Source organism: Pseudomonas gozinkensis, assembly GCF_014863585.1.
GTDB classification, from domain to species: domain Bacteria; phylum Pseudomonadota; class Gammaproteobacteria; order Pseudomonadales; family Pseudomonadaceae; genus Aquipseudomonas; species Aquipseudomonas gozinkensis.
Map to the genome: position 1 here is coordinate 742444 of NZ_CP062253.1, position 56559 is coordinate 799002.

Annotated in this window: 52 protein-coding genes and 1 pseudogene (2 of these 53 cut by a window edge); 28 read left to right on the forward strand and 25 right to left on the reverse strand. The window is 62.1% G+C overall.

Features of this window, described 5'->3' with window-relative positions:
- From IHQ43_RS03210 to gcbA, 13 genes are all read right to left on the reverse strand, one after another.
- Positions 1-525: the 5' end (the start) of a hybrid sensor histidine kinase/response regulator gene (locus IHQ43_RS03210; RefSeq protein WP_192563345.1), read on the reverse strand. The gene continues 2253 nt to the left of window position 1, outside the view; only the first 525 of its 2778 coding nucleotides appear in the window; its start codon is at positions 523-525; the stop codon falls past the left edge of the window.
- Between the two features lie 102 nt (positions 526-627).
- Positions 628-1920 (reverse strand): phosphoribosylamine--glycine ligase, encoded by a 1293-nt coding sequence (purD, locus tag IHQ43_RS03215; RefSeq protein ID WP_064379203.1) that lies wholly within the window; start codon positions 1918-1920, stop codon positions 628-630.
- Between the two features lie 152 nt (positions 1921-2072).
- On the reverse strand, positions 2073-3680 hold the full coding sequence (purH, locus tag IHQ43_RS03220) for a bifunctional phosphoribosylaminoimidazolecarboxamide formyltransferase/IMP cyclohydrolase (protein WP_102688348.1): 1608 nt from the start codon (positions 3678-3680) through the stop codon (positions 2073-2075).
- Between the two features lie 82 nt (positions 3681-3762).
- A complete protein-coding gene (gene fis, locus IHQ43_RS03225) occupies positions 3763-4083 on the reverse strand; it encodes a DNA-binding transcriptional regulator Fis (protein WP_002555375.1) in 321 nt (106 codons plus the stop codon).
- Positions 4080-5090: a tRNA dihydrouridine synthase DusB gene (gene dusB, locus IHQ43_RS03230; protein WP_192563346.1), complete on the reverse strand. Its 1011-nt coding sequence runs from the start codon at positions 5088-5090 to the stop codon at positions 4080-4082. The genes fis and dusB overlap by 4 nt, the downstream gene beginning before the upstream one ends.
- A gap of 185 nt (positions 5091-5275) precedes the next feature.
- A complete protein-coding gene (locus tag IHQ43_RS03235; RefSeq protein ID WP_192563347.1) occupies positions 5276-6526 on the reverse strand; it encodes a DUF3426 domain-containing protein in 1251 nt (416 codons plus the stop codon).
- 30 nt (positions 6527-6556) lie between these two features.
- Positions 6557-7435 (reverse strand): 50S ribosomal protein L11 methyltransferase, encoded by an 879-nt coding sequence (gene prmA / locus IHQ43_RS03240; protein ID WP_115076401.1) that lies wholly within the window; start codon positions 7433-7435, stop codon positions 6557-6559.
- A gap of 235 nt (positions 7436-7670) precedes the next feature.
- Complete coding sequence (gene accC, locus IHQ43_RS03245) at positions 7671-9029, reverse strand: acetyl-CoA carboxylase biotin carboxylase subunit (protein WP_007951024.1); 1359 nt, start codon at positions 9027-9029, stop codon at positions 7671-7673.
- A 17-nt stretch (positions 9030-9046) separates the two neighbouring features.
- Positions 9047-9514, reverse strand: coding sequence for an acetyl-CoA carboxylase biotin carboxyl carrier protein (accB, locus tag IHQ43_RS03250; RefSeq protein ID WP_007951023.1), 468 nt, complete (start codon positions 9512-9514; stop codon positions 9047-9049).
- Positions 9515-9538: 24 nt separating this feature from the next.
- Entirely contained in the window at positions 9539-9994 is a 456-nt protein-coding gene (aroQ, locus tag IHQ43_RS03255; RefSeq protein WP_064593231.1) for a type II 3-dehydroquinate dehydratase, read from the reverse strand.
- Positions 9995-10126: 132 nt separating this feature from the next.
- On the reverse strand, positions 10127-11884 hold the full coding sequence (locus IHQ43_RS03260) for a protein-disulfide reductase DsbD (RefSeq protein ID WP_192563348.1): 1758 nt from the start codon (positions 11882-11884) through the stop codon (positions 10127-10129).
- A gap of 58 nt (positions 11885-11942) precedes the next feature.
- Positions 11943-13889 carry a methyl-accepting chemotaxis protein gene (locus tag IHQ43_RS03265; RefSeq protein ID WP_192563349.1) on the reverse strand — a complete coding sequence of 649 codons (1947 nt, stop codon included), beginning with the start codon at positions 13887-13889 and terminating at the stop codon, positions 11943-11945.
- A 50-nt stretch (positions 13890-13939) separates the two neighbouring features.
- Positions 13940-15610, reverse strand: coding sequence for a diguanylate cyclase GcbA (gene gcbA / locus IHQ43_RS03270; protein WP_007951019.1), 1671 nt, complete (start codon positions 15608-15610; stop codon positions 13940-13942).
- A 325-nt stretch (positions 15611-15935) separates the two neighbouring features.
- Between gcbA and IHQ43_RS03275 the strand changes: the two genes are divergently transcribed.
- The 11 genes from IHQ43_RS03275 (at position 15936) to IHQ43_RS03325 (ending at position 26487) form a co-directional block, all read left to right on the forward strand.
- Positions 15936-17084: a DUF2515 family protein gene (locus IHQ43_RS03275; RefSeq protein WP_192563350.1), complete on the forward strand. Its 1149-nt coding sequence runs from the start codon at positions 15936-15938 to the stop codon at positions 17082-17084.
- Complete coding sequence (locus IHQ43_RS03280; RefSeq protein ID WP_192563351.1) at positions 17084-17806, forward strand: hypothetical protein; 723 nt, start codon at positions 17084-17086, stop codon at positions 17804-17806. The genes IHQ43_RS03275 and IHQ43_RS03280 overlap by 1 nt, the downstream gene beginning before the upstream one ends.
- Positions 17785-18291, forward strand: coding sequence for an Hcp family type VI secretion system effector (locus IHQ43_RS03285; RefSeq protein ID WP_192563352.1), 507 nt, complete (start codon positions 17785-17787; stop codon positions 18289-18291). Before IHQ43_RS03280 ends, IHQ43_RS03285 begins: the two co-directional genes overlap by 22 nt.
- Positions 18288-18764 (forward strand): hypothetical protein, encoded by a 477-nt coding sequence (locus tag IHQ43_RS03290; protein ID WP_192563353.1) that lies wholly within the window; start codon positions 18288-18290, stop codon positions 18762-18764. The genes IHQ43_RS03285 and IHQ43_RS03290 overlap by 4 nt, the downstream gene beginning before the upstream one ends.
- 137 nt (positions 18765-18901) lie before the next feature.
- Positions 18902-19969, forward strand: coding sequence for a DUF2333 family protein (locus tag IHQ43_RS03295; RefSeq protein ID WP_192563354.1), 1068 nt, complete (start codon positions 18902-18904; stop codon positions 19967-19969).
- 3 nt (positions 19970-19972) lie between these two features.
- Positions 19973-20530, forward strand: coding sequence for an NUDIX hydrolase (locus tag IHQ43_RS03300; RefSeq protein ID WP_192563355.1), 558 nt, complete (start codon positions 19973-19975; stop codon positions 20528-20530).
- 186 nt (positions 20531-20716) lie between these two features.
- On the forward strand, positions 20717-21088 hold the full coding sequence (locus IHQ43_RS03305; RefSeq protein WP_007951016.1) for a translation initiation factor Sui1: 372 nt from the start codon (positions 20717-20719) through the stop codon (positions 21086-21088).
- Positions 21089-21306: 218 nt separating this feature from the next.
- Positions 21307-23220, forward strand: a complete 1914-nt coding sequence (gene speA, locus IHQ43_RS03310) for an arginine decarboxylase (RefSeq protein ID WP_011332271.1) — start codon at positions 21307-21309, stop codon at positions 23218-23220.
- A gap of 233 nt (positions 23221-23453) precedes the next feature.
- Positions 23454-24803: a type VI secretion system Vgr family protein gene (locus IHQ43_RS03315; RefSeq protein WP_192563356.1), complete on the forward strand. Its 1350-nt coding sequence runs from the start codon at positions 23454-23456 to the stop codon at positions 24801-24803.
- Complete coding sequence (locus IHQ43_RS03320; RefSeq protein WP_192563357.1) at positions 24800-25594, forward strand: DUF4123 domain-containing protein; 795 nt, start codon at positions 24800-24802, stop codon at positions 25592-25594. The genes IHQ43_RS03315 and IHQ43_RS03320 overlap by 4 nt, the downstream gene beginning before the upstream one ends.
- A gap of 17 nt (positions 25595-25611) precedes the next feature.
- Positions 25612-26487, forward strand: coding sequence for an alpha/beta hydrolase (locus IHQ43_RS03325; protein WP_192563358.1), 876 nt, complete (start codon positions 25612-25614; stop codon positions 26485-26487).
- On the opposite strand, the gene IHQ43_RS03330 is transcribed toward IHQ43_RS03325, so the two are convergent.
- Both IHQ43_RS03330 and IHQ43_RS03335 read right to left on the reverse strand, forming a co-directional pair.
- On the reverse strand, positions 26481-27830 hold the full coding sequence (locus IHQ43_RS03330) for an MATE family efflux transporter (protein WP_192563359.1): 1350 nt from the start codon (positions 27828-27830) through the stop codon (positions 26481-26483). The genes IHQ43_RS03325 and IHQ43_RS03330 overlap by 7 nt on opposite strands.
- A 37-nt stretch (positions 27831-27867) precedes the next feature.
- Complete coding sequence (locus IHQ43_RS03335; protein WP_007951010.1) at positions 27868-28161, reverse strand: hypothetical protein; 294 nt, start codon at positions 28159-28161, stop codon at positions 27868-27870.
- A gap of 143 nt (positions 28162-28304) precedes the next feature.
- On the opposite strand from IHQ43_RS03335, the gene IHQ43_RS03340 reads away from it, so the two are divergent.
- From IHQ43_RS03340 to IHQ43_RS03360, 5 genes are all read left to right on the forward strand, one after another.
- Positions 28305-28607: a MazG-like family protein gene (locus IHQ43_RS03340; protein WP_007951009.1), complete on the forward strand. Its 303-nt coding sequence runs from the start codon at positions 28305-28307 to the stop codon at positions 28605-28607.
- Complete coding sequence (locus IHQ43_RS03345; RefSeq protein WP_192563360.1) at positions 28607-29356, forward strand: methyltransferase; 750 nt, start codon at positions 28607-28609, stop codon at positions 29354-29356. The genes IHQ43_RS03340 and IHQ43_RS03345 overlap by 1 nt, the downstream gene beginning before the upstream one ends.
- A gap of 12 nt (positions 29357-29368) precedes the next feature.
- Positions 29369-29983: a DUF4136 domain-containing protein gene (locus IHQ43_RS03350; RefSeq protein ID WP_192563361.1), complete on the forward strand. Its 615-nt coding sequence runs from the start codon at positions 29369-29371 to the stop codon at positions 29981-29983.
- Positions 29984-30037: 54 nt separating this feature from the next.
- Complete coding sequence (locus IHQ43_RS03355; protein WP_192563362.1) at positions 30038-30595, forward strand: DUF4136 domain-containing protein; 558 nt, start codon at positions 30038-30040, stop codon at positions 30593-30595.
- A 149-nt stretch (positions 30596-30744) separates the two neighbouring features.
- Complete coding sequence (locus tag IHQ43_RS03360) at positions 30745-32742, forward strand: pilus assembly protein TadG-related protein (protein WP_192563363.1); 1998 nt, start codon at positions 30745-30747, stop codon at positions 32740-32742.
- Here the strand turns inward: IHQ43_RS03360 and IHQ43_RS03365 are convergent.
- Both IHQ43_RS03365 and IHQ43_RS03370 read right to left on the reverse strand, forming a co-directional pair.
- Positions 32739-35486 (reverse strand): PAS domain-containing sensor histidine kinase, encoded by a 2748-nt coding sequence (locus IHQ43_RS03365; protein ID WP_192563364.1) that lies wholly within the window; start codon positions 35484-35486, stop codon positions 32739-32741. The genes IHQ43_RS03360 and IHQ43_RS03365 overlap by 4 nt on opposite strands.
- A complete protein-coding gene (locus tag IHQ43_RS03370; protein WP_192563365.1) occupies positions 35483-35929 on the reverse strand; it encodes a TadE/TadG family type IV pilus assembly protein in 447 nt (148 codons plus the stop codon). The genes IHQ43_RS03365 and IHQ43_RS03370 overlap by 4 nt, the downstream gene beginning before the upstream one ends.
- A gap of 75 nt (positions 35930-36004) precedes the next feature.
- Between IHQ43_RS03370 and IHQ43_RS03375 the strand changes: the two genes are divergently transcribed.
- Together IHQ43_RS03375 and IHQ43_RS03380 are read left to right on the forward strand one after the other, a co-directional pair.
- On the forward strand, positions 36005-36475 hold the full coding sequence (locus IHQ43_RS03375) for an A24 family peptidase (protein ID WP_192563366.1): 471 nt from the start codon (positions 36005-36007) through the stop codon (positions 36473-36475).
- A 125-nt stretch (positions 36476-36600) separates the two neighbouring features.
- Complete coding sequence (locus tag IHQ43_RS03380; RefSeq protein ID WP_192563367.1) at positions 36601-37377, forward strand: response regulator transcription factor; 777 nt, start codon at positions 36601-36603, stop codon at positions 37375-37377.
- 22 nt (positions 37378-37399) lie between these two features.
- On the opposite strand, the gene IHQ43_RS03385 is transcribed toward IHQ43_RS03380, so the two are convergent.
- Entirely contained in the window at positions 37400-37807 is a 408-nt protein-coding gene (locus tag IHQ43_RS03385) for a response regulator (RefSeq protein WP_007958451.1), read from the reverse strand.
- Positions 37808-37884: 77 nt separating this feature from the next.
- Entirely contained in the window at positions 37885-38094 is a 210-nt protein-coding gene (locus IHQ43_RS03390) for a Flp family type IVb pilin (protein ID WP_192564944.1), read from the reverse strand.
- 340 nt (positions 38095-38434) lie between these two features.
- On the opposite strand from IHQ43_RS03390, the gene cpaB reads away from it, so the two are divergent.
- The 8 genes from cpaB to IHQ43_RS03430 are packed head-to-tail and all read left to right on the forward strand — an operon-like array spanning position 38435 to position 45913.
- The gene (gene cpaB / locus IHQ43_RS03395) at positions 38435-39376 is read left to right on the forward strand and encodes a Flp pilus assembly protein CpaB (protein WP_192563368.1); all 942 of its coding nucleotides are present in this window, start codon (positions 38435-38437) and stop codon (positions 39374-39376) included.
- A gap of 20 nt (positions 39377-39396) precedes the next feature.
- Positions 39397-40620, forward strand: coding sequence for a type II and III secretion system protein family protein (locus tag IHQ43_RS03400; protein WP_192563369.1), 1224 nt, complete (start codon positions 39397-39399; stop codon positions 40618-40620).
- On the forward strand, positions 40617-41807 hold the full coding sequence (locus IHQ43_RS03405; RefSeq protein ID WP_192563370.1) for a CpaE/TadZ family protein: 1191 nt from the start codon (positions 40617-40619) through the stop codon (positions 41805-41807). The genes IHQ43_RS03400 and IHQ43_RS03405 overlap by 4 nt, the downstream gene beginning before the upstream one ends.
- Positions 41804-43072, forward strand: a complete 1269-nt coding sequence (locus tag IHQ43_RS03410; protein ID WP_192563371.1) for a TadA family conjugal transfer-associated ATPase — start codon at positions 41804-41806, stop codon at positions 43070-43072. The genes IHQ43_RS03405 and IHQ43_RS03410 overlap by 4 nt, the downstream gene beginning before the upstream one ends.
- A gap of 18 nt (positions 43073-43090) precedes the next feature.
- Positions 43091-43975, forward strand: a complete 885-nt coding sequence (locus IHQ43_RS03415) for a type II secretion system F family protein (RefSeq protein ID WP_192563372.1) — start codon at positions 43091-43093, stop codon at positions 43973-43975.
- 1 nt (position 43976) lies between these two features.
- Entirely contained in the window at positions 43977-44861 is an 885-nt protein-coding gene (locus IHQ43_RS03420) for a type II secretion system F family protein (protein WP_192563373.1), read from the forward strand.
- Positions 44862-44901: 40 nt separating this feature from the next.
- Positions 44902-45624, forward strand: a complete 723-nt coding sequence (locus IHQ43_RS03425) for a tetratricopeptide repeat protein (protein ID WP_192563374.1) — start codon at positions 44902-44904, stop codon at positions 45622-45624.
- A 16-nt stretch (positions 45625-45640) separates the two neighbouring features.
- On the forward strand, positions 45641-45913 hold the full coding sequence (locus IHQ43_RS03430; protein ID WP_192563375.1) for a DUF3613 domain-containing protein: 273 nt from the start codon (positions 45641-45643) through the stop codon (positions 45911-45913).
- Between the two features lie 37 nt (positions 45914-45950).
- Here the strand turns inward: IHQ43_RS03430 and IHQ43_RS03435 are convergent, their stop codons facing one another.
- From IHQ43_RS03435 to IHQ43_RS03450, 4 genes are all read right to left on the reverse strand, one after another.
- The gene (locus IHQ43_RS03435; protein WP_192563376.1) at positions 45951-47618 is read right to left on the reverse strand and encodes a ShlB/FhaC/HecB family hemolysin secretion/activation protein; all 1668 of its coding nucleotides are present in this window, start codon (positions 47616-47618) and stop codon (positions 45951-45953) included.
- A 134-nt stretch (positions 47619-47752) separates the two neighbouring features.
- On the reverse strand, positions 47753-49438 hold the full coding sequence (locus IHQ43_RS03440) for a collagen-like triple helix repeat-containing protein (protein ID WP_192564945.1): 1686 nt from the start codon (positions 49436-49438) through the stop codon (positions 47753-47755).
- 318 nt (positions 49439-49756) lie between these two features.
- Positions 49757-50611, reverse strand: coding sequence for a MaoC family dehydratase (locus tag IHQ43_RS03445; protein WP_192563377.1), 855 nt, complete (start codon positions 50609-50611; stop codon positions 49757-49759).
- Between the two features lie 2 nt (positions 50612-50613).
- On the reverse strand, positions 50614-51966 hold the full coding sequence (locus IHQ43_RS03450) for a 3-oxoacyl-ACP reductase (protein ID WP_192563378.1): 1353 nt from the start codon (positions 51964-51966) through the stop codon (positions 50614-50616).
- Positions 51967-52244: 278 nt separating this feature from the next.
- Between IHQ43_RS03450 and IHQ43_RS03455 the strand changes: the two genes are divergently transcribed.
- Positions 52245-53522 (forward strand): acetyl-CoA C-acetyltransferase, encoded by a 1278-nt coding sequence (locus IHQ43_RS03455; protein ID WP_192563379.1) that lies wholly within the window; start codon positions 52245-52247, stop codon positions 53520-53522.
- A 49-nt stretch (positions 53523-53571) separates the two neighbouring features.
- On the opposite strand, the gene IHQ43_RS29755 is transcribed toward IHQ43_RS03455, so the two are convergent.
- Together IHQ43_RS29755 and IHQ43_RS29760 are read right to left on the reverse strand one after the other, a co-directional pair.
- Positions 53572-54339, reverse strand: a complete 768-nt coding sequence (locus tag IHQ43_RS29755; protein ID WP_371850984.1) for a methyl-accepting chemotaxis protein — start codon at positions 54337-54339, stop codon at positions 53572-53574.
- 90 nt (positions 54340-54429) lie between these two features.
- Positions 54430-55518: pseudogene (locus tag IHQ43_RS29760) on the reverse strand (cache domain-containing protein); the annotation flags it as partial.
- Between the two features lie 441 nt (positions 55519-55959).
- Between IHQ43_RS29760 and IHQ43_RS03465 the strand changes: the two are divergent.
- A protein-coding gene (locus IHQ43_RS03465; protein ID WP_192563381.1) for a PA4780 family RIO1-like protein kinase crosses the window boundary here: on the forward strand, positions 55960-56559 show its 5' portion. Its footprint extends 297 nt past the window's final position; the window shows 600 of its 897 coding nt (coding positions 1-600); its start codon is at positions 55960-55962; its stop codon lies off the right edge, out of view.

The window sequence follows — 56559 nt, forward strand, 5'->3', positions numbered from 1 at the left end:
ACCGTAGATCAGCGTCTGGTTGTGATTGGCCGCGGCCATCACCGCCGCTTGCAGGGTGATGTACGGGCGCAACTGGTGGTCGGAGACCAGTCGCAGGTAGACGTCGAGGGGGTTGTCGCTCTGGGGCAGCGGCAGCATGAAGTCGCTGCTCGGCAACGGTCGTTCCACCTGGGGTTGGATGGTGCCGGTGTCGCGCTGTTCGATCAGGCGGTCGCCGTCGAGTACATACAGATTGAGGTGCGACAGGTCGGGGGCGAAGATCCGCAGCACTTGTTCGTGCTTGCCGGGTGCCAGCCTGAAGCGCAGCCACAAGGCGCCATCGGGTTCGGCCGCGGTGAGGCGATCAAGCTCGATAGGGCTGAATTGATTGGTGTAGCGGGCGGAGCGGATGTCGCTCAGCTGGAGGTTGCCCTGATCGTCAAGCAATACTGACCAGCCACTGCCTTGCGCGGCCTGGGCCGGGAGCATGCAGAGCAAGGTCAACAGCGTGACGGTGAAGCCTATGGCAATCCTGAGCCAGCGCACGGCGAAATCCCTTCGTAGGTTGATGCCAGAATATAACGATGCGCAGCGTCGGAACAGCCCGGCAAGGGCGATGAGCCCCTGCCGGAAACACAGCGTAGCTTATTACTGAGACTCACCGCGTTCACGGGCAATGGCGCGGTAGCCAATGTCGGTGCGGTAGAAGCAGCCTTCCCAGTCGATGGCCTTGGCCAGTTTGTAGGCCTGCTCCTGGGCAGCACCGACGCTGGCGCCCATGGCGGTGGCGCAAAGCACCCGACCACCGGCCGTCACGACGTTGCCGTCCTTGAGCGCAGTACCGGCGTGGAAGACCTTGCCTTCCAGTGCGGCGGCTGCGTCCAGACCGTTGATCGGCGCGCCCTTGGCGTAGTCGCCCGGGTAACCGCCGGCGGCCAGCACGATGCCGACGCTCGGACGTGGATCCCACTGCGCTTCAACCTTGTCCAGCGCCTGGGCCAGCGCGGCTTCGACCAGCAACACCAGGCTCGACTGCAGACGCAGCATCACCGGTTGGGTTTCCGGATCGCCGAAACGGCAGTTGAACTCGATGACCTTCGGATTGCCGGCCTTGTCGATCATCAGACCGGCGTACAGGAAACCGGTGTAGACGTTGCCTTCGTCGGCCATGCCGCGCACGGTCGGCCAGATCACCTGGTCCATCACGCGCTGGTGCACGTCGGCGGTCACCACCGGAGCCGGGGAGTAAGCACCCATGCCGCCGGTGTTCGGGCCGCTGTCGCCGTCGCCGACGCGTTTGTGGTCCTGGCTGGTGGCCATCGGCAGGACGTTCTTGCCATCGACCATGACAATGAAGCTGGCTTCTTCGCCGTCGAGGAATTCTTCGATGACAACGCGCGAACCGGCGTCGCCAAAGGCGTTGCCGGCGAGCATGTCGCGTACGGCATCTTCGGCTTCGGCCAGGGTCATGGCGACGATCACGCCTTTACCGGCGGCCAGGCCGTCGGCCTTGATCACGATTGGAGCGCCCTTTTCACGCAGATAAGCCAGGGCCGGCTCGATCTCGGTGAAGTTCTGGTAGTCGGCGGTCGGGATCTTGTGGCGCGCCAGGAAATCCTTGGTGAAGGCTTTCGAGCCTTCCAGCTGCGCGGCACCGGCGGTCGGGCCGAAGCAGTCCAGGCCACGGGAGCGGAACAGGTCGACGACACCGGCAACCAATGGCACTTCCGGACCAACGATGGTCAGGGAAACGTTTTTCTCGGCGAAGTCAGCGAGCTGCTCAAGGGCCAGCACGTCGATGGCGACGTTTTCGCACTTGGCTTCAATCGCGGTGCCGGCGTTGCCCGGTGCGACGAAAACTTTCTGCACGCGCGGATCCTGAGCCACTTTCCAGGCCAGGGCGTGTTCGCGGCCACCGCTGCCAATGATCAAAACATTCATTTCAAAAACCTCGGATGACGCTAATTCTGTTGAGCGCCGCAGGGCGCTTTTCTGTGGGAGCTGGCTTGCCAGCGATAGCATCACCGCGATCTATCTGAAGAACCGAGGTGTCTGCATCGCGGGCAAGCCCGCTCCCACAGGTAATCGGATTATCAGTGACGGAAGTGGCGCATGCCGGTGAATACCATCGCGATGCCGGCTTCATCAGCAGCAGCAATCACCTCGGCATCACGCATCGAGCCGCCTGGCTGGATCACCGCCGTGATACCGACCTTGGCCGCATTGTCCAGACCGTCGCGGAACGGGAAGAACGCGTCCGACGCCATCACCGAACCAGCCACTTGCAGACCAGCATGCTCAGCCTTGATCGCGGCGATACGCGCCGAGTTCACGCGGCTCATCTGGCCGGCGCCGACACCGATGGTCTGACGGTTCTTGGCGTAGACGATGGCGTTGGATTTGACGAACTTGGCCACTTTCCAGGCGAAGATCAGGTCGTGGACTTCCTGCTCGGTCGGGGCGCGCTTGGTCACCACTTTCAGGTCGTCGGCGCCGATCATGCCGATGTCGCGGCTCTGTACCAGTAGACCGCCGTTGACGCGCTTGTAGTCCCAGGCCGGAACGCGATCGGCCGACCACTCACCGCAGGCCAGCAGGCGCACATTGGCCTTGGCAGCGACGATGGCACGGGCCTCTTCGCTGACGCTTGGTGCGATGATCACTTCAACGAACTGACGCTCGACGATCGCCTTGGCGGTCTCGGCATCCAGTTCACGGTTGAAGGCGATGATGCCGCCGAACGCCGATTCGGTGTCAGTGGCGTAGGCCAGTTCGTAGGCCTGACGGATGCCGCCTTCGGCGTCCGGGCTTACGGCCACGCCGCACGGGTTCGCGTGCTTGACGATCACGCAGGCCGGTTTGACGAAGCTCTTCACGCATTCCAGCGCGGCGTCGGTATCGGCCACGTTGTTGTACGACAGTTCTTTGCCTTGCAGCTGGGTGGCAGTGGCGATGCCGACTTCGGCCGGCTTGGCCTCAACGTAGAACGCCGCGCTCTGGTGCGGGTTCTCGCCGTAGCGCATTTCCTGGGCCTTGATGAACTGGCTGTTGAAGGTGCGCGGGAATTCGCTGCGGCCTTCGGTGCTGAGGGTGTCAGCGGCCTGGTTCACGGTGCCCATGTAGTTGGCGATCATGCCGTCGTAGGCAGCGGTGTGTTCGAACGCCTTGAGCATCAGGTCGAAACGCTGAGCGTAGGTCAGGCCGCCGGCCTTGAGGTTTTCCAGCACGTTGGCGTAGTCGCTGGCATTCACCACGATGGCCACGTCTTTGTGGTTTTTCGCCGCCGAACGGACCATGGTCGGGCCGCCGATGTCGATGTTCTCGATGGCGGTCGGCAGGTCGCAGCCTGGCTTGCTGATGGTGGCTTCGAACGGGTACAGGTTGACGGCTACCAGATCGATCGGCTTGATGCCGTGCTCGTTCATGATCGCGTCGTCGATACCGCGACGACCGAGGATCCCGCCGTGGATTTTCGGGTGCAGGGTTTTCACCCGACCGTCCATCATCTCTGCGAAACCGGTGTAATCCGCGACTTCCACTGCGGCCACGCCGTTGTCCTGCAGCAGTTTGAAGGTCCCGCCGGTGGAAAGGATTTCCACGCCCAGGGCTTCCAGCTCCCTGGCGAATTCGAGGATCCCGGTCTTGTCGGAAACACTGATCAAGGCGCGGCGGATCGGCAGGCGGGTAGTCTGGTCGGTCATCTCAATTTCCATCAAAAGCAAGGGAAGTCAGCAAAAAAGGCGACCGGTTTTACGCGGGCGCCTTTCTGGTTTGATTGAATGCTTACAGCAGATCGTACTGCTTGAGTTTCTTGCGCAGCGTGCCGCGGTTCAGTCCGAGCAGCTCGCTGGCCTTGGTCTGGTTGCCCTTGACGTAGTTCATCACGCTTTCGAGCAGGGGAGCCTCGACTTCGGAGAGCACCAGGTTGTACACGTCCGTGACGGACGCGCCCTCAAGGTGGGCGAAATAATTGTGCAGCGCCTTCTCGACACTCCCGCGAAGGGTCTGGCCTTCTTCGCTCGGGGTATTGAGGTGCTGTTTCAAATTCACGTTGTCGCTCACGGGTGTTGTTCCACTCACTAAAGTCTCGGTCATCATCGTCATGCGGCCACCCCTTCTCCGTCCCCTGTCAGGCTCTTGTAACGTTCGGCGAAGAACTCCCGAACGTTGGCGCATTGTGTTTCCGTACCATCCAAACGATTGAAGTGGGCGCGAAACTCCCTGGCGCCCGGCAAGGTTGCGAGATACCAGCCCACATGCTTTCGGGCAATTCGCACGCCCATCACGTCCCCATAGAAGGCGTGGAGGGCGGCCAGATGCTCAAGCAGAATGTGTTCCACTTCGATCAGCTCCGGCGCCGGCAGTTTTTCGCCGGTGCGCAGGAAGTGTTCGATCTCGCGAAAAATCCATGGCCGCCCCTGGGCGGCCCGGCCGATCAACAGGCCATCGGCACCGGTCGCGTCAAGCACGTAGCGGGCCTTTTCCGGCGATACGATGTCGCCGTTGGCAAAGACCGGAATCGACACCGCCTGCTTGATCGCGGCAATGGTGTCGTACTCGGCTTCACCGGTGTACAGGTCGGCGCGGGTGCGGCCATGCACCGCCAGCGCCGTGATCCCGGCCTGCTCGGCGATCTTCGCCACGGTCAGCCCGTTCTTGTTGTCGCGATCCCATCCGGTGCGGATCTTCAGGGTCACCGGCACATCAACCGCCGCCACGACGGCGTTCAGGATCTCGGTGACCAGTGCCTCATCCTTCAACAACGCGGAGCCGGCGGCCTTGTTGCAGACCTTTTTCGCCGGGCAACCCATGTTGATATCAATAATCTGTGCGCCCAGTTCGACGTTGGCCCGGGCCGCATCCGCCAGCATCTGCGCATCGCCACCGGCGATCTGCACCGAGCGTGGCTCGGGATCGCCTTCGTGGATCATGCGCATGCGCGACTTGCGGGTGTTCCACAGGCTCATGTCGCTGGTGACCATTTCCGAGACTACAAGCCCTGCGCCCAAACGCTTGCACAGCTGACGAAAGGGCTGGTCGGTGACACCCGCCATCGGGGCGAGGATCAAGCCGTTCTGCAATGTATATGGGCCGATGCGTACCGCCGACATAGGACTTCCCTGAAGTGGGGCCGGATCATGAGAGTTCGAAAAAGGGTTGGCATGATACCCGCTCTCGATGACTGGATAAAGGCTGAATTGAACAAAATCTGAACAGTTATTCTGTTATTACCGCCGGTTTGGTCGTGCGCTGCGCAGTCAGAAAACTGCCGTCAATCCGGGAGCGGTGAAGCGTTTCACTCGGGTGAGTGGAAACTGAGGCTGTAGTTCACCGCTTTCGGGCCTGGATCGAGGATGTCCAGGGCGATGTGGATCGGCGTCTGCGGCGGCATTTCCGCCATGCCTTCGAGGTCGCCGTTGAGGTATTCGCCGGGTTTGAAGCGACGACTGGCGATCAGGTGACCGTTGAGGTCGGCGAAGCGCAGCTCCAGCAGCGGAAACGGCTGCGAGAACGGCGCGCGGTTATAAATGATCGCGTCCACCACCAGCGCACCGCTGAATTCCGGGTGGCTGCGCACCACCAGGTTGCTGCTCTTGATCTTGGCGATGTCCACCTTGGACGGCACCGTGCAGCCGACTTGCGGGCACAGTTGCTGGAACCACGGACGGTATTGATCCTGGCGCGCCAGTTCATCGAAGTGATAGGCGATGTATTGCCCGGCCAGACCGGCGGCGGCCAGTGCGATCAGCACCAGCCAGAGCAGGCGACGGCCCCAGGGCGAGCGGCGCTTCTGCCAGTCCAGTTGCAGCGGATCATCGGTCAGATCCTGCAACGCTTCGGCGCGAACGCTGGATTCGACGCGTTCGCGCTTTTTGCGCGGTGCTTCGATCAGTGGCAGTTCGTCGTCGACGTCGTCGCTGGCCGACAGGCGTTCGCGTCGGGCATTCGGGTCGATCGGGTCGTGCAGGCGAAGTTGCGGAATTGGTGGCTCGTCATCGAGATCCACCGGCTCCAGCGACAGCGAAGGCTCGGTGCGCTCCGGTCGGACCGGCTCGGGCTCGATGGCTTCGGGTTCCTCTTCGACTTCAGGTGCGCGCTCATCCGCCGGTTCGCTGAACAGGCTGTCCGGCCACGTCGTGTCTTCCGGCTCGTGGCTGTCGCGACGAGCGCTCAGGGCATCCTCACGTGTGCGGCCGAATTCGGTGGTCGGCTGAATTTCCCGTTGCTCGAGGCGGGCCAGTTCTTCGTCCAGATCCAGGCTGTCCAGATCCAGCTCGGCGGCGCTCCATTGCTTCTGGCTGATGGCGCGCGGTTCGGGCGTTTCGGCGATGGCCGGTGGTTCGACAGGCGCCGGCTCGCTGATTAACGGCGCCACCGGCGTGACCGCTTCCTTGCCTGCGTGTTGCTCCAGCAATTGCTTGGCGGCATTGAACACTTGCAGGCAGGAGCCGCAACGAACCACCCCGCGGGCCACGCTCAACTGAGCGTGGCTGACGCGGAAACTGGTTTGGCAATGCGGGCACTGGGTGACGAAACTGTCGGTCATGCGGCGATCCGGATTGAGCAGGCGGTCATTCTAGCGCCGACGGCCGGTGATGCGCACCCAGCCATCACGATTGGCGATCGGGTCGAGATCGAAGTCCTGCGCGTAGGCGGCAGCGACTTCGTCACCTTGCTCGGCGAGGATCCCGGACAGCGCCAGACGCCCGCCGGACTTGACCAGGCCAGACAGTTGCGGCGCCAGGGAAACCAGCGGGCCGGCCAGAATGTTGGCCACCAGCACGTCGGCTTTGACCTGCGGCAGGTCTTGCGGCAGGTACAGCGGGAACAGTTCGTCAGCGATGTTGTTGCGCCCGGCGTTGTCGCGGGAGGCTTCGAGTGCCTGCACGTCGATGTCGGTGCCGACGGCTTCTTTCGCGCCGAGCAGCAGGGCGGCAATGGCCAGAATCCCCGAGCCGCAGCCGAAGTCCAGCACGTTGCAGTCTTTCAGGTCCTGGCCGTCCAGCCATTCCAGGCACAGGGCGGTGGTCGGGTGGGTGCCGGTGCCGAACGCCAGGCCAGGGTCCAGCAGCAGGTTGACCGCGTCCGGCTCCGGTGCGGCGTGCCAGCTCGGCACGATCCACAGACGCTGGCCGAAGCGCATTGGCTGGAAACCATCCATCCAGCTGCGTTCCCAGTCCTGGTCTTCGATGACTTCGCTGTGGTGCTCGGGCAGCGGGCTGCCGGTCAGCAGTTCCAGATGGGCCAGTACCGGTGCGGCTTCGGTGCCGCCCTCGAACAGGGCCAGCAGATGAGTGTGCGCCCACAGCGGGGTGGTATTGAGTTCCGGTTCGAAGATCGGCTGATCTTCGGCGTCCATGAAGGTCACCGAAACGGCGCCCACTTCAAGGAAAGCGTCTTCGTAGGTTTCGGCTTGTTCCGGGCTGATGGCGAGTCTTACTTGCAGCCAAGGCATGGCGGGCACCTGTGAAAAAGATTGATTGCAGCCTAGCGGCCTGCGAGAAGCGCGCAAGTTTACGCGAGCTCAACGCTTTTGTGGGAGCGAGCTTGCTCGCGAAAGCGGATTGCCAGTCACTTTGATGCTGACTGATGTACCGCCTTCGCGAGCAAGCTCGCTCCCACAGACTTTTTGCAATCTCCAGAAACAACAAAGCCGCCCGAAGGCGGCCTTGTCTGGTGCGGGCTGAAGCTTAGTGCTTCTCGCCAGCCAGCTTGTGCTCGAGGTAGTGAATGTTCACGCCCCCTTTGCAGAAGCCTTCGTCGCGGGTCAGATCACGGTGCAGCGGGATGTTGGTCTTGATCCCGTCGACCACGATTTCGTCCAGGGCATTGCGCATGCGGGCCATGGCTTCGTCGCGGGTCGCGCCGTAAGTGATCAGCTTGCCGATCAGCGAGTCGTAGTTCGGCGGAACGGCATAACCGCTGTACAGGTGCGAATCGACGCGAACGCCGTTGCCGCCTGGAGCGTGGAAATGCTTGACCGTGCCCGGGCTCGGCATGAAGGTTTTCGGGTCTTCGGCGTTGATCCGGCATTCCAGCGAGTGACCGCGGATGACCACATCATCCTGGGTATACGACAGCTTGTTGCCAGCGGCGATGCTGAGCATCTCCTTGACGATGTCGATACCGGTGACCATTTCCGAAACCGGGTGCTCCACCTGAACACGGGTGTTCATTTCGATGAAGTAGAAACGACCGTTCTCGTACAGGAACTCGAAGGTGCCGGCGCCACGGTAGCCGATGTCGATGCACGCCTTGACGCAGCGAGCCAGGACTTCCTTGCGCGCATTCTCGTCGATGCCCGGTGCCGGCGCTTCTTCGAGAACTTTCTGGTGACGGCGTTGCAGCGAGCAATCGCGGTCACCCAGATGGATGGCGTTGCCCTGGCCGTCGGACAGAACCTGCACTTCGACGTGACGCGGGTTGGTCAGGAATTTTTCCAGATAGACCATCGGGTTGCCGAACGCCGCGCCAGCTTCGGAGCGGGTCAGTTTCGCCGAGGCGATCAGGTCTTCTTCCTTGTGCACCACGCGCATGCCGCGACCACCACCGCCGCCGGCGGCCTTGATGATCACCGGGTAGCCGACTTCACGACCGATGCGCAGTGCCGTTTCCTCGTCTTCCGGCAGCGGGCCGTCGGAACCTGGAACGGTTGGAACGCCCGCTTCGATCATCGCGTGCTTGGCCGATACCTTGTCGCCCATCAGGCGAATGGTGTCGGCTTTAGGGCCGATGAAAGCGAAGCCGGAGTTCTCGACCTGCTCGGCGAAATCAGCGTTTTCCGCGAGGAAACCGTAGCCTGGGTGAATGGCGGTAGCGCCAGTCACTTCAGCGGCAGCGATGATGGCCGGGATGTGCAGGTAGGACTGAGCGGCAGAAGCCGGGCCGATGCAGACGGATTCGTCTGCCAGACCCAGGTGCATCAGCTCTTTGTCGGCCTTGGAGTAAACGGCGACGGTCTTGATGCCCATCTCTTTGCAGGCACGCAGAATCCGCAGGGCGATCTCACCGCGGTTAGCGATCAGAACTTTTTCCAACTTCGCAGTCATCAAAGGCTCTCCGCAGTTCAAACGATGGTGAACAGCGGTTGGTCGTACTCAACCGGCTGGCCGTCTTCGACGAGGATGGACTCGATCACACCGCTGGTTTCAGCTTCGATGTGGTTCATCATCTTCATGGCTTCGACGATGCACAGGGTGTCGCCTTTCTTCACGGTCTGGCCGACTTCAACGAAGGACGGCGAGGTTGGCGAAGATTTGCGATAGAAGGTGCCGACCATCGGCGAACGGGCAACGGTGCCGTTCAGCGCTGGAGCAGCAGCGGCAGCTGGAGCTGCTGCAGCAGCAACCGGAGCGGCAGCGGCGGCAGGTGCAGCGGCCGGAGCCTGCATCGGAGCCGGAGCGTAGTACTGCTGCGCCGGGGTCTTGCTGTGACGGCTGATGCGTACGGACTCTTCGCCTTCCTTGATCTCGAGCTCGTCGATGCCGGACTCTTCCAGCAATTCGATCAGTTTCTTAACTTTACGGATATCCATGAATCATCAACTCCCAAGGGTCGGTCAGGGGCGTATAGCTTGGTGTTCAAGCTGCTCTAGTGCAGCCTCCAGGGCCAGTCGGTAACCGCTGGCGCCAAGGCCGCAGATCACTCCTACCGCTACGTCGGAGAAGTAAGAGTGATGGCGGAAAGGTTCGCGTTTGTGCACGTTGGACAAATGCACTTCGATGAATGGGATGCTCACTCCCAGCAGCGCGTCACGTAATGCGACACTTGTGTGTGTAAATGCTGCCGGGTTGATCAGAATGAAATCCACACCTTCGCCGCGTGCGGCGTGGATGCGGTCGATCAATTCGTACTCGGCGTTGCTTTGCAGATACAGCAGATGATGGCCGGCTTCACGGGCGCGGCGCTCCAGATCCTGATTGATCTGCGCCAGGGTGGTCGACCCGTAGGTCCCGGGTTCCCGGGTGCCAAGCAGGTTCAGGTTGGGGCCGTGCAGCACCAGTAGCGTTGCCATCTGCATGTTCCTTGTTATGGGTGAGCCTTCGTCAGAACCCGGCGACTATGCCGCAAAGACTTTGTGACTGTCCAGTTCTCTGCAATAGCCAGCACGATGACCGATGTTTGCGCAAAATATGTGACTGACTGATTAAATCCGGTCATTCGCTTTGGCGACACGTTCAGCGAAGTCGCTGGCGTTGATCTCGCCGATCACCCGTACATCGCGACGTTCCGCCCCGTCCTTGCCGAAGAACATCAGCGCCGGTGGGCCGAACAGGCTGTAGCGGTCGAGCAGGGAGCGCTGTTCGGCATTGCTGGCGGTGATGTCGAAGCGGATCAGCCGATAACCCTTGAGCCGATCCACGACCGTGGTGTCATTGAGCACTTCGTGTTCGATGACTTTGCAGCTGATGCACCAGTCGGCGTACCAATCGAGCAGCAGCGGGGTGCCGGCGGTTTTCGCTTCGAGCAGCACCCGATCCAGTTCCGCCGGGGTACTGACGGTCTGCCACAAGCCGCTGTTTTGCGCGGGCGAGCCGCTGTCGGCAAGGCGTGCCGGGGCTATCGGATTCAGCGGGTCGGTCTGCCCGCTGAACGCACCGAACCAGCAGGCCAGCGCATAAAACAGCAGGAACATGCCGAGCAACTGACCGAGGCGTTTGCGTGGCGGTTTGTAGACGAACTCCAGAGCGCCGAGGAACAGACCGACACCGCCGGCCAGCAAGCCGATCAGCAGCAACGTGATCTGCCCCGGCAACACCCGGCTGAGCAGACCGATCGCCAGCCCGAGCAGCAACACGCCGATGCCGTTCTTCACGTACATCATCCACGGTCCGCTTTTCGGCAGCCACGCCGCGCCGCCGGTAGCCACCAGCAACAGCGGCGCGCCCATGCCCAGCCCGAGCATGAACAGCTTCAGGCCGCCGCCCAGCGCATCGCCGCTGGCGCTTATATAAAGCAGCGCGCCGGCCAGCGGTGCGGAAACACACGGCGATACCAGCAAGCTCGACACCACACCCAACACCGCCGCCCCCCACAGCGAGCCGCCTTCGGTGCGCCCGGCAATCCGGTCCAGGCGGCTGCTGATGAAGTGCGGCAATTTCAGCTCGAACACGCCGAACATCGCCAGTGCAAACACCGCAAAGAACATTGCGAACGGCACCAGCACCCACGCCGATTGCAGCCGTGCCTGCAAATTCAGTTGCGCACCGAACAGCCCCATCAAGGCCCCGAGCAGCGCAAAGCACGCCGCCATCGGCAGCACATAAGCCAGCGACAGATTGAAACCACGCAAACCGCCGACCTGCCCGCGCAACACCACGCCGGACAGGATCGGCAGCATCGGCAATACACAAGGCGTGAAGGTCAGGCCCAGGCCCGCCAGGAAGAACAGCGCCAGATCGCGCCAGTCCCAACCCGTCACCGGAGCGGACGCGTCACTTGCCGCTGCGTTGCCCTCGATGCTCAGGCGCTCGGTTTCCGGTGGATAACACAAACCCTTGTCGGCGCAGCCCTGATAAGTGACGGCCAACGTGAACGCCCGGGAATCATTGCGCGGCAGTTCCACATCGAGAATGCCGTGGTAGACCTCGACGTCGCCGAAGTACTCGTCGTGTTTCTGTTCGCCTTGTGGCAGCTGTGCGGCGCCGAGTTTCACCTCGGCAGGTTCGGCACGAAACTGGAAGCGATGGCGGTAGAGGTAATAGCCTTCGGTGGCGACGAAGCGCAGTTTGACCGATTGCGGCGTGCTCTCGACCAGGCTCAGTTGAAAGGCTTCGCGCACCGGCAGGAAATCGGCGCTGTTGTTGACCGAGCCCAGCGTGGCGCTGGGTTTGCTGTCGAACAGACCGGCGGCGCCGGCCGGCAGGGCGAGGACGAAAAACAGCAGGCAGAGCAGACGGCGCATGACAATCTCGCGAATCAAAGGTGCGGGAATGATAGCGGACTTGGCCCTGCGCTGTGTGTCACACGCGGAACGCCTGCACGGCGGTGTGCAGCTGACCGCCCAGCAACAGCAGGTTCTCGCCTTGCTCGCGACCCTGGCCGATGCGCAGCAGATTGTCCCCGCCCAACTGGTGAATCCGCTCGCTGTGATCGCGGATCTCGCTGACCGCACCGCTCTGTTGTGCGGTGATGTCGGCGATGCGGATCGCGGTGTCGGAGATGGTCTGGATCGCACCGACAATCTTGTCCAGCGCCCCGTCCGCCGATTGCGCCTGATTGGCCGTGGCCTCGGCGTGTTCGACCTGGGCGCGCATGCCCTCGACCGATTGCCGGGCGGCGGTTTGCAGGCCGGCGATCAGGGTCTGGATTTCGGCGGTGGCGCCGGCGGTGCGTTGCGCCAGCGAGCGCACTTCTTCGGCCACCACGGCGAATCCGCGACCCATTTCCCCGGCCCGAGCGGCTTCGATCGCCGCGTTGAGCGCCAGCAGGTTGGTCTGGTCGGCAATCGAGCGGATCACCGTCAGTACGCCGCCGATGGTTGCCGACTCTTCGGCCAGGTGTTCGATCATCTGTGCGTTGCCTTGCACTTCGCCGACCAGCGCGTGCAGGCCGGTGAGGCTCTGGCCGATCACTTGTTGCCCGTGTTCGACGGCCAGTCCGGCATGGCGACTGGCGTCGGCGGCCTGGCGCGCATCACCGGCCACTTGCTGGATGGTCGCTTCCAGTTCGCCAAGGGAATCGCGGATCAGTGCGGTGTCGCCGGCCTGATGTTCGGCACCGCTGTGCAAGTCATTGCTCAGCTCGGCGAGGGTGCGACTACTACCTGCGACTTGCTCGGCATTGCCGCGAATGGTCCCGACCAGATCCACCAGATAGGCGCGCAGGCGATTGAGCGAGGCTTCGATGTCGTGCAGTTCGCGGTTGGTCTTGCCCAGATGAATGTCGCGGCTGAAGTCGCCTTCGGCCCAGGTCGACAGCGCTGGCGCGAGGTTGGTCAGGGTGCGGGCGAGGCGTCGCTGCAGAGTGTCGATCAGCAGGGCGATCAGCAGAATCAGGCCGATCATCACGCCTTGCATCAGCCGCACTTCGCCCTGGATCTGCCCGTGCTGGGCGCGCACTACCGGCTCGAGACCGGCGATGGCTTGCTGCACGGCGGCGATTTTCTGGTGGGTCGCGGTGCTCAGGTCGGTGCGTTTCTGGATCTGATTGCGGGTGCGGGCCAGCTCCGCCGGGTAACGACCGAGCAGACTGTTGAGTTCGCGTTTGAGGCCCACGCCGGCGTCTTCGGCAGCGGTTTTTTCCGTGCTTTCGATGCCCATCATCGCGGCGAAATCGTCACTGCCGGATTCGCTGCTGGCGACCACGCCGAGCAAGGGCAGGGCATCGATTGTCTGGGCCTGGGCGCGGATGTTGCTGACTTCGCGCTCGACATCGGCGGCCAGCTCACTGCGCCCGCTGCTGACCAGTTTGTCTCGCGCCAGCGACAGCTTGCCCAGATGTTGAGAGGCGACCAGCAGCGGCGTCAGGTAGGTCGCGTTGCCGCCGGCGTAGGTGCTGAGTTGATCGAGGCTGGCGCTCAATTCGCGTTCGGCCTGCAACAGCAGGGCCTGCGGATCGCCGGCCAGTTTGCCGGCGGCCAGCAGGTCGGTCTTGCTGAATTCATCGAGGCCGGTGAGGCTCGGGCGCAAGGTGTCGGCCAGCGCAGGCGGAAGCTCGCCGAGTTCTTTGTGCAATTGATCGATGGCCTGGCTGGCGCTGCTCAGGCGCAGGGCGTCGCCGCTGGCGAGGTAATCCTCGACGTTGCGCGCCACGTCATTCTGAAATTGCTGGGACAGCCCCAGGTAACGCTCCATCAACAGATACGGGCGCTCCAGGGCTTTTTGCGACCACCACAGCGTGGCGCCGAGGGCCACGCAAACGGCGACCAGCAACAGAGTATTGAGATTGGTGAGCAACTTCAGGCGCATGACGGCTACCAACGGCAGAATGGTAAGCGCCTGAATTTATTGCGGTTCTGTTACAGGGTTATGACCGATTGGGTCGAATCCGATGAAAAAGTGGCACTTTGCTTTGAGTCCCGCGCGGTCTGCACCCGATTGCGTCCTTCGCCTTTGGCACGGTACAGCGCCTCGTCGGCCTGGCTGGCCATCATCAGGCTGTCGGAGTCGTCGCGCATCTCCACCACCCCGGCGCTGAAAGTGCACCACAGATCCTGCGGCTGGGCCGGATAGTGAATCTCGGCAAAGCGCTGGCGGATTTCATCGAGCACTTTGTGCGCCGCTTCTATATCGGTGTCGGGCATGACGATGGCGAATTCCTCGCCACCGTAACGGCCGATGAAATCGGTCTTGCGCAGACGCTGCTTGAGAAACAGCGCCAGGCTCTTGATCACCCGGTCGCCCATGGGGTGGCCGTGGCTGTCGTTGACCCGTTTGAAGTGGTCGATGTCGAGCATGGCAAAGCTCAACGGCTTGTTCTCGCGGCGGGCGCGGAACGAGCAGTCCTCGAGCAATTGCAGAATGTGCGTGTGGTTGTACAGGCCGGTGAGGCTGTCGCGGACCATCCGTGCTTTCAGATTACGTGCACGGGCGGCGCGGTTGCGCACGGTAGTGATCAGGTGGCGCGGCTTGATCGGCTTGGTCAGGAAGTCATCGCCGCCCTCGCTCATGGCGTCGAGCTGCTTGTCCAGATCGTCCTCGGCCGACAGGTAAATGATCGGCACACTGACATAGCGGTCGTTGTGGCGGATGACCTTGGCCAGCTCGGTGCCGGTGCAGGCCGGCATGTACATGTCGAGGATGATCAGGTCCGGCTGGAAGTCCGCCAGCTCGGCCATCGCCTGGATCGGTTCGATCAGGGTGCGAGTGACAATCCCGGCGCTGTTGAGCAGGCGTTCGGTGTGCAGGGCCTGGGCGCGGGAGTCATCGATAATCAGCACTTTATAAGGTTCGTACTGGGCGACGCAGGTCAGGACTTCGATCTTCTCCAGCAGGCTCGAGGCTTCGAGGGTGCCGGTGAGGAATTCCTGGCCGCCGGCACGCACCGCCGCGAGGCGGGTCGGAGTGTCGGTCTCGTGCAGGCTGAAGAACAGCAGCGGCAGTGGTTCTTCCAGACCTTGCTGGGCTTCGGCGGCGAGTTTCAGGCCGACGCCGGCGCCGCTGAAGTCCACGTCCATGACGATCGCGGCCGGCAGGCGCTCGACCATCGACGAGCGAAACGCCGACACACTGTCGAGCGCCTGGGCGCTCAGACCGAAAAACTCCAATTGCTTGGCCAGCCGCTCGGCGCGGTCGTGATCCTGCAGCATCACATAGATCGGTTTGCGCAGGGGCGGCAGAAAGGTCTGGTCGAGCTGATCGCCATGGCGCAGGCCAGTGCGCGACAAGCGTTGCATCAGACGGTTGAGATCGGTGATCAGGCCGCTGCTCAGGCGTCCGCGATTGGCGTCCACCGCTTCCAGCGACTGGCTGATGTGGCGGGCCAGTTGCGTGTGTTCGGGCTGTTCGAAACGCTCGGCAAAACGCAGCAGGCGCAGATTGGCCTCGCTCAGTTCGGCGAGATCGGCAGTGGACCACTCACTGCGTTGCAGGCGCTGCCATATCTCAAGAATCTGACGTGCCTGATGAATTACCCGCTGGGCAAAGTGGTGCTTGAGGCGCTCACGGCTGGGGTCTTCTGGCTCGGTCATATCCTGACTACTAGTTAGGCTGCATGCTGAGATCGACTGGTGGCTCTATGCTAGCACCTCTTTTCCCTTACATGAGTGTCGTACGTCAATAATCTGCTGTGCGTCACTATTCAGTTTCTGACCGGTCGGTTTCGCCCTGGACTTGCTCGTCGATAGAGTGCCCGTGAACAGGGGCTTATAGGATGTTTCTCCGGGCTTTTCAGGAAGGTTCTCTGTACTGCAGGGTCATCGTCTGTCAGGGCTTTCTGATTTTTCCCAAGGTCGGTTTCGCAAGGGTTTTGCGCTGGTAGGGTCAGGGAAACCCCTACCAGACGTTTGCCCGAACATGACCCAGTGTTTCAACAAACACCCCAGCGATGCCCAGCGCCTGAATCACAGCACCACGCCTGTCGCCGACTGTGAGTGCAATGACGAAATGCTGTACGGCGAACGGTGGAAGGTGACTGAGGTGCCGGTGCTGACGTGCCAGTGCCTTTGGCGCGCCTATCAGCGTGAGGCCGAGCAAATCGTCGCCCCTGACGGTGTCCTGATCGCCGATCCGGTGCAGCGCAATCGGGCGATCAACGCTGCGTATGCCCGGCTTTGGCTGTATGACTCGCGTTTCCAGTGGGCGGGGCTGGCGGCGTTTGCCTCCAAGCAGGTGGGCTGTGGACTGCTGCATGCGGCGGACAGTATCGAGCTGATCCGGCAGGAGCATGAGGCGCGGCAGCGAGTGCGGGACGGGCGCCGTGAGTCCGGATTGCTGACGCCGGACAAAATACCCGGGCAGGCCGAGGACTGGAGTCATTACGAGGAGGCGAGGGCGCGTAATCCCGTGCCTTCGCTGGATTTCCGCCCTCCGGGTGAAGAACTGTCATTGGTGCAGCAACAGTTCCGGCACGTGTACGACATGATGGCGATGGGCAATACCACGCTGTTTCTGGATGTTTATCCGCTGCATCAGTTTTATGCGGTGCGTGGGTTGGGGGAGTTGAAGAAGTGCCTGAAGACCCGGAGAGAGATTTATGGGCACGCGAGGTTTCCGGTGCTTTGGCCCATAGGGGGAAAAGCGCTTCCTTTCGGTGAGGCATTTCAAGAAATCTTGAATGGATTCGAGGCGATAGATGCGGGAAATATTGCCGAAAGTGTGAAGCATCTGGCCTGGCACGAGCAGCGAAACATTCTCCAACCGAGCATCTACGAAAATCGTCATTTGGTGACGTTGTTGCGTGGGAATCATTTTTCCTACGCGACCGGCTTTCCTTCCGGCGTGGCGCAGGCCATCGAGTTGACTCTCACCAGTCAATGTCAGCGTGTCGAAGATGGCCGCACCATTGGGTTCGGCAGCAATCCGATGGCGGATCTGTCGGATATCGATCAGCGAATGGAGTTCGTGCTACGGGCAGCAGCGCGTTTTGACCAGATGCTCAACGACAGCAACCGAAATGCGTTGGCGCAATCCATCGGCGAGATTGCCGCCATGGGGGAGGCTTGATGTCCTGGCGAAACTGTCTATCCAAATGGCGCTTTTGGGCTTGGCTGGCGCTTAGTGTTGTTTTGATGTGGGTCGCCGCACGTCAGTTGATGCAGCCATTGTGGAACGAACCCGTGATGGCGCTGGCGATAGGGGGCACATATGAATATATGCAAGAGCACTCGACCGCCCCATTCCTTTCGTGGGGGCGCGTCGGCAGTCGTGTCTGGGGTGGCATTCCGAAGACGGATGCGCGCCTGCGATTTGTCGATTCGCAGTATGGGTTCGAAACGCCGATGGCGCGTTTTTTTACGGTGACCTTCGAAGGTGACGTGGTCGGTGATATCCGCATGTCTCCTCAAATCGAGCCACTGCTGATCGACGATGTCATGAAGGTCGTTCTCGATCTGCAATCCCAATGGTGCGCAAAAGGTTGGAGGCCAGTCGGGACGCGAAGTGATCCGACGATGGCGGACACACCAGAGTGGCGAGCCTATCTCAGAGACAGTGTGGTCGCCGGACGTTCATTTTGGCAGGCCGGCGACAAGTATCAGGCGATGTTGATCCTTGGACGGTTCCGAGACTCTCGGTATCCAGACCATGAGCGATACCTCATTACTCTCGAGCTCGCCAAGCCCTGGATACCCTTTGACGAAATTGAAAACCTCTACGAAGAACCCCACCCCTTTCCCCCACCCCAACCCAAAGAAGGAGAAATTCCATGCCAACCCCTGCCTTCATGACTATTCATGGCAGCCGCCAGGGCCTGATCAGCGCCGGTGCCTTCACCGAACCGTCGGTGGGCAACCGCTACCAGATCGGGCGTGAAGACAAGATCATGGTTCAGGCCTTCAGCCACGGCATTTTCCTGCCCAGGGGAGCGGGTGCCGGGCGGCGGATGCACAAGCCTCTGGTCATTACCAAAGTCATCGACAAGGCGTCGCCGCTGATCCAGATGGCAATGTGTTCCGGTGAGTTGCTGAGCAAGTGTTGTATGGAGATGTATCGCACATCGGCCCACGGCATTCAGGAGCATTTCTATACGATTGAACTGGAGGACGCGCAGATCGTCAGCGCCGAGGTTTTTATGCCCGACTGCCAGGACCCCGCTACGTCGCACCTGACGCAATGGGAAAAAATCCAGTTCAGCTACCGCCGCATCTACTGGCGGCACGAGGTCAGCCGGACGATGGGCTCCGATGAGTGGCAGAGCGAGGGCCAGGGATGAGGCTGGTTCACCACTCGCACCTGACCGAACGCGAACGCCAGCATGTGTTCCCCGTGGATCAGGCACTGGAACGGGTTTGCAAGGCGTTGCTGGAGCGGCAATCCCTCGAAGGTCTCGATCAGTTGCGGGCAGGTCTGATGCTCGATCTGGACAGTGAAGTGCTGGAGCAGATAGAACGCGGCGACTGGCTGTTGCTCAAAGCTGAAGCTGATTACGGCGGATGGCCCACTGCCCGGTCAGCGTTCGATCAAGCGGTACTCGACCTGATGAACAATCCACCGCTCCAACCCACCAGAACACCCCGAATCTATCGTCTGGTCGACAGCATGACCGGCGAACCGTTGCCACAGCAGGCCTACATTGCAACGGTCGATGGGGTTCCCACCCAGCGCCGAACAGACGACGAGGGAATTGCCCATCTGTTCATGCCGGATGATGCCCGGCAGGTTTCAATGCGAATTTTCAACGTCTGAAGGCTACGTCTATCCTTTCTCTCACTGGCGACGTCCGCCTGTTTTTCTCCGCTGCCCCAATCGCGGGTGCCCGGCCGAGGCACGTTGTTGTATGGTTGTGGTCGAACCGTTGAACCCAAGATTGAAAGGATATCGCCATGCTGGACTGGAAGAACCGCGCGGGCAGCGCGCCTGAACGTGCCGCCGAGCCCAAGTCGGCCGCCCGCAGCTATGTCGGCGGGCTGTTGTTCAGCCGGGCGCTGGCCACGCTGGTCGCCATTTACCTGTTGGTGACTATTGCCCTTGGCTGGTACTGGAGCCAGGAGCCGGCGCTGTTTCCCGTGGCGCAGAACGCTCAGGTTGCCGCCGAGAAGGAAGGCAAGCAGATGGTGGTCGGTTACACCACCGTCGAAACCCTGAAAACCGTTGCCGGCACTTTGCTCGACAAGCCGGGCGGTTACATTTCCAACGACCGTTTCCCGCCGGGCCTGTGGATGGACAACATGCCGAGTTGGGAATATGGCGTGCTGGTGCAGGTCCGCGACCTGACCCGTGCCCTGCGCAAGGACTTCGCCCGTTCGCAGTCGCAATCGGCTGAGGACGCCGACCTGGCCAAGGCCGAGCCGCGCTTCAACTTCGACAACAAGAGCTGGATCCTGCCGTCCAGCGAGTCGGAATATCAGGAAGGCATCAATTCCCTGAGCCGTTATCAGGCGCGCCTGTCCGACCCGACCCAGAAAAACGCGCTGTTCTACGCCCGCGCCGACAACCTGAACAACTGGCTGGGCGATGTCGGCACCCGTCTCGGTTCGCTGTCGCAACGGCTGTCGGCCAGCGTTGGTCGAGTCAAACTCAACACCGCGCTGAAAACCGAAGTGCCGGCGGTGGGTGAAGTGCCGCAGGTCGACGAGGAAGTCGTCGAGACTCCGTGGATGCAGATCGACAACGTGTTCTACGAAGCCCGCGGCCAGGCCTGGGCGCTGTCGCACCTGCTGCGCGCGATCGAAGTCGATTTCGCCGACGTGCTGGCGAAGAAGAACGCGACCGTCAGCGTGCGTCAGATCATTCGTGAGCTGGAGGCGTCTCAGGAGCCGATCTGGAGCCCGATGATCCTCAACGGCAGCGGCTTCGGTGTGCTGGCCAACCACTCGCTGGTGATGGCCAACTATATTTCCCGGGCCAACGCCGCCGTGATCGATTTGCGTCAACTGCTCAATCAGGGCTGAGTCATGGACGAGAGCGCCAAAGAGGCGGCCCACCGCGCCGCCTCGGATGCCGAACAGATCGCCTGGGTCGACGAGCAGGACAACCTGCTCGGCGCCCTGGTGCGTTCCGACCTGCGTGAGCGCGGGCTGATCGGCCGTGGCACCTACATCATGCTGTTCAACTCCGCCGGTGAACTCTGCGTGCATCGGCGCACCCTGAGCAAAGCCACCTATCCTGGTTACTGGGACGTGGCGGCAGGCGGCATGGTGCAGGCGAACGAGACCTACGCCGAGTCGGCGGCCCGTGAGCTGGAAGAAGAATTGGGCGTGAGCGGCGTCGAGCTGACGGCTCACGACCATTTCTACTTCGAGGACACCGGCAATCGCCTCTGGTGTTCGGCGTTTTCGGCGGTGTGGGACGGGCCGTTGATCCTGCAGCCCGAAGAAGTGCTCGAAGCGCGCTTCATTCCGGTCGAACAGGTCATGCTGGAAATCCGGCAAAAGCCTTATTGCCCGGACTCTCTGGCAGCGTTGCAACGCTATCTGAAGGCTCAACGGCGCGACGTCGCAAAGAACACATAAATTGGCGCCGATTGGCACTTAGCAATCGGCGTTTTTGCCGTTACACTGCGCGACCTTTTCAAGCTGTGCCGGCCCGCTTTCAGGAGCTCATGGCACAGTAGCGCTGCCCCTGCCTGAGTGGGGCTTCGCGGTCGATAGCCTTGCCCAAGGCTGCGATCAGTCTTTGTCCTCCCGAGAGGATTGCCGGTGGCCAAAAAAGCCGCATCCTTCGCCGCCCTGGGCGGCCTGGTATTTTCCACCGACGCAGGTCGTCATTGCCCGGAATGCAGCAAGCCGGTGGACGCCTGTATCTGCAAGCAAACCGTGATCCCGGCCGGCGACGGCATTGCCCGCGTGCGCCGCGAGAGCAAGGGCCGTGGCGGCAAGACGGTGACCACTATCACCGGCGTGCCCCTGGCCGAAGACGCACTCAAAGAGCTGGCGACAACGTTGAAGAAGCGTTGCGGCACCGGCGGTGCGTTGAAGGACGGGATCATCGAGATCCAGGGCGACCATGTCGAGCTGCTCTTGGCCGAGCTGGTCAAGCACGGTTTCAAGGCGAAGAAGTCCGGCGGCTAGCAGCCTCTGTGAAACCCACCGGCGGCTTGATTCAGCTCCAGAGTCCCTGGGTCTGACGTCGTTTCCATGGTTTTCACAGAGCCTGTTCATGACCGGTTTCTAAACTCAACGCTGTCAGCGCGGTCTACCGCCCCGCTGACGAACCGTCATTTTCATTCTTTAGACTGCGCCGGCCTGAGATCAGGCGACGCACTATGACTTCTTTATAGGGGACTTCGATGTCCGTACGACGCACACGCAAAGACGATGGCAGCCAATGGACAGTTGCGGACAGCCGCAGTGTTTACGGGATTCGCCATTGGGGGGCCGGGTATTTCGCGATCAATGACGCCGGTCGCGTCGAAGTTCGTCCGAACGGCCCGAGCAGTTCGCCTATCGATCTGTTCGAACAAGTCGACCAGTTGCGCAAGAGTGGCTTGTCCCTGCCGCTGCTGGTGCGTTTCCCCGATATCCTGCAAGACCGCGTCCGTCAGCTGACCGGCGCATTCGATGCCAACATCGAGCGTCTGGAATACCAGAGCAAATACACCGCGCTGTACCCGATCAAGGTCAACCAGCAGGAAGCGGTGATCGAAAACATCATCGCCACCCAGAACGTTTCCATCGGTCTGGAAGCCGGCTCCAAGCCTGAGCTGCTGGCCGTGCTGGCGCTGGCGCCGAAGGGCGGCACCATCGTCTGCAACGGCTACAAGGACCGCGAGTTCATCCGACTGGCGCTGATGGGCCAGAAGCTCGGCCACAACGTGTTCATCGTGATCGAGAAAGAATCCGAAGTCGGTCTGGTGATCGAAGAAGCCGCCTCGCTGAAGGTCAAGCCGCAGGTCGGCCTGCGCGTGCGTCTGTCGTCGCTGGCGTCGTCGAAGTGGGCAGACACCGGTGGCGAGAAATCCAAGTTCGGCCTTTCGGCGGCGCAACTGCTGTCGGTGGTCGAGCGCTTCCGCGCGGCCGGCCTGGATCAGGGCATTCGTCTGCTGCACTTCCATATGGGTTCGCAGATCGCCAACCTCGCTGACTATCAGCACGGCTTCAAGGAAGCGATCCGTTACTACGGCGAGCTGCGCAATCTGGGTCTGCCGGTCGATCACATCGACGTCGGTGGCGGTCTGGGCGTCGACTACGACGGTACCCACTCGCGCAACGCCAGCTCGATCAACTACGACATGGATGATTACGCCGGTGTCGTGGTCGGCATGCTCAAGGAGTTCTGCGATGCGCAGGCCCTGCCGCATCCGCACATCTTCTCCGAAAGCGGCCGTTCGCTGACCGCCCACCACGCCATGCTGGTGGTGCAGGTGACCGACGTCGAAAAGCACAACGACGACGTGCCGCAGATCGAGAACAAGGAAGCGCTGCCGGAAACCGTGCAGTGGCTGGTTGACCTGCTCGGCCCGACCGACATCGAAATGGTCACCGAAACCTACTGGCGCGCCACCCACTACATGAGCGACGTGGCCGCCCAGTACGCCGACGGCAAACTGACCCTGGCCGAAAAAGCCCTGGCCGAGCAGTGCTACTTCGCGGTGTGCCGTCGCCTGCACAACTCGCTGAAGGCGCGTCAGCGTTCGCACCGTCAGGTACTGGACGAACTCAACGACAAGCTGGCCGACAAGTACATCTGCAACTTCTCGGTGTTCCAGAGCCTGCCGGACACCTGGGCGATCGATCAGGTCCTGCCGATCATCCCGCTGCACCGTCTCGACGAAGAGCCGCTGCGTCGTGCCGTTCTGCAAGACCTGACCTGCGACTCCGACGGCAAGATCAACCAGTACGTCGACGAGCAGAGCATCGAAACCAGCCTGCCAGTACACGCGCTGAACGAAGGCGAAGACTATCTGCTGGGCGTGTTCCTGGTCGGCGCCTATCAGGAAATCCTCGGCGACATGCACAACCTGTTCGGTGACACCGACTCGGTGAACATCTACCAGAACGCCGACGGCAGCGTGTACCACGCCGGCATTGAAACCCACGACACCATCGAAGACATGCTGCGTTACGTGCACTTGTCGCCGGAAGAGCTGATGACTCACTACCGCGACAAATGCGCCAGTGCCCGCATCAGCGCCAGCGAGCGCACCCAGTTCCTCGATGCCTTGCGCCTGGGCCTGACCCGATCCTCCTACCTGTCTTCCTGAAGCCCAGGTTCCGATTCCATCAGGTTGTCTGAAATTGTTCCGTGCACAGCGGACATTTCAGATGATCTGGTGAGACTCTTCTTTCTATATTCGCGAAATGACCTTCATCCAGGCGAGCAAAGTGATGTCGTCTGCTTTTCGCGTAGGTCATTTCCGAATTTGTACTTCGGCTCTCTACTCGGCCATGCCTCTCGGCGAGAATCCCCGGCCGCCCCTCCTGTAGAGAATCGCCCATGTTCGATCCAGCCTGCGAGCCGTCGTTTCGTCTCGATGTAGCGGGTCTGTCCGCCCCGCTTGAAGTCCTGGCATTCACGGGTAGCGAGGCCATCAGTGAGCCTTTTGCCTTCGAGATCGACTTGCTGGTCGATGATCCGCATCTGGATCTTGCGGGTCTTATGTATCGCTCGGCCCGCTTGTGTTTCGGGCCTTCGGGCAACGGTGTGCACGGGCAACTGCACAGCCTTGCCCAGCTTGAACAGGGGCACGGCGCCCGGTTGTGCCGGGCGCGGCTGGGGCCTCGGTTGAGCTGCCTGGGCCTGCGTTACAACCAGCGCATCTTCAGCGACCGCACAGCGCCGCAGATTCTTGATCAGGTGCTCAGGGAGCACGGAATCAATGGCCCCCGGCGCCGATTCGATCTGCAAGGTGTGTATCCGCCCCGCACCTTTTGCACCCAGTACGGCGAGTCGGATCTGCAGCTCGTACAGCGGTTGTGCGGGCAGGCGCGGATTCACTATCACTTCGAGCATGGTGTCAGGGGACATTGCCTGGTGTTCTGTGATGATCCGGCCAGGCTGCCGCGAGCGGGCGACTGGCGTTTCGATCGCGAGGGTAGCGGCCCGTCGCCGACAGTGCGCCGCTGGCAAACGAGCGAACATGACCACGCGCGCGGTGAAGGCTCGCAGCGCATCCGCACGGCACAGTGTTACTCCGATCAGGCAAACCTGCGCAGCGGTCAGTGGCTGGGGTTCTCGGGTCACCCCATTGCAGACGCCAACACTCGCTGGTTGTTGACCCGGATCGAGCACCGTGCGGATCCGTTGCTTGATCCGGCCTACAGCAATCGGATATTTGCCGCCGATCATCCTCCCGCCCCCCCGGCGTCCGCGCAATGCATGGGGAGTCGAATGCGCAGCCCGCAACGTGCCTGGGTCGTATCGGTCGAGGAACCGCAACCGGATCCCGTGCGCTCGGTTGCCGTGCAGTTTGACTGGCTCTATCAAGGAGAGGGCGCGAGTCCCAGCCACTGCTGGCTGCCGCTTGCCCCGGCGCTGGTTGATGCGCCGTCGACGCTTTTGCAGGAAGGTCTTGAGGTGGTGGTGAGCTTTCTGGAAGGCGATCCCGAGCAACCTGTGATCAGTGGCATCTTGCAGGTGCAGACAGTCGAGAAACGCATTGAGGATGAAGAACGATTGCCGCTGCCCGACCAGTTGGCAAGCGAAGGTCTGTCGCACTGGCTGAAAGCGGCCGAACCACTATTGCTGCTATGCCTGATCCCCGGGGGTGGCAGCTATCAACATTGCGCCGCATCAATATGCAGTTGCCGAGTAGTCGCCGGGCTCAAAACGAGCGACGGAAGATGAGCGGCGCGGCACCGGGACAGCGTGCGCAGTGGTTGTTGCTGGACATCGCACAGGCACCGCAGGCGGTGACTATCCTGCGGCAGGCATTTTCGGGTGTGCTCAGCCTGAAACTGTTCGACGGTACGGAGTTTCAGCCCGTGTGCGATCAGGGGCCGTTGTTGATCGACCTGCGCGAATGCCCGGCGCTATCGGCGTTGTGTCACACCGATCCACAGACCTGGTGCGGGCTGCTGTTGGGCAGCGATGCCACGAGCGAATCGCTGCGTGAGCATTTGCAACGGATGCTGACGGTTTCTGTCGGCCTGAATCATCGTGCGCTGCTCAATTATTACGACCGCCAGACTGCCAGCTATTTTTTCGACGCCTGCGATGCCCGCCAGCTGAGCTGCTGGCTCGGCCCGATCAGTTGGCTGCGCTGGTTCGGCGGTACCTGGGCCGACCGCGCGAGCGGCAGCCTGGGATGGCAGCAACTGCGCAATCCGGGACTGGACGTCGAACCGCTGAAGATTGAACAGGGGTTGACCCGTCATCAACGCGAGCACCTGCATCGCTGCCTGCTGGAACAACATGTCTGGCGCTGGAGCCAATCGACGGGAACCGATTACCGCATATTGTCCTCCTACCTTGAACAGGGCTTGACGCTGGGTTTCAGCGAGCGTGCCGTGCTGGACGACTGGTTGTGGCTACGCTTGCAGCATCCACGCGCAGAAGTGGCGCAACTGCCACAAGAATTGACCCAGCATGAGCGGCTCGAACATCTGCGTCGCCGCTGGCGGAACAACCAACCCTGATACGAGGTTTCGCGCGCATGGCCCATTTTTTACGGCGCTGGTTCGGCGCGATCCCCGCGGGTTTTCTGCTGTTGATTCTCAGTGGTTGTTCGCCGCTGAAAATGCTCAACGCTCTGACGCCGGAAGATTCCTTCGTCAAAACCGCGGGCATTGCCTATGGCGGCGACCCGCGTCAGCAGCTCGATGTCTACATGCCGCGCCACCTGCTCAAGGACGCCCCTGTGGTGGTGTTTTTCTATGGCGGCAGCTGGAACAGCGGCGCCCGCGATGATTACGGATTCGTCGGTGAGGCATTGGCATCACGCGGCATCGTGACGGTGGTGGCGGACTATCGGTTGTACCCTCAGGTTCGTTATCCACAATTTCTTGAGGACGGAGCCCTGGCGGTCGCGTGGACCAAGGCCCATATCCATGATTTTTCCGGTGACCCCCGGCGGCTGTACCTGATGGGACACAGTTCCGGGGCCTACAACGCGTCGATGCTGGCGCTGGACCCGCACCTGCTGGATGCGGTCGGGATGTCCCCGGCGGATCTCAGTGGCTGGATCGGACTGGCCGGCCCTTACGATTTTCTGCCGATCAAGAACCCTCAAGTGCGTCCGGTGTTTTTCTGGCCGGACTCACCGCCACAATCGCAGCCGATCCGGCATGTCAGCCCCGGCGCGCCCCCGGCACTGCTGATAGCGGCGAGTCGGGACAATCTGGTCGATCCGACCCGCAACACTGGCGGGCTGGCGCGCACACTGCGCGAGGCCGGCGTTCCGGTACAGGATCTTTATTATGCCCGGCCCAACCACGCGACACTGATTGCGACGCTGTCGAGGCCTTTGCGCTGGCTGGCGCCGGTTCTGGAACAGGTTGTCGGTTTTATCCGGCACACCCCGTCTCAGTGAGCGGCACCGTTGAACCAGCCATCGGTGCGCCGCAGCCACCACGCCAGTCCCCCGAGCGTCAGGCTGCGCAGCACCATGAACAACAGGAATGAAATCCACAGGCCGTGATTGCCCAGACCTTGCAGCGCCCAGGCAACAGGCAGCAGCAGGATCACGGTCGCCAGCATGCCGTTGCGCATTTCCCGGGCGCGGGTGGCACCGATGAACAGGCCGTCGAGCAAGTAGCTCCAGACCGCGATCAACGGCAGGACGGCCAGGTAGGGCAGGTAGATGAACGCGGTCTCGCGCACGCTCTGGATGTCGGTCTGCATTTCGATGAACAAATGGCCGGCCAACAGAAACAGCGCGGCAAAGCCCAGGCTGGCCAGCAACGACCAGCCGCCAGCGACTATCAGCGAGCGGCGCAGGGCCAGACGATCACGGGCGCCGATGGCGTGGCCGCACAGCGCTTCGACGGCGTGGGCCAGACCGTCCAGCGCGTGGGCGGTCAGCAGCAGGCCGTTGAGCAGCAGCGCGTTGGCCGCGACCGTGGCGTCGCCCAATCGTGCGCCTTGTACGGTGATCAGGAAAAACACCGATTGCAGGGCCAGGCTGCGAATGAAAATGTCACGGTTGACCGCCAGCAGCGGACGCCAGCTCTGCCAGAGTTTCAGGGCGGCCCAGGCAATGTGTCCGGGCCAGGTGCGCAATGCCTTGCGAGTCATCCACAGGCCGAGCAGGGCGCCGCTCCATTCGGCGATCACCGATGCGCGGGCCGAACCGACCACGCCCCAGTCCAGGCCGATCACGAACCACAGGTTGAGCACGATGTTGATCAGGTTGGTACTCAGCAGAATGGCCAGCGGCGCCCGGGCGTTCTGCGTGCCGAGGAACCAGCCGACCAGCGCATAACTGGCCAGCGCCGCCGGCAGCCCGAACAGCCGGGTGTGGAAGAAGTCGCGGGTCAGTTGATCCAGTTCCGCCGACGGTTGCATGAAGTGCAGCGCAACGCCGCTCAGCGGTACGCCCAGGGTTCCCAGCAGCAGCGCCAGCCCCATCGCCAGCAACAGGCCCTGAAGCAGAATCTGGCGCAAGGCCGCACCGTCGCTGCGTCCGGCGGCCTGCGCGGCGAAGCCGGTGGTGCCCATGCGCAGAAACCCCATGGCCCAGGCCAGAAAGGTGTACAGGCTGGCGCCTACCGCCACCGCGCCCAGTTGATGGGCGTGGGGCAGGTGACCGATGACGGTGCTGTCGACCAGCGCCACCAGCGGCACGGAAATGTTGGAGAGGATCATGGGGGCGGCGAGGGCCCAGACCCGGCGATGGGTCGGGCGGTCGCGCCAGTCGGCGATCAGGTTGGACATGCGGGCTCCTTGGGGAGCGGCATTGTAGCGGGAGGTGTCAGTGAATGATCCAGCTCAGCAGCCACAATCCCAGCAGCAACCAGATGATCCCGGCAATGATCGAGGCATTCATGAACGCGCGTATCGCCGACCACAGCAGCATCAGGCCGACGATCAGCGCGATGATGCTGATGATCGAGGTGTCCATGCCCAGCGCCTTCGACAGCCCGTCGACAAAGTTGCCGCCGGCGTTGCCCAGCAGATTGAACAGGCCGCTGAGGCCATCGACGATGAAGCGGATGATCGAGCCGAGCGCCTGGCCCAGCCATTCGAAAAAGCTTTCTACCTGCATGTCTGTTTCCTGATGAAAGAGCTGAGCCTTGGGCCGCAGCGGGTGCGGTCGAGTTCCCTGCAAGCATAGAGGGTTTTAACGGGCGACTGGCCCTTGCCTTCGCGCAGCTTCCCCCCGAAGCTATACGCCTTCAGGAGAGCCCGATGAACCTTGTTGAACTGACCGAACGCCTGCACGCCATTCGCGACCGCAATGACTGGCGGCAATTTCACAGCCCGAAAAACCTGGCCATGGCGGCCAGCGTGGAAATGTCCGAACTGGTGGAAATCTTCCAGTGGCTGACCGAAGACCAGTCCCGCCAATTGCCGGCGGACAAACTCGCCCACGCCGGGCAGGAAGTCGGCGACATCGTTCTCTATCTGTTGCTGCTGTGCAGCGAACTGGGGCTGGACATGAATGAAGTGGTGCGCAGCAAGCTCGCCGACAGCGAACGGCGGTTCAGCTGATGAGCGACCGTCATTTCGATCAGCTGGCGACCCGTTTCGCCGAAAAAATCTATGGTGGCGCCAAAGGCGCGATCCGCCTCGCGGTGCTGCAGGCCGACCTTGCCGAAGCCCTGCCGGATCGTCCTTTGCGGGTGCTGGACATCGGTGGCGGCCTGGGCCACATGTCGTTGTGGCTGGCCGAGCGCGGGCACCAGGTGACTTTCACCGAGCCGGCCGAACCGATGCTCGAAGGCGCACGCCAGCGCTTTGCCGAAGCCGGGCAAACCGCGACGTTCATTCAGGCGCCCTGGCAGGAACTGCTCGGTCAGCTCACCGAACCCTACGACCTGGTGCTGTGCCATGCGGTGCTTGAATGGCTGGCCGAGCCCCACGCGATCCTGCCGGTGCTGCATCAGTTGACCAAGCCCGGCGGCTGGCTGTCGCTGGCGTTCTACAACCGCGATGCGCTGATTTACCGGAACCTGCTCAAAGGCCATTTCAAGAAAATGCGCAAGAACGACATGGCCGGTGAAAAACAGAGCCTGACCCCGCAACAGCCGCTCGACCCTCGCGAGCTGGCGACGCAACTCGCCGGGTTGTGGCAGGTCGAAACTCAGAGCGGGGTGCGGGTTTTCCACGATTACATGCCAGTGGAATTCCAGGCCCGCGCCGAGTTGATTGATTTGCTCGAGATGGAACTCGCCCACCGTCGTCACCCAAGCTTCGCCGGGCTTGGGCGCTACTTGCACTGGATCTGCCGGCCGATCTGATCGGAGCGAGAAATGAAAGGTCATTCAGGGTTACTGCTGATCTGTCTGGGATTGGCCGCGTGCCAGGGCAGCAACCCTTACGTGGCGCAGTCGCGGCCATTGCCGCCGGCGCCGCCGCAAGCGGCGACCACCTTCGACCGCAGCGCTTATCCCGCGCCGCCACGGGATTACGGGCGCTACCGCAGCTGGGCGTGGCTCAACGGTCAATTGCCGCCGGGCACGGCGTGGGCGGATTCGGCGCAAATGGCCGAAGCCGTCAGCAGTGCGCTGGATCAGCGCGGCTTGCGCCCGCTGCATGACAATCGTCCGGCCGATCTGCTGGTCAGTGCCCACCTGAGTCTGGAAACCCGCCTGCGCCAGGTGCAGGACGATTACGGTTACTACGGCGGCGGCTACGGTGGTTATGACCGTTATGGCCGCGGTTACGGGATGTACAACACGGTGCCGATCGTTCGGACCTATCAGGAACAGGTCGTGGTGGTGCGGGTCGATCTGTTCGACGCCGGCAGCGGTCAGCCGGTCTGGAGCGCCAGCGCTGAAACCGGCACCCAGGGCAATCAGAGTGATCGCACCGATGCGATCCGGGAGGCTGTCGAAAAGGCCATGTCGGCGTATCCTCCCGGTTAGCTTCCTGCCAAAGAGAAGCTCCCTCAGGTTCATGTCTTCCACCGGAGAAAAACCATGTTCCGCCGTCTCGCTTTACTGGCCGTGGCCGCCCTGCTCAGTGCCTGCGCCGCCAACCAGGTCAATCATGACTTCGACGCCAGCCGCGACTTTGCCGCCTACCGCAGCTGGAGCTGGAAAGACCCCGCCCTGCAATACCGCCCCGATGATCCACGGATCAAGAGCGATCTGACCGAACAACGCATCCGTCAGGCCGTCGCCGACCAACTGGATCAGCGTGGCCTGCGCCCGGCCGCCTCGGGTGCCCGAGGCGATCTGAATGTGCAGACCTACCTGATCGTCGAGGACCGTCAGCAACAGGTGACCACCAACTACGGCGGCGGTTGGGGTGGTCCGTGGAATGGGTACTGGGGCGCACCGATGTACAACGAAACCCGCAACATCACCTACAAGGTGGCGACCATTCAGGTTGATCTGCTCGACGGCAAGGACGGCAAACTGGTGTGGCGCGGCAGCGACGAGCAAATGCTCAGCCGCACGCCGAACCCGGCGGATCGCAGCAATGCCATCCGCGAGACCGTGGCGCGGATCCTGTCCAACTATCCACCGCGCTGAGTCTGTTGCAAAACAACGGGAGCCCATGGCTCCCGTTTTTTATGGGCCGGTGAAACTGGCGCGTTGCCAGCAGTGTCGGTGCGGCGCGTCTACACTCAAATCCACCAATGGAGGTTGCGCCCGGCCGTGCGCCGGCAAAGGAGTGCGCCATGTCGCGTCATCCGCAGTGCGGTGGGCCAGCCCGGCAGCGGGGGGCCATCGGCCTGATGGCGGCCGCCACGCTCAGCCTGGCGCTGGTGTTGATGCTGCTGGTGGTGGACACCGGCCGTCTGTACATGGAACAACGCAAACTGCAGCGCCTGGTGGACACCGCCGCCCTCGAAGCCGTCAGCCGTGGCGGCAACTGCCTGCCGGGCCTCACCGCCGCCAGTTACGCGGGGCAAAGTGCAACGCGCAACGGGTTTGTCGCCGATGCCAACAACGTCCTTGTGGTCGATTGCGGAGCCCTGGTAACTGCCGCCACCGGCCTGCGTACGTTCACGGTGAATGCCACGCAATCGGACGCGGTCAAGGTTGCGGCCAATCGCACGGTGACCAGCAGTTTCGCCGGCGGTGTGCAGGCGCTGTTCAGTGGCACTCCGGTCCGTCTCAACACCGTGCTTTACGCTTCGGCAGTGGCGGCCAAACCCAAGCCGACCGTCGCTCAATTGAACATCCGCAGTAACCTGGCCAGCATCGACACCGCGCAATCGAACATCCTCAATCCGCTGTTTTCCGGGCTGCTCGGTGGTAACGTCAATCTGACCGCCCTGGGCTGGACCGGCCTGCTCAACACCGACATCAACCTGCTCAGCTACCTGAATCAACTGGCGATCAACCTCAACGTCGCCGCCGGCAATTACACCCAGTTGCTCAACACCCAGGCCACGGTGACCCAATTGATCCAGGCCGCGATTACGGCGGTGCAGCTCAACGGCGCCACCGCTGAAGTGATTACTGCGCTGGGCCAGCTGCAAGTGGCGGCGATCAATGCCGCGCCGGTAAAGCTCGGCGACATCCTGCAATTGCAGACCGGCACCACGGCCGCCGGGCTGGATGCCAATCTGCAGTTGCTGCAACTGGTCCAGGGCGTGATTCAACTGGCCAACAGCAAGAGTGCGGTGGCCGCGACCCTGCCGATCAGCGTGTTGGGACTGGCGAATGTCACGGTGCGGGTCAAGGTCATCGAGCCGCCACAGTTTTCCGCCATCGGTGATCCGGCGCTGGCCAAGGCCAATCCCACCGGGCCGAACCGGATTTATGTACGTACCGCGCAGATTCGCACACTGCTTTCAGTGAATCTGCCGGTGCTGTCCGGGGTGACCGGGTTGGCCAATGCGGTACTCGGGCTGGTTGGTACGCTGACACCGACGCTCAATGCACTGTTGAGCCTCAATCTGGTCGCCACACTGAATTCGGTCGGCTGCCTGCTCGGGGCCGGTTGTGAGCAACTGGACCCGCAGCTGTTGCCCTCGCCGCAAATCGACATCAGCCTGGATGCCGGCGGCGCCATCAGTTACGTCACCGACTACAGTTGCCCGACCGGCAACACCGGCACCAAAAGCCTGACGGCCCGCACCACCACCTCGATTGCCGACCTCAAGCTGGGCAAGATCGACCCGACCAACGCGTTTTCATCCTCTGCCGAACCCACGGTCACACCGTTGCCGCTGGTGGATCTGGGCACGGTGACCTGTCACAAGATCTTGGGGATCGGCAGCTGTGACCCGAGCACTCACGTGCCATACGGCGCCGGCGGCATCGCGATCATGGTCAACACCAGCGTGGCGCAGAACACCCAGAACCTGGTGTTTTCCAGCGGCAATCCGTTCGCCACACCGCCCAACCTGAAACTGCCGCCGAGCGTGATTGCCGCCGCGCCCTCAAGCAACATCGTCAACAGCCTGGCAAGCACCCTGGCCGGGATCAATCTGATCGTCTACAAACCACAGGGCAGCAACCCGTTGGGGGCAATCGTCACTGGCGTCGCCAGTTTGATCAGCGATGTCACGACGATCCTGCAACCGCTGATCACCAACCTGGTGAGTCCGCTGCTGGATCCGCTGCTCAACAATTTGCTCAAAGGGCTGGGGATCAACCTGATGGACGTCGACGTCGGCGCCAACATGACCTGCGGCCAGACCGGCAAGGCCTATCTGGTGATCTAGTCGTCGGCGGCGATCGGCAATTCGATGCAGAACCGCGCACCGTCCGCCGAGTTGCGCACGCTCAAGTGACCGCCCATGTTCTCGATGATCCCGTAACTCACCGACAACCCCAGACCGGTGCCGACCCCCACCGGTTTGGTGGTGAAGAACGGTTCGAAAATCCGCTCCAGCAGACGCGGGTCGATACCGCCGCCATTGTCCTCGACCCACAGTCGCACCTTCTGCTCGTCGCGTTCGGCGTAGATCGAAATCCACGGTTTGAACGTTGAGTCGGACTCGCGTTTGCCCAGCAGCGCATCCCGGGCGTTGACCATCAGGTTGATCAGCACCTGCTCAAGCTGATCGACATACCCGCGCACCTGAACCTCGAACGCGGTTTCACTGATGCGCAAATCCACGCCTTTGCCGCGCATGCCTTCGGCCAGCAGCGACAGCGTGCCTTCGATGGCGCTGGCCGGGTTGAACAGCTGCTGCTCGATCTCGGAGCGGCGACCGAACACCCGCATGTGATCCACCACTTTCGCGGCGCGCTGGACCTGCGCGTCGATGCGGTTGAGTTTGTCGGTCAGGTAATCGATCTGCACATCGCCGTTGCTCAGGCGCTTCTGCACGTTGACGATGGCCATGCGCATGACGTTCAGCGGCTGATTGATTTCGTGGGCCAGACCGGTGGCCATCTCGCCGAGGGTGGCCATTTTTGCGCTTTGCGTGAGTTGCTGCTGGGAGCGGCGGACTTCGGTGTTGTCGCGGCCAACGGCTTGTACTTCGATCAGTTTCCCGTGCTCATCGAACACGCCGCGATCCGACCACACCCACCACGCGTGCTCGCGTCCCGGCAATTGCAGATTGATTTCCGCGGTGCTGACGGGGGATTGCGGGGTCAACTGCGCCAGGCGCTCAACGAAGGCCGCGCGCTGAACGTCGGACATCCAGCTGCCCAGATCGATGCCCGGCAGGGCTTCGGGGGTGCATTCCAGATACGTCGCCAGCGGCCGGTTGCCGAACGTCAGGATCAGGTCCGGGCGATAGCGGCAGATCATCGCCGGCGAGTCCTCGACCAGAATCCGGTAGCGTTCCTCACTCTGCTTGACCTGCTCGGCGGCCAGCGTCGCGTCGGTAACGTCCAGCCATAAACCGACGGCCTCCACCGGCAGGCCCAGGTCATTGCGCAACAACCGGGCTTCATCGAGCAGCCAGTGGTAATTGCCGTGAATGTCGCGCAGGCGATAGCGGGCGCGCACCGAGCCTTCGCGCAGCAGTTGCCGGGTGCGCTCGAAATACAGGGCCCGGTCATCCGGGTGAATCCGCTCCGCCAGCGCGCTGGCGTCGCAGTCTTCCAGGCTCCAGCCCAGCAGCGGTTGCAGGCTGGCGCTGAAAAACGCCGGCAGCAAGGCGCCTTCGACGTAGTGCTGGACGTAAATCACCGCCGGCGAACTGGCGATCAGGTTGTCCAGCCGCGCATGGGCGGCGGCGGCCAGTTGCTGTTGGTTCTTGATGTCGCTGATGTCGAGCATGAAGCCCACCAGCCGTCGATGCTCGCCGGTGCCGGTGACCTGCCCCTGAAGGCGATACCACGTCGGATTCTGGCTGGCATCGTGAGGATGCAGGCGCACGCACAGGTCGAGGATTTCCCCGTGCAGTTGCAAGGCTTGCAGGCGGCTGCGGACTTCTTCGCGATCGGCGGGATGGATCAGCGTCAGCCAGGTGTCGAGCATCAGAGTCGTGCTGTCCTGTTGCAGAGTGGCGGCCAGCGTCGGGGCCAGTTGAATCTGCTCGCTGCTGCTGATTTCCCACCAGCCTGTGCCGAGCAGCGTCTGCAACGACTCCAGCCGTTCCAGTTGCAGTTGATGCTTTTGTTCGCGCAAACGACCGAGCAGGGGGCCGGCCAGTGCGCCTGCCAACATCAGCCAGTCGCGGTCGGTCAGATAAGGCGCAGTCTTGTCCACCGCGTAAAAACCGCAGAGCAGCCACGCCATCACGCCTCGATCATCGCTATAGGGCACGGCAAAACCTTCGGCATTGCCGAACAGGCCCTGGACCCGCGAGTGTTCGTACTGGCCGTAATGCGCACCCAGGCGCTGCGGGCCAATGCCATTGAGACTGTCGAGCGGCGTGCCCAGACGCTGGCTGTCGTGCCACAGCGCCGGTGCGTCATGGGCGTGGAATTGCTGATGGATCTGCCAGCCCTGTTCCTGTTCATCGAGCAGGGCGAGTGCCAGGCACGGAATCTGCCAACGCTGGGCGATGACCTGCAATTGTTCGCTGACAAGCATCGGCAACCGGCCAAGGCTGCAGCTGCGCAACTGCTTGCTGATCTGCTCGGCAAGCATGTGGCACGCCTCGCGCTGATGCGCTTGCTGGCGTTCGGACAACAGGTCGGCAATGTCGATCAGTTGCAGCAGCCAGCCATTGCCCAGCGGCTGGACCCAGCCGCGCAGGTGCAAGGTCTGGTCGCCCAGGGCGGGGAAGTCCAGGTCCAGCAGTTGGCCTTGCCAGTCCTGCGGCCGGCCCTCGATGGCCAGCGTGCTGCGCGCCAGCAGGTAGTCGTGCAACGGCAACGGATTTTCGCGAGGCGTCTGTTGTGCCAGCAGCAGGCGCAGCGGGCCGGCCACTTGCAACACGCCGCCTTCGCTGTCGAGGTGGATGTGCAGGCCCGTCAGCGGGGTGCCGAGCATGTCCGGCATATCGCTGGCGACCATGCTCCGCTTCAGCAGGCGGCCGAGCAGGTTGTCACCCGGGGTCAAAATTTCAGGCTCGAAATGGCGGTCAGGTTCGTTGGCAGGCTGGGGACAGCGCCGACACCCGGCAACACCAGAAACGGGATGACCCGATTGAGTTTGCTCACCGGGTAATTGACGCTGACGGTGAGCGTGCCCTGAGCCGCGTCATAGACGGTTGACGTGTCCGTGCCGACCACCACGTTCAGCGATGTCGGCAGCACCGACAATTGCTGGGTCAACGCGGCATTCGCGGTGCTGACCAGCACCGTCGAATAGTTGGGAAGCGCGGGATCGACCGCCACGGCGCGGCGGATGGCTTCGGCGGTGACCTGATTGAACGTCTGCATCAGCACAAACGGCAGGCTGTAACTGACCAGGCCATAAAACACCGCGAAAAAGATCACGAACACCAGGGCGAACTCGATCGCCACCGCACCTTTTTGCGCCTTCCGAGAGCCGGTTTTCATCCGTGCGTCTACCCTGACAGTCACTGCGTAGTATCAGCATAGAATCATTCAGCAAAAACGGACGGTTTTTACCGGATGCAAAGTCTTGTCCTTCTGATCTGGTTGACGGCGTGTGCGGCCCAGGATGCCCGGCAACGAAGGATTGCCAACGTCCTGACGCTGGGTGTCGGCACGCTGGCGCTGGTCTACCTGTTGTCTTTCGGTACCACCTGGATAGGCGCCGACGCGGGGCAGGGCGGCTGGGCCTGTGTCGTGGCGCTTGCGTTCACGCTGCCGGGGTATTTCATGGGCCGAATGGGCGCCGGCGATGTGAAATTAATGACAGCTCTTGGTCTTGCGACGGACGGCGTCTCGCTGCTGGGGATATTTATCGGAGCAGGTGCCGCGAGCGTGGTCTGGATTCTGCTGGCGCCAAGACTCTGGCTGCATATGAGTCAAGGGCTTAGGGAACGTCTTCGATATATGGGTCCATCCATGTCAAAAAAGCTGCCATTTGCGCCGTTCGTGCTGATCGGCTTTGTGCTTGCACTGCCTTGGATCCATTAGTCGCCGAGCGCCACTAGTCTTATGTACATAGTCGGAAAGTGGGTCTACTTTCAAAGTAACTGGTTACACAGCCAACGGCTGACAGTACAGGAATGGTCAGTTTTGGCCCGGGCATGGAGTGGCACGTGAACAAGCTTACATCTGCGGTAAAAGTCCTCGTTGTCGATGATCAGCCTCTGATCGTCGAAGAGCTCTGTGAATTTCTCGAGAGCAGCGGCTACCGCTGTGTGCCGTGCGAGTCCAGCAAAGAGGCGATCGAGCGTTTTACGGGCGACACCGCGATCGGGCTGGTGCTGTGCGATCTGCACATGCCGGACATGGACGGCATTCAACTGGTGCAGGAACTGCAGCGGTTGGCCGGCAAGCACCGGGCATTTGAAGCCATCATGCTCACCGGCCGCGCCGACAAGCAGGACGTGATCAAGGCCTTGCGCGCCGGGATTGCCGACTACTACCAGAAACCGGTCAATCTGGATGAATTGCTCGAAGGCCTGCAACGCCAGGAAGCGGTGCTGCAGGAACGGCAGAAAACCCTGCAACTGGGGCACCTGAATCAGAAACTTCAGGACTTGTCGTCGTCCATCGATGATCTTTATCAGGACCTGGACAAGGTGCGTCGCGGGCCGGCGCCCGTCAGCGACGAAGCCACGCATGAGGCCGGCGAACTGGAGATCCCGGCGATCTTCAATCAGCTGTCACCACGGCAACTGGACGTGGCGCGCCTGGTGGGCAAGGGGCAGACCAATTATCAGATTGCCTGTGAGCTGGGTATTACCGAAAACACGGTGAAACTCTACGTTTCGCAGGTGTTGCGCCTGACCCACATGCATAACCGCACGCAGTTGGCGCTGGCGTTATCGCCGGGCAATTCCGGTTTGCGTCAGCGGGTGACCGCACACTGAGACAGATTGCCGGGTAAGCGCTTTACCCGGCATTCACCTTCGGCTTGGGAAACAGGTTGTCGAGGGTTTCCAGCAGCCGCACGTGATAGATCGGCTTTCGGAACAGGTCCAGCACCTGCAACCGCAGCATGTCGCTCACATCCTCCATGTCCGCATGCCCCGACGTCACGATCACTGGCAGATGCTGGCGTGAGGTGTGTTCGCGCAAGCGTTTGATCAGCGACATGCCGCTTTCCTCCGGCATGCGCAGATCGGTGATCACCAGGGCGATATCGGGATGACGGGTCAGATGATGCAGGGCGAGTTTGACCGAGGTCGCGGTATGGCAGACGAAGCCTTCACCCTCCAGCAACTCCGCCAACTCCAGCAACGCGTCCTCTTCGTCGTCAACCAGAAGCAACTGTTGGCGTGGGGAAGAAGACACGTTCATGGGCAGTACCTGAAAGCTGAATGGAAGACCGAGTGTAGCGGAACATCAGCAAGGTGCTGGCAGGACCGAGCTGTCGATTACGGAACGGTTGGCCGGGTCTGCGTAGCGCCGCCCAGCGACACCAGAATGTTGTTGAAGATCGCCAGCATGCGATCACCCAGCGGGGTGACGAAGGTCACGACCACCACGGCGACCATGGCCACGACGATGGCGTATTCGATTGCCGAAGCACCGTCTTCACGTTTGTAGAACAGCAGGGCTCTGGCCATTAAATAATCAACGATCATTCGAAACATGTGCCCACTCCTTTGCGCTCCTGGCGCCGATGTAACAGCAGCGGCAAAGCGTTCGCCGTGCCATTTGAGCATTGTCAACAAACCCCCGCCCAACAACTGTAAGAACGGATTAGTCATAAAGGATTAGTCGCTTCGTCACGCCCGATATTTCGACTGTTAATTGGCCAAGACCCATACTTTCGTGGGTTATTTGCCTGTCAGTAATGGCGCTTTGGCTTGTTTCAGCTAGCGTGGAAATAGCGAAATAGTTGGATGTTCACAGCTGCCTGATTGCGATGTTCCCTGGTTAGGAAGTGCGGGCTGGTAGTGCAGCAGGAAAGGGAGAGCCGTCATGAACAGTCGTGTCACCATGGGCCTTGCAGCGGTGCTTTTACTGGGGGCCATCGTTGTCGGATATTGGGGGCTGGTGCTCAGCCGCCAACCCGCTCCGGTTGCAGAGGCGCCCGCGCCTGCGGTGGTCACCGTCGAAAAAACCGTCGCTGCCGCCGAAGACCAGACCCGCCAGCCCGTCGTCGTGCTGGTACACGACGTCCCGCCATTCACCCCCCTCACGGCCGCCGACCTGGCCGTTGAAAAACTGCTCAGCGCCCCCGCCGGCAGCCTCGGCACAATCGAACAGGCCGTGGGCCGCACGCCGTGGCGCCACCTGAGTGCCGGCACCTGGCTCAATGAAGAAAGCTTCGAAGCCGGCGGCACACTGGCACGGATGATCCACAGTGATGAGCGCGCGCTGGCGGTGTCGGTCGATGAGGTGATCGGCGCCGCCGGGCAGTTGATCCCCGGGGATTACGTCGACGTGCTGTTGTTCCTGCGCCAGGACGCCAGCAACCCGCAGCAGTCGGCACAGATTGTGGTGCCGGCCATGCGCGTGCTGGGTGTCGGCGAACAGTACGGCCTGACCAACGACGGTCAGCCATCCGCTCCCGCCATGAGTGCCGACGACAAGATCAAACAGGACCAGCGCCGACTCACCGCGCGCACCGTGGTGCTGGCGGTGCCTGAACAATTGTTGAGTCGAATGATGCTTGCCACCCAGGTCGGCACGTTGCGCCTGGCCGTGCGCAGCAGTGAAGAGCAGCGCCTGGCCAAGTATTGGGCCGGCGAACGTCAGGCGCCGGACAAACTGGTGGCCGCCAACAGCCAGCTCTTCCAGTTCACTCAACTGGCGCTGGGGACGGCGCCGAAAGCTGCGCCCGGTGGCGACCACAGCGGTGCGATACGACCTGCGGTGGAAGTGATTCGCGGCAATCAGACCAACCAACAAAACCCATGACTGAGCAAGGATCCAAGTGCATGCAGAGTCGTTCCTGGCCGACCTTCAATCCCGTGCTCCGGGCCTTGCTGCTGATGGGACTGTCAATCAATGCCGCACACGCTGCCACCGGCAACTGCGCGGCCCTCGGGCGCTTGCCGCCGGTGATCGAAATCAACGAAGGCTGGCAACAGGACATGCAGTCACCGGTGGCGATCACACGCCTGGCCATCGGCGATCCGAAAATCGCCGATGTGCATGCAAACGGCAATTCGTCGTTCCTGCTCACTGCTGTGGCGCCGGGCGCTACCAGTCTCATGGTCTGGACCGGCTGCTCCAGCGAGCCACGCCAGAGCATGGTGTTCGTCAAGGGCGCCGCCACTTCGGCCCTTACCAGCACCGGTGCGCTGCCGTCGGATGATGCGCTGTTGCCCTCGCAGGTGCAGACCGACATTCGCTTCGTCGAAGTCAGCCGCACCAAGCTCAAACAGGCCTCGGCTTCGCTGATCGGCACCCGCGGCAATTTCCTGTTCGGCTCGCCGGGCACTCTGCCTCCCATCGACGGCGTCCCGCAACCGCGACTGCCGGTGGACAACTCGCTGTTCAACTTCTCGTGGATCGGCGGCAAGACCATGGCGATCATCAATGCCCTCGAAGGCAGCGGTTTCGCCTACACCCTGGCGCGGCCAAGCCTGGTGGCCCTCAACGGGCAGAGCGCAAGCTTCCTCGCGGGCGGGCAGATTCCGATTCCGGTGCCCAGTTCCGGCAGCGATAACGTGTCCATCGAATACAAGGAATTCGGCATCCGCCTGACCCTGACGCCCACCATCATCAGCCACGATCGCATCGCCCTGAAAGTGGCGCCGGAAGTCAGCGAACTGGATTTCAGCAACGCGGTGAACATCGCCGGCACCACGGTGCCGGCCTTGACCATCCGCCGCACCGACACCAGCATTTCCCTCGCCGATGGCGAGAGTTTTGTCATCAGCGGTCTGATCAGCACCACCAACAGTTCCCAGGTCGACAAGTTTCCGGGGCTGGGCGATATCCCGGTGCTCGGGGCCTTTTTCAAAAGCTCGCAGATCAAGCGCGAAGAGCGCGAGCTGCTGATGATCGTTACTCCGCACCTGGTACGTCCGCTCTCGGCGGAGGCACAGCTGCCATCGTTGCCGGGTGAAAAACTGCGCAACTACGACCCGAATTTCTATCGCATGTTCTTCCTGGAAAACGGCAACTTCGACAAGCGCAGCGGGTTGTCCCAATGAGCCAGAGCCTGAGTCAGACCTTTCTCGCCATCACCCGCAACAGCACTGATCTTGAGTGGCTGCAAAGCGCCCTCGCGCCGTTGGGTCAGGTGGTCAGTGCCGGCGGCGGCAGCCTCGATGAATTGCTCGCGCTGGTGGACGTTACCTTCGCCAGCCTGGTATTCGTCGGTCTCGACCGCGAACACGTGGTGGCCCAGAGCGCGCTGATCGAAGGTGCGCTGGAGGCCAAACCGATGCTGGCGATCGTCGCTCTCGGGGACGGCATGGACAACCAGCTTGTGCTCAATGCGATGCGCGCCGGGGCCCGGGATTTCGTCGCCTACGGTTCGCGCTCCAGCGAAGTGGCCGGCCTGGTGCGCCGCTTGAGCAAACGCCTGCCGCCGGTGACGCACAACACGCAACTGGGCGGCCTGACGGTTTTGTACGGTGTGCAGAGCAGTTCCGACGGCGCGTTACTGGCTAACCATATGGCGCTGGTGGTGCAAAAAAGCGGGCAGCAGACGCTGCTGCTGGACCTCGGGCTGCCCCGTGGTGACAGCCTGGCGTTGCTGGGGCTGGAGAGTTCGTTCCACTTCGGCGATGCCTTGCGCCACCTGCGCAGGCTCGACGCCACGTTGATCGACAGTGCGTTCACCAGTGCCGAAGCGGGGCTGCGGATTCTGGCGTACGCCGACAACGACGAGCCACTGGAAAGCACCAGCGCCGCCGAGCTGTTCATGTTGCTCAGCGCCTTGCGCCAGCACTTCCAGCACATCGTCGTGAACCTCACCGGCCAGCCTGACAGTGAGGCCCTGCGTACCTTTGTCAGCCATTGCGACAAGTTGATCTGGTACACCGACCAGAGCGTTCTCGATTGCCGGCGCAATCTGGCGGTGTTCAATCTGTGGCGGGAAAAAGGCATGAAGCTCGATCACGGACGGCTGTTGGTCGACCGTTATCTGAGCAACGTTGCGCCGGATGCGGACACCCTCGGCAAGACCTTCAACCTGGAAGTGATCGCGGTGCTGGCCTTGAGTCCGGAGCTGCGCATGAACGCCAAGAACCAGGGCGTCAGTCTGTTCGAACTGGCCCCCCGGGAAAAACTCACCCAGAGCTTGCGGGTGCTTGGCGAACGGCTGGCCAAGCGCTCCGAAGGTCTGGCCAAACCCAAGGTCACCTGGTTCGACCGGTTGCGAGGCACCTCATGAGCCCGGAAAAACTCTTCGGTGCGCCGGCGCGCGGCCACTCGGGCAACACCGATCACGAAGGCCTGAAACTGGTCCTGCATCGCTACATCATCGATGCCATCGAGGAGTCCGGGAAAAACCTGCTGGAAGGTTCGCGGCAGTTGCTGGCGCAATTCGTCACCGACAAGGTCGCCGAATACATCGCCCGTCTGCACCTGGCGATTTCACGTTACGAGATGGAGCGGCTGGCGGAAGAAATTGTCGATGAGCTGACCGGGTTCGGCCCGCTGGAAGTGTTGCTGCGCGACACCGCCGTGACCGAAATCCTGGTCAACGGCCCGCACCGGGTGTTCGTCGAGCGCGATGGCGTACTGCACCAGAGTGACTTGCGCTTTATCGATTCTCATCACGTTGAACGGGTCATGCAGCGCATTCTCGCGCCGCTCGGGCGCCGGCTGGACGAGTCTTCGCCGATGGTCGATGCGCGCCTGCCCGACGGCAGCCGGGTCAACGCGATCATCCCGCCGATCGCCCTCGACGGCCCCTGTCTGTCGATTCGAAAATTCCGCAAGGACATGCTCAAGAGCAGCGACCTGATCGCCATGCAGACCATCGACCTGCCGATTTTCGAGTGCTTTCAGGAGGCCGTGGGCAAGCGCTGCAACATCCTGATCAGCGGCGGCACGGGCACCGGCAAGACCACGCTGCTGAATATCCTCAGCCAGTTGATCAATCCCCACGAACGACTGGTGACCATCGAAGACGTTGCCGAATTGCAACTCGGCCATCCGCATGTGGTGCGCCTGGAAACCCGGCCGCCGAATGCCGAAGGTCATGGCGAGGTCAAGGCCAGCGACCTGATCCGCAACGCCCTGAGGATGCGTCCCGACCGGATCATTCTTGGCGAGATCCGTGGCGTCGAAGTGCTCGACGTGCTCACGGCGATGAATACCGGTCACGACGGTTCGATGAGCACCGTCCACGCCAACAACGCCCAGGATGCGTTGCTGCGTCTGGAAACCCTGGTCGGTCTGACCGGGCGCACGGTTGCCGAACGCACCCTGCGGCAGATGATTTGCGCGGCGCTCGACGTGATCATCCAGTTGACCCGCATGCCCGACGGCCGGCGCTGTGTCAGTGAGGTGGTGGAAGTGGTCGGCGTGCGTGAAGACGTCTACGTCACCAACACCCTGTTCCGTCTGGATCGACGCACCGGTTTCGGCTTCCTGCGCGAGGCGGTCAACCCGGCCGGCGACAAGTTGCGGCACGAGTCGAGTCTGGGCTGAGCGCATGGAGCCTTCGTCATGATCGGACCGGTGATCCTGATCGTCCTCTGCCTGCTGTTGCTGGGGCTGTCGATTCGCCTGTTCCTGCAGGGTGTGCGCAAGACTGCCAACGAACGGGTGCTCTCTCGCCTCGCCGCCGGGCAAACCCAGAGCGTTGCCGAAAAAACTTCGTGGACCGGGCTGGAGCGGATGTTTCTGCGTGCAGGTCTCGGCCGGCCGAGCGAACGTTTCGGGCTCTGGCTGTCATTGTGGGTCGTGGCCATGATGCTGGGTTATCTGCTGGCCGACTGGATCGGTCTTTTGGTGCTGATACTGGCGCCGCCGCTGATTCTGCGGTTGTACATCGCGTGGCTGTATCGTCGCCGGCTCAATCGGATGATCGAACAGTTGCCGCAATTGCTCGATCACACCGTGCGCAGCCTCAAGTCCGGCCGGACCCTGACCGATGCGGTGATGGGCGGCATCGAAACCAGTGAGGATCCGCTGAAATCCGCGATGGGCCGGGTGCAGCGCAACGTGCAGTTGGGGGTAAACCTGCCGGACGCGGTCAGCGATTTCGCCGAGCTCTACGAGCAGGACGAACTGCGCATGTTCGCCCTGGGCCTGAAGGTCAATCATCGCTACGGCGGCAACGCCAGCGAGTTGCTGGAGAACCTGATCAAACTGATTCGCGAACGCGACCAGGGTGCCCGACAACTGCGCGCGCTGACCGGCGAAACCCGGATGACCGCGTGGGTACTCGGATCGCTGCCGGTGATTCTGGTCAGTTACTTCATGCTGACCAATCCCGGTTACATGCTCGGCATGTGGAACGACTCCGGCGGTCGAACCATGCTGATTGTCGCAGTGGTGTTGCAGGTCAGCGGTTGCCTGACGCTTTGGCGCATGTTGAGGAGTGTCTGACATGCTGATGCTGGCCAGTCTTATGTTGTTGCTCGGGGCACTGCTGCTGGTCGGCAATCACCTGCTGACCGAGCGCCGTCGGGTACGTCAGGTCAACCAGCGTCTGCAGGGGCACCTGTTGCGCGAAAACCGCTTCGGCAACTGGTTGCGCGCACTGGGCAGCAGCCGGTTCGGCCAGCGTTCGGTGAGCATCGACAGTGAAACCCAGACCCTGCTCAGCCGGCTCGGCTGGCGTCGGGCCAGCGAGCGCTCGCTGTTTGCCGCTTGCCAGATCGGCACGCCATTGCTGACATTGGGGCTGGGCCTGTTTCTCAAGGAAGTGTTTTTCCCCCTTGCACCCAACGGCTGGCTGGTGCCGATGATCGCCACCGGCGTCGGCTATCTGCTGCCCAAGCGTCTGTTGGCGTATGCCGCTGCCCGTCGGCAGAAAATCATTGCAGTGGAAGTGTCGACGTTCATTCCGCTGCTGCGGATCCTGTTCGAATCCGGCATGGCCGTCGAGCAAGCCTTGCGGGTGCTCAGCACCGAAGGGCAAAAGCTGCTGCCGGAACTGACCAGCGAACTGCGCCTGATTCTGGCCCGTGTCGACTCGGGTCTGGAGCTCGGACAAGAGTTGAACAAGGCGGCCGTGCTGCTGGCAGTGGATGAGTTCACCGACACCTGCGTGATCCTGCAACAACTGATTCAGCAGGGCGGCGGCGCGATGAAATCGCTGCTGGCGCTCAAGCAGCTGCTCGATGACCGACGGCTGACACGCTTGCAGGAGTACATCTCGAAGATGTCGGCGAAGATGTCGGTGGTCATGATGCTGCTGCTTTTTCCGGCCTTGCTGATCGTTCTGGCAGGTCCCGGTTTCACGGCAATCACCCGGGCGTTTGCGTCCTGACAATGACAATGACAATGACAATGGCGATGGAGAGCGATGGATGAAAGCACTGATGGTCGTGGCAAGCCTGTTGCTGCTTGGCGGTTGCGCAACGGACGGTCAGGCGCCGTGGACGACAATGCTGGCGCCGGCCAGTTGCAGCAAGTTGAGTTCCGAACAGGAACTGTCGCTGAACCTGGCCGATGATCTGGTCAACGACGGCAAGCTGCACGCCAGCCTGGCCAACCTGCAGGGCCTGCCCGACAACCTCGTCGAGGTGCGGCTGCGCAAGGCCAAGGTCTATCGCCTGCTGGGGCGCAGCGAAGCCGAGCCGTTGTATCGCAGCCTGCTCGGCACCTGCCTGAACGCCGACGCCGAACATGGCCTGGGTCAGTTGTACGCCGCCCGTGGTGACAACGGTCAGGCGCAGGCCCATCTGCAACGGGCGGCGCGGCTGGCGCCGACCAATGAAAACATTCGCAACGATCTGGGCGTGGTGTACCTCAATCAGCTGCGGCTCGAGGACGCTCGCTTCGAGTTTCTGACCGCCATCGAGTTGAAGCAGAACAATCAGTTGGCGACGCTGAATCTGGTCACCCTGCTGCTCTACCAGAACAACTGGCAGCAAGCTGCGGAAGTGGTCAGCCGCTCCCACCTGACCCCGGAACAGTTCACCGATGCCCAGGAGCGCGCGGAGAAACTCAAGTCGCCGGTCAGAGCCAGACCCGTCGCCGGCAAGCAGGTCGCGGTGGCAGTTGATGCGCAACCGGCGACGATCAAATGAGCCTCAAGGAGGTGCCATGAACACGTTCAAGACCCTGTGTTGCCTGAGCCTGCTGAGTCTGCCGCCCGGCGCAATGGCCATCGACGCCGGCCCGGCGTCGGCCCAGCAGCAGGAAACCGAAGGCTGGCTGTTGTTGCAAAGCCGCAACAAGGCTGCGTCGCCCGATCCGCAAGCGGCCACCGCCACCGAGCGTGAGCTGGCGATGCAGCGCTGGCTGAAGAAGTACAAGTATGAAATCCCTGATTTCTACGACCCGGATGCCGGGGGCAAGATCGAGACGAATAACTAGCTCGTCGCAGGCAACCGGCGTTGCCTGCGACGGTTGCCTACAACTGGTAACTGAAACTGATGCTGTAGCGTGGTCTGCGGTTGAACGTATCCAACGCTTCATCCGACATCGCCTTGGCGGCTTCCAGAGCGATGTTGTAGTACTTCGCATCGCCAAATCTCAGACCGAACGCCGCCGATGACAGGTTGTTGGCCTGCACCGGCAACTCATTGAACCAGCTGCGCGAGCGGTCGAGCACGAAGTACGGTTGCAGGATGCGCACCCAGTTGCCGTCGCGGTTGAAGCTGTAGTTGATCTCGTAAGCCACGCCCCAGCCCTTGTCGCCGGACGCCTGATCGTCGGGGTAACCGCGACCGAAGTTCTGCCCGCCGAACACGGCGCGCTCGCTGTCGGGCAGGGTGTCGCTGCTCCAGTACAACGCGGCCGAGAGCACGCCTTGCCAATTGTCGAGGAACTTGTCGCTCTGCACCCCCGACAGGCGCACCCGGAAAAAGTCGAGGTCAATGGCGCTGTTGTTGGTGTGTGCGCCGAGGCTGTCGAAGCCTTGATACACGCCGCCACTGAGGATTCGCAGTTGCCGGGCATCGGCCTTGCGCCAGTCGCTTTCGAAGGCGAGGGCGCGGATGTCGGTGCGTTCTTCGACGCTCAGCGGGTAGCCGATCACGTTGTAGCGGGTCTTGTCGTTGACCGCGTACAGGCGTGATCCGGCGGTCAGCAATTCATCCGAGGCGGCAATCAGCGGCAGGGTGAACCCGAGCGAATAACGGTCGTTTTCGCGGTGCGGCTTGAGTTCCAGGCCGTTGTTCAGCAGCACGTTGGTGCCGGGGTCGGCCCGGTAGCGTGAGGCCGACAGGCTCAGTTGCGCACCTTCGTCGTTGATGAACTGGTTGTAGTCCAGCCGGTAGTAATGCTCGTGATCATCCCCCGGTGGAAACAGGCCGCTGAGGCTCAGCTGTTCGCCCATCGAGGTCTGTGAGTTGCTGCTGACGCCGAGCAAAGCCTGGGTGCCGTTGCGGTTGTCTTCGGTGGTGCTCAGGGTGCTGGTGAACGGTTTGCGGCTGGCCTGGGCCACCAGCGTCGTTGCGCCGTCGGTGGTGCCGGGCGGCGGCACCTGGGCCTGGATCGTGACGCCGGGAATCCGGGTCATCAGCGTGGTGTAGCGTTCGAAGGTCTTGCGTGTGAGAGGTCGCTCAGCCTGGAGCTTGGCGGCCAGTCGGTCGAGCAGGGCTTTGACCCGTCCGACGTCGCCCGCGATCTGCACGTCCCGGACGTAACCTTCCACCAGCACGACGCGCGCCACACCGTCATCGAAGGTCTGCTGTGGCAGGAAGGCGTAGGACAGCAGATAACCGTCCTGCTGGTAACGACGGGTGATGTTGCGAGTGGCCTCGATCAGGTCGGCGAGGCTGCTCTCGCGGCCGATCAGGGGTTTGTAGATTTCTGCCAGTTCGTTCAGCGGGTAGAGCGTGCCGCCCTCGATCTGCACGGTGTTGAGTTTGATCTTTGTGCTCATCATCAACGGTTCGGCAGCGGCACCGGGATCCGGTACTTGCAGCGGCGCGGCGTTCGGCCGGTAGGCGTCGGCGGGCAGGTTCGGCACCGGCAGGTTGCGGATGGTTTCGTTGCTGTTGAGAAAGCTGGGCAGGGTGTCGGCGAGGGTTGTGGAACTGAGACTGAGAAACAGCAGGGATGCCATAACGCGCATAAGACACTCCATGTTCAAACCCCGGCACCGGGCGGGTTTTCTCCCAAGAAAAAAGCGGAAGACTCGTGGGAATCTTCCGCCCTCAACCAAGCGTAGGCGCTGTAGGTTCGGCCGTCGAATCGGCCAGGTGCAATTCAGCGTTTGTTGCCACCCAGGGCGCCGGTAAGACCGCCGAGGACGCCACCGAGGCCGGTGCCGCCATTGGTGGTGCCACCGAGCGCTCCGCCGACGGCTGTGACCGTGTTGCTGACGACGGTCGTGACCGGGTTGGTGGCCGGGGTACCGGCTCCGCCGTTGAGCAGGCCACCGACGGCCGTCACGGTGTTGCCTACCGTGCCGACTGTTCCACCGACCGCTGTGACCACGGGATTGCTCGTGCTGCCTGCGAGGGTGCCGCCCAGATTACTCACGGCGCCGCCCACTTGGCCGGTGAGACCGGCAACCGGCCCACCGAGCCCGGTGGCGCTGCCGACGTTTTGCGTCAGGCTGGTTACTGCGCTGGTCACAGGGCTCAGACCTGTACCGACGACGTTGCCGACGTTGGCCAATGCCGCGGTAGGTGCTGTGATTGTCGTGCCGGGGCCTCCCAACGCCGTATTGAGCGAAGCCACGGTGTTACCCGCCGAAACCACCACATTGCCAGGGGCGCTCAGCGTACTGTTGCCTGCGCCCAGACCGGCACCGACATTGGCCACGGCCCCGCCCACGGTTTGCAGCAGACCGGTACCGCCGAGGCCGCCACCGATACCACCCGAATTCCCGCCAGTACCGTTGTTCACCAGTGCACCGGCCTTGCCGACGGTGGTACCGACGTTGCTCAACGCGCCACCCAGCGTGTTGGTCAGGGCATTTCCGTTGCCGGCCCCCGTCACTTTGTCACCGAGGCCGTCCACTGCACCGCCGACTTTCTGGACCACGCCATTGAGGGGAGCACCAAGACCGGTTGCGCTACCGAGTTTGTCGGTGGTGCTTTCAACCATCGCAATCACTGGCACCAGTTTCTGACTGACCTGCGTGGTGAGACCGCCCAGCGGACCGGTGGTGGTGGCGGTACTGAGCGTGTCGCCCAGCATGGTGACTTTCTCGCCGACGCCGCCGAGGATTGGCGTCACCTTGGTCACTACCCCGCCAACCACCGGGATGCTGCCGGTAGCGGTCGCCAGCTTGCCGCTGACATCCGATACGCCGTTGCCGACATCCTGCACCACACCGCCGACCGACGACGCGGTCACACCAAGGCCATTCGGGGTGCTGGCCAGTTTGCCGATGCCGTTGGACACGCCATCACCCAGCGTGCCGACCACATTGCCGGCGGTATTGGCGACGCTTTGCACGACCCCTCCGACCACTGGAACTGTGCTGAGCGAATCGCCCACCTGCCCGACCCCGTTGCCAACACCACTGACGGTATTACCGACATCCTGTACCAGCGTGGTCGTCACCAGCGAAGGGGTGGTGGGATTGGTCGGGTTCGTCGGGTCCGTCGGATTGGTCGGATTTGTAGGGTTTGTAGGGTCGGTCGGATTGGTCGGGTTGGTGCCGCCAGTGCCGCCAGTGCCACCGGTCCCTCCTGTTCCGCCGGTGCCAGCCGTACCGTCAGTCCCGCCAGTCCCGCCCGTACTGCCCGTACCGCCAGTCCCTGCCGAATCGCCGGTCCCGCCGGATGCCCCCGTACCGCCAGTGCCCGCAGCGGCACTGTCTGGAGAAGAGCTGCCGGACGTGCTGTGATGACCGCCTCCGCCGCTGCTGCAACCGGTAAGGCCGAGGGAGAGAATGAGGGCCAGTGCTGTTGCCGATTTGCACCACGCCTGGGCTTTCATGTGGGTTTTCATGATGGTTATTCCTTGCACCTGTCACAACGTTCGTTGACTTCGACGGCTCGCCGATTCTGTTGCCGGCAATGCCTTCGTCCGTTGTGCTCATATCAGTCGCAAGGCTGGATCCACGCCATTCTCAAGTTGGTATTAACGCCTTTATGCAGGCGGCTGCGAGTGCCGCCTAACGATTAATACCGAGGATATAGACACGCAAAAAAAAGCCTTGAAAATCAAGGCTGGCTGTTGGCGAAGAAGATGTTCGCGGCGCGGGAAAACTTAAGTGATATATACACAATTGAGCAGGTTTTCCCGGCCTCGATATCAGGCCACGGGCTGCCAGTTGCCCACCATGTGCTCCAGATCCCCGGCGCCGATCAGGCGCAACTCACCGCTGGAACCGGCAGCGCTGGCGAACAGGCTCACCTCGCTCGGCAGGCGCACCGGTTTGCGAAAATGCACGGTGACCTCAAGGTTGGCGCTGGGCAGATGATCCGCCAGTGCCGCCAAGGTTCGGGCCTTGTTCCACAGTCCATGAGCGATGGCGGTCGGGAAGCCGAACAGTTTGGCGCTGGCAGCACTCAGGTGAATCGGGTTGTAGTCGCCGGAGACTTTCGCGTACTGCCGGCCGATGTCCGCCGGCGCCTTCCATTGCGCCACTTGTGCGAGGGGCAGCGTCGGCTCCCAGGTCTGCTCGACCGCTTCACCTTCGAGCTTCACGCCGCGACAGAGCATCCGGCTTTCGGCTTCCCACAATGGCCCGAGTTGATCGTCGAGGGTGGTCAGCAAATCGAAGGTCGCGCCCTTCGGATGAGGTTGCAGGTTATGCACCCTGACGCTGACTTGCGCGCGACTGATCCCGCCCATCGGCCGCAATACACGGATGCGGTTGCTCAGATGAATCAGCCCGAGCAGCGGGAACGGAAAGTCTTTGGCCGTCAGCAATTGCATCTGCAGGGCGAACGCCAGGATATGCGGATAGGTCGGCGGCAGCAGGCCGTCATCGGCGAAACCGCAGACCTTGCGATACGCCGCAAGCCGTTTGCCATCCACCTCGACTGCACAGCGCAAACCGCTGTCGGGCAGGGTGGTGCCGGTGATCTTGCGTCGGGTCGCCGCCCGGGCATACAACCCCGGCAGGCTCGGTTCGTGGTGCAGGGTTTGCCATTCGATGCTCATGTTCAGGCCCCCAGAACGCTTTGGCCGCACACCCGCAACGCTTGCCCGGTGAAGGCGCCAGTGCCTGGTTGTGCCAGCCAGGCCACGGCTTCGGCGACGTCTTGCGGCAGGCCGCCCTGGCCCAGCGAACTCATGCGCCGTCCGGCTTCACGCAGGCCGAACGGGATGTGTGCGGTCATCTGGGTCTCGATGAACCCCGGCGCCACAGCGTTGATGCTGATGCCGCGTTCCTGCAATGTCGGCGCCCAGGCCTGGGCCAGTCCGATCAGTCCTGCCTTGCTCGCCGCGTAATTGGTCTGCCCCCGATTGCCGGCGATGCCGCTGATCGAGGCCAGCAGGATCACCCGGGCGTTATCGCGCAAGGTGCCGCTGTCGAGCAGGGCCTTGGTCAGCATTTGCGGCGCGTTGAGATTGACCGCCAGCACCGCGTCCCAGAACTCAGGCGTCATGTTGGCCAGAGTCTTGTCGCGGGTGATGCCGGCGTTGTGCACCAGAATATCGAGGCCGTCCGGCAGCTGTTCGATCAGCTGCGCGGCAGCATCTTCGGCGCAGATGTCGAGGGTGATGGCGCGTCCGCCGAGGCGAGCGGCGAGGGCTTCCAGATCGGTCTTGGCTGGCGGCACGTCGAGCAGGATCACCTCGGCGCCGTCCCGGGCCAGGGTTTCGGCGATGGAGGCGCCGATGCCTCTAGCCGCGCCGGTGACCAGCGCCTTGCGCCCGGCCAGCGGGCGTGTCCAGTCGGTTACCGGCGTGGCGCAAGGGACCAGACGAATCACTTGCCCGGAGACGAACGCACTTTTCGGTGAGAGGAAAAACCGCAGCGGTCCTTCGAGTTGATCCTCGGCACCTTCGCCGACGTAGATCAGTTGCAGCGTACCGCCGCTGCGCAGCTCCTTGGCCAGCGAGCGGGAGAAACCTTCGAGTGCCCGTTGTGCGCTGGCGGCGAACGGTTCGCGCAGGGTTTCCGGAGCGCGGCCAAGAATCACCAGATGCGCGCTGCTGTCGAGGTTCTTCATCAACGGCTGGAAGAATTCGCGCAGTTGCTTGAGCTGGTCGGTGTGTTGCAGATCGCTGGCGTCGAACACCACCGCCTTGAGTTTCGGGCCGTGGCCAGGAATCCATTGGGTGGCGCTCGCCGGCTGGTCGCCGTAACGGTAGATCGCGTCGGTCAGGCGATGGGCGAATGCACTGACCCGCTCGGCCAGCGGCCCGCCGCCGATCAGCAGTGCACCTTCCACCGGACGCAGGCGCCCGGCCTGCCAGCGTTCCAGCCGCACCGGCGACGGCAGGCCCAGGGCCCCGACCAGACGGTGGCCGATGGACGAGTTGGCGAAGTCGATATAGCGGTCAGACATGGAACGCTCTCCAGAAGATGGGATTCAAAGTGTGGACTGCGAAGGGCAATCAATCGTTCGATCCACGCAATAAGGCCTACGCTAGAACAGCAGAGTAGTTTGCCCTCGGCGCTTTTGTGGCCGAACCCGATAGCAAGTACACCACTTACCCTGTGGGAGCGGGCTTGCCCGCGATGGCGGAGTGTCAGCCACTGAAGAGGCTGGAGGTGCCGGCCCTATCGCTGGCAAGCCAGCTCCCACAGGGACTTCAATGAATCAGGATCAACAAGGAGCATTTCATGAGTCAGCTGCGCCGCGTCGCGATCATTGGTGGCAACCGCATTCCGTTCGCCCGCTCCAACGGGCCCTACGCCACCGCCAGCAATCAGGTGATGCTCACCGCTGCCCTCGAAGGCCTGATCGAACGCTACAACCTGCACGGCCAGCGCATCGGCGAAGTGGTCGCAGGGGCGGTGCTGAAATTGTCACGGGATATGAACCTGACCCGCGAATGCGTGCTCGGCTCGCGCCTGTCGCCGGCCACCCCGGCTTACGACATTCAGCAGGCCTGCGGCACTGGCCTGGAAGCGGCGCTGCTCGTGGCGAACAAGATTGCCCTCGGCCAGATCGACTGCGGCATTGCCGGCGGCGTCGACACCACGTCGGACGCGCCGATCAGCGTCAGCGAAGGCCTGCGCAAGATCCTTCTGCAAGCCAACCGCGCCAAGACCACCGGCGAAAAGCTCAAGACCTTTCTGCAATTGCGCCCGAAACACCTGATCCCCGAATTCCCGCGCAATGGCGAACCACGCACCGGTCTGTCGATGGGCGAGCACTGCGAGCTGATGGCGCAGACCTGGAACATCCCCCGCGAAGAGCAGGATCAACTGGCCTTCGAAAGCCACCACAAACTGGCGGCGTCCTACAGCGAAGGCTGGCACAACGACCTGATGACCCCGTTCCTCGGCCTGACCCGCGACAACAACTTGCGCCCGGACCTGACCCTGGAAAAACTCGCAACCCTGAAACCAGCCTTCGAGAAAAGCGCCAAGGGCACGCTGACCGCCGGCAACTCCACGCCGCTAACCGATGGCGCGTCGGTGGTGTTGCTGGGCAGCGAGGAGTGGGCGAAGGAACGTGGTCTGCCGATCCTCGCGTATCTGCGCGACGGCGAAGCGGCGGCGGTGGATTTCGTCAACGGCGCCGAAGGGCTGCTGATGGCCCCGGTGTATGCGGTGCCGCGCTTGCTGGCGCGCAATGGTTTGACCTTGCAGGATTTCGATTACTACGAAATCCACGAGGCCTTTGCCGCGCAGGTGTTGTGCACATTGAAGGCCTGGGAAGATCCGGAGTACTGCAAGACCCGGTTGGGGCTGGACGCGCCGCTGGGATCGATTGATCGCAGCCGCTTGAACGTCAAGGGCAGTTCGCTGGCGGCGGGGCACCCGTTTGCTGCGACGGGCGGGCGGATAGTGGCGAATTTGGCGAAGTTGCTGGATGCGGCGGGACGGGGGCGGGGGTTGATTTCGATTTGTGCGGCAGGGGGGCAAGGTGTGACGGCGATCATCGAGCGCTGAAAGAACAAGAATCCCCTCTCCCAAAGTGAGAGGGGATTCCAAAGGTTACTCAGGTACGGAACCGCCGCACCAACCCATCCAGCTCATTCGACAACCCCGCCAGACTCTGCGAATCCAGCCGCGCCGAATTCGCCAGCTCCGCCACCAACTGCGCATCACCATGAATCTGGCTGATATGCCGATTGATGTCCTCAGCCACCTGATGCTGCTCTTCAGCCGCCGTCGCGATCTGAGTGTTCATGTCGCGAATCACATCCACCGACTCACGAATCTGCCCAAAGCTTTCCCGCGCCTCGCCGATCCGCGCCACCGACTGCTGCGACACATCCAGGCTGGCACGCATCTGCTGAGTCACCGCGCTGGTGCGTTTTGCGAGATTGCCCAGCAGCCCATCGATTTCCGCCGTCGAATCCGCCGTGCGTTTGGCCAGGGCGCGAACCTCATCGGCCACCACCGCAAAACCACGGCCTTGTTCACCGGCACGTGCCGCCTCGATGGCCGCGTTGAGCGCCAGCAGGTTGGTCTGTTCGGCGATGGAACGAATGGTGCCGAGGATGGACTGGATGTCGTTGCTGTCGCGTTCCAGTTGCTGCATCGACTGCGCTGACTGTTCCAGTTCCTGACTCAGTTGGTCGACGCTGTGCACCGCTGCATCGATCTGCTGCTGACCTTCGCGGGCCTGGCGCTGGCCGCTGTCGGCGGACTCCGCTGCCTGGCTGCACGAGCGGGCGACTTCGTTGGCGGTGGCGACCATTTCGTGGAACGCGGTCGAGACCATGTCCACCGCTTCGCGCTGGCGTCCGGCGGCTTCGGCCATGTCGCCGGAGACCCGGGTCGAGCTCTGGGAAGTGGCGAGGATTTTTCCGGCCGCGCCGCCGATGTGCTGGATCAGGCTGCGGATCGCGGTGAGGAACTGGTTGAACCAGTTGGCCAGTTGCGCGGTTTCGTCGCTGCCACGGATATCGAGGTTCTTGGTCAGGTCGCCTTCGCCCTGGGCGATGCCTTCCAGACCACTGGCCACGCTGCGGATCGGCCGCACGATCAGGCTGGCGAAACTGGCGCCGACCACCGCGAAGAACACCGCCAGCACCGCCGCGATAATCGCGATCAGCCAGGTCAGTTGAGTGGCGGAGCTCATCACTTCGTTCTGTTTGATCAGGCCGATGAAGGTCCAGCCCAGTTGCTCCGACGGCCAGACGTTGGCCATGTAGCGCTCGCCGTTGAGTTCGATGTCCACCAGGCCTTTGCCGGCCTTGGCCAGTTGCGTGTAGCCGTCGCCGAGGCTGTCGAGTCGCTTGAAGTTGTGCTCGGGTTGCTTCGGATCGACCAGCACCGTGCCGGTGTTTTCCATCAGCATCAGGTAACCGCTTTCACCGAGCTTGATCTGTTTGACGATCTCGGTCAGTTGCTTGAGCGACACGTCAATGTTGACCACCCCACCCTGGGCACCCAACTGGTTGGCGACCGCGCGCACAGTGCTGACCAGTACCGCGTCGTCGCCGGCCCAGTAATAGGCTTCGGTGCGCAGGGTCTTGCCCGGGTTGGCCATGGCCGTCTTGTACCAGGGGCGGGTGCGCGGGTCGTAGTTGGCCATCTTCGGATCGCCCGGCCAGAAGGCATAGCCGCCGCTGTTCAATCCATAGGAGACGTAGGAGTAGGCCGGGTGGGATTTGGCCAGTCCCTCGAACAGTGCAAACAGTTGCTTGTCGATCTCGCCATCGGAGGTATCGGAGGCGTTGGCGCTCATGCGGCTGCGTACGCTGCCGTCGGCGTTCTTCACCAGCGGCTGCGCCGCCAGGTAATCGACGTTCTGGCTGATGCCGTCAAAGAAAAGCTGCATGGCGTTGCTGACCTGACGGATCTCGCGCCCACTGCTGTCGACAAAATCGTCCCGGGCATCGCTGCGCAGGTTCAGTACCACCAGCGTGGCGACCAGCACCACGGGCAAGCAGGCGATGATTGCAAACGCCCAGGTCAACTTCTGTTTGATGTTCATCCGCGCTCCAGATTTTCTTGTAGGCCCACGCAGTGCAGATGACTCGCGGTTATTGGCAGCCGAAAAACGTATTTCTCACCCGTTTCCTTGGGTGCGACATCGAAGATTTTTTTGGAACGATTGTCGGACAAATTCCTCTGTCTCTGAGGAATTCGGCTGCCGGAGAGGGAAATTGAGGCTGGAAGAGAAAATTCTTACGAGCAGTGTTCGGCGGGATGTCAGATTCTGTCGCAAATGCCCTCAAGTACTGTCGCCAACAACTTCGACAGCCTCGGCTATGATTTGCAGCGGCCGATAAAGCGGCGGATCGGCCCGGTTTTTCCGGCACAGTGTGTGCATCCACAGGTTCACAGGTCGGCAACCCCTCCCCGTGATGCGAGGATTGCCGTATAACGAGTGGCATTCGCGTGTTTGGTAATAAAGGACCCACAATAAAAGCTGATGAAGACTCCAAAACGCATTGAACCCCTGATCGAGGACGGTCTGGTCGACGAAGTGCTGCGTCCACTCATGAGTGGCAAAGAAGCAGCTGTTTATGTGGTGCGCTGCGGCAATCAGTTACGTTGCGCAAAGGTCTACAAGGAGGCGAACAAACGCAGTTTTCGCCAGGCGGCCGAGTATCAGGAAGGTCGCAAGGTTCGCAACAGCCGACAGGCCCGGGCGATGGCCAAGGGTTCCAAGTTCGGGCGCAAGGAAGCCGAAGACGCCTGGCAGAACGCCGAAGTCGCGGCGCTGTTCCGCCTGGCCAGTGCCGGGGTGCGAGTGCCCAAACCGTACGACTTCCTCGAAGGCGTGCTGCTGATGGAGCTGGTGGCCGATGAATACGGCGATGCCGCGCCGCGTCTGAACGACGTGGTGCTGGAGCCGGATCAGGCCCGCGAATACCACGCGTTCCTGATTTCGCAGATCGTGCTGATGTTGTGTACCGGTCTGGTGCACGGTGACCTCTCGGAGTTCAACGTGCTGCTGACGCCGACGGGGCCGGTCATCATCGACCTGCCGCAAGCGGTGGACGCCGCCGGCAACAACCACGCGTTCAGC

Coding starts and splice junctions, on each gene's coding strand:
- purD (WP_064379203.1), bottom strand. CDS start 1,920: ATGAATGTTTTGATCATTGGCAGCGGTGGCCGCGAACACGCCCTGGCC.
- purH (WP_102688348.1), bottom strand. CDS start 3,680: ATGACCGACCAGACTACCCGCCTGCCGATCCGCCGCGCCTTGATCAGT.
- fis (WP_002555375.1), bottom strand. CDS start 4,083: ATGACGATGATGACCGAGACTTTAGTGAGTGGAACAACACCCGTGAGC.
- dusB (WP_192563346.1), bottom strand. CDS start 5,090: ATGTCGGCGGTACGCATCGGCCCATATACATTGCAGAACGGCTTGATC.
- IHQ43_RS03235 (WP_192563347.1), bottom strand. CDS start 6,526: ATGACCGACAGTTTCGTCACCCAGTGCCCGCATTGCCAAACCAGTTTC.
- prmA (WP_115076401.1), bottom strand. CDS start 7,435: ATGCCTTGGCTGCAAGTAAGACTCGCCATCAGCCCGGAACAAGCCGAA.
- accC (WP_007951024.1), bottom strand. CDS start 9,029: ATGACTGCGAAGTTGGAAAAAGTTCTGATCGCTAACCGCGGTGAGATC.
- accB (WP_007951023.1), bottom strand. CDS start 9,514: ATGGATATCCGTAAAGTTAAGAAACTGATCGAATTGCTGGAAGAGTCC.
- aroQ (WP_064593231.1), bottom strand. CDS start 9,994: ATGGCAACGCTACTGGTGCTGCACGGCCCCAACCTGAACCTGCTTGGC.
- IHQ43_RS03260 (WP_192563348.1), bottom strand. CDS start 11,884: ATGCGCCGTCTGCTCTGCCTGCTGTTTTTCGTCCTCGCCCTGCCGGCC.
- IHQ43_RS03265 (WP_192563349.1), bottom strand. CDS start 13,889: ATGCGCCTGAAGTTGCTCACCAATCTCAATACTCTGTTGCTGGTCGCC.
- gcbA (WP_007951019.1), bottom strand. CDS start 15,610: ATGACCGAGCCAGAAGACCCCAGCCGTGAGCGCCTCAAGCACCACTTT.
- IHQ43_RS03275 (WP_192563350.1), top strand. CDS start 15,936: ATGACCCAGTGTTTCAACAAACACCCCAGCGATGCCCAGCGCCTGAAT.
- IHQ43_RS03280 (WP_192563351.1), top strand. CDS start 17,084: ATGTCCTGGCGAAACTGTCTATCCAAATGGCGCTTTTGGGCTTGGCTG.
- IHQ43_RS03285 (WP_192563352.1), top strand. CDS start 17,785: ATGCCAACCCCTGCCTTCATGACTATTCATGGCAGCCGCCAGGGCCTG.
- IHQ43_RS03290 (WP_192563353.1), top strand. CDS start 18,288: ATGAGGCTGGTTCACCACTCGCACCTGACCGAACGCGAACGCCAGCAT.
- IHQ43_RS03295 (WP_192563354.1), top strand. CDS start 18,902: ATGCTGGACTGGAAGAACCGCGCGGGCAGCGCGCCTGAACGTGCCGCC.
- IHQ43_RS03300 (WP_192563355.1), top strand. CDS start 19,973: ATGGACGAGAGCGCCAAAGAGGCGGCCCACCGCGCCGCCTCGGATGCC.
- speA (WP_011332271.1), top strand. CDS start 21,307: ATGTCCGTACGACGCACACGCAAAGACGATGGCAGCCAATGGACAGTT.
- IHQ43_RS03315 (WP_192563356.1), top strand. CDS start 23,454: ATGTTCGATCCAGCCTGCGAGCCGTCGTTTCGTCTCGATGTAGCGGGT.
- IHQ43_RS03320 (WP_192563357.1), top strand. CDS start 24,800: ATGAGCGGCGCGGCACCGGGACAGCGTGCGCAGTGGTTGTTGCTGGAC.
- IHQ43_RS03325 (WP_192563358.1), top strand. CDS start 25,612: ATGGCCCATTTTTTACGGCGCTGGTTCGGCGCGATCCCCGCGGGTTTT.
- IHQ43_RS03330 (WP_192563359.1), bottom strand. CDS start 27,830: ATGTCCAACCTGATCGCCGACTGGCGCGACCGCCCGACCCATCGCCGG.
- IHQ43_RS03335 (WP_007951010.1), bottom strand. CDS start 28,161: ATGCAGGTAGAAAGCTTTTTCGAATGGCTGGGCCAGGCGCTCGGCTCG.
- IHQ43_RS03340 (WP_007951009.1), top strand. CDS start 28,305: ATGAACCTTGTTGAACTGACCGAACGCCTGCACGCCATTCGCGACCGC.
- IHQ43_RS03345 (WP_192563360.1), top strand. CDS start 28,607: ATGAGCGACCGTCATTTCGATCAGCTGGCGACCCGTTTCGCCGAAAAA.
- IHQ43_RS03350 (WP_192563361.1), top strand. CDS start 29,369: ATGAAAGGTCATTCAGGGTTACTGCTGATCTGTCTGGGATTGGCCGCG.
- IHQ43_RS03355 (WP_192563362.1), top strand. CDS start 30,038: ATGTTCCGCCGTCTCGCTTTACTGGCCGTGGCCGCCCTGCTCAGTGCC.
- IHQ43_RS03360 (WP_192563363.1), top strand. CDS start 30,745: ATGTCGCGTCATCCGCAGTGCGGTGGGCCAGCCCGGCAGCGGGGGGCC.
- IHQ43_RS03370 (WP_192563365.1), bottom strand. CDS start 35,929: ATGAAAACCGGCTCTCGGAAGGCGCAAAAAGGTGCGGTGGCGATCGAG.
- IHQ43_RS03375 (WP_192563366.1), top strand. CDS start 36,005: ATGCAAAGTCTTGTCCTTCTGATCTGGTTGACGGCGTGTGCGGCCCAG.
- IHQ43_RS03385 (WP_007958451.1), bottom strand. CDS start 37,807: ATGAACGTGTCTTCTTCCCCACGCCAACAGTTGCTTCTGGTTGACGAC.
- IHQ43_RS03390 (WP_192564944.1), bottom strand. CDS start 38,094: ATGATCGTTGATTATTTAATGGCCAGAGCCCTGCTGTTCTACAAACGT.
- cpaB (WP_192563368.1), top strand. CDS start 38,435: ATGAACAGTCGTGTCACCATGGGCCTTGCAGCGGTGCTTTTACTGGGG.
- IHQ43_RS03400 (WP_192563369.1), top strand. CDS start 39,397: ATGCAGAGTCGTTCCTGGCCGACCTTCAATCCCGTGCTCCGGGCCTTG.
- IHQ43_RS03405 (WP_192563370.1), top strand. CDS start 40,617: ATGAGCCAGAGCCTGAGTCAGACCTTTCTCGCCATCACCCGCAACAGC.
- IHQ43_RS03410 (WP_192563371.1), top strand. CDS start 41,804: ATGAGCCCGGAAAAACTCTTCGGTGCGCCGGCGCGCGGCCACTCGGGC.
- IHQ43_RS03415 (WP_192563372.1), top strand. CDS start 43,091: ATGATCGGACCGGTGATCCTGATCGTCCTCTGCCTGCTGTTGCTGGGG.
- IHQ43_RS03420 (WP_192563373.1), top strand. CDS start 43,977: ATGCTGATGCTGGCCAGTCTTATGTTGTTGCTCGGGGCACTGCTGCTG.
- IHQ43_RS03425 (WP_192563374.1), top strand. CDS start 44,902: ATGAAAGCACTGATGGTCGTGGCAAGCCTGTTGCTGCTTGGCGGTTGC.
- IHQ43_RS03430 (WP_192563375.1), top strand. CDS start 45,641: ATGAACACGTTCAAGACCCTGTGTTGCCTGAGCCTGCTGAGTCTGCCG.
- IHQ43_RS03435 (WP_192563376.1), bottom strand. CDS start 47,618: ATGCGCGTTATGGCATCCCTGCTGTTTCTCAGTCTCAGTTCCACAACC.
- IHQ43_RS03440 (WP_192564945.1), bottom strand. CDS start 49,438: ATGAAAGCCCAGGCGTGGTGCAAATCGGCAACAGCACTGGCCCTCATT.
- IHQ43_RS03445 (WP_192563377.1), bottom strand. CDS start 50,611: ATGAGCATCGAATGGCAAACCCTGCACCACGAACCGAGCCTGCCGGGG.
- IHQ43_RS03450 (WP_192563378.1), bottom strand. CDS start 51,966: ATGTCTGACCGCTATATCGACTTCGCCAACTCGTCCATCGGCCACCGT.
- IHQ43_RS03455 (WP_192563379.1), top strand. CDS start 52,245: ATGAGTCAGCTGCGCCGCGTCGCGATCATTGGTGGCAACCGCATTCCG.
- IHQ43_RS29755 (WP_371850984.1), bottom strand. CDS start 54,339: ATGGCCGAAGCCGCCGGACGCCAGCGCGAAGCGGTGGACATGGTCTCG.